At 43.6% G+C, this 57,671-nt stretch carries 42 protein-coding genes, 3 tRNA genes and 2 pseudogenes (2 of these 47 cut by a window edge); 19 read left to right on the top strand and 28 right to left on the bottom strand.

The window, feature by feature from the left end; translation table 11 throughout:
• Positions 1 to 599, bottom strand: partial view of an AraC family transcriptional regulator gene (locus NSB03_RS01585; protein WP_024986185.1) — the 5' portion only. It extends 283 nt beyond the left edge of the window; 599 of the gene's 882 nt are visible here — the first part of the coding sequence; its start codon is at positions 597 to 599; its stop codon lies beyond the left edge, outside the window.
• 120 nt (positions 600 to 719) lie between these two features.
• Between NSB03_RS01585 and NSB03_RS01580 the strand changes: the two genes are divergently transcribed.
• Positions 720 to 1,535 carry an SDR family oxidoreductase gene (locus NSB03_RS01580; protein ID WP_024986186.1) on the top strand — a complete coding sequence of 272 codons (816 nt, stop codon included), beginning with the start codon at positions 720 to 722 and terminating at the stop codon, positions 1,533 to 1,535.
• A 39-nt stretch (positions 1,536 to 1,574) separates the two neighbouring features.
• Positions 1,575 to 2,759 (top strand): mannonate dehydratase, encoded by a 1,185-nt coding sequence (uxuA, locus tag NSB03_RS01575; RefSeq protein WP_136013916.1) that lies wholly within the window; start codon positions 1,575 to 1,577, stop codon positions 2,757 to 2,759.
• Between the two features lie 255 nt (positions 2,760 to 3,014).
• Here the strand turns inward: uxuA and NSB03_RS01570 are convergent, their stop codons facing one another.
• The 6 genes and pseudogenes from NSB03_RS01570 to NSB03_RS01545 form a co-directional block, all read right to left on the bottom strand.
• A complete protein-coding gene (locus tag NSB03_RS01570; protein ID WP_242357687.1) occupies positions 3,015 to 4,424 on the bottom strand; it encodes a glycosyl hydrolase family 28 protein in 1,410 nt (469 codons plus the stop codon).
• A gap of 157 nt (positions 4,425 to 4,581) precedes the next feature.
• Positions 4,582 to 4,893: pseudogene (locus tag NSB03_RS01565) on the bottom strand (two-component regulator propeller domain-containing protein); the annotation flags it as partial.
• 200 nt (positions 4,894 to 5,093) lie between these two features.
• The gene (locus NSB03_RS01560; RefSeq protein ID WP_024986188.1) at positions 5,094 to 7,457 is read right to left on the bottom strand and encodes a membrane protein; all 2,364 of its coding nucleotides are present in this window, start codon (positions 7,455 to 7,457) and stop codon (positions 5,094 to 5,096) included.
• Between the two features lie 19 nt (positions 7,458 to 7,476).
• Positions 7,477 to 9,510 (bottom strand): carboxypeptidase-like regulatory domain-containing protein, encoded by a 2,034-nt coding sequence (locus NSB03_RS01555; RefSeq protein ID WP_024986189.1) that lies wholly within the window; start codon positions 9,508 to 9,510, stop codon positions 7,477 to 7,479.
• Positions 9,511 to 9,542: 32 nt separating this feature from the next.
• A complete protein-coding gene (locus NSB03_RS01550; protein ID WP_024986190.1) occupies positions 9,543 to 10,088 on the bottom strand; it encodes a DUF3575 domain-containing protein in 546 nt (181 codons plus the stop codon).
• A 241-nt stretch (positions 10,089 to 10,329) separates the two neighbouring features.
• Positions 10,330 to 13,086, bottom strand: a complete 2,757-nt coding sequence (locus NSB03_RS01545; protein ID WP_024986191.1) for an endo-acting ulvan lysase-like protein — start codon at positions 13,084 to 13,086, stop codon at positions 10,330 to 10,332.
• A 162-nt stretch (positions 13,087 to 13,248) separates the two neighbouring features.
• Here NSB03_RS01545 and NSB03_RS01540 point away from each other — a divergent pair, with 162 nt between their 5' ends.
• The 8 genes from NSB03_RS01540 to NSB03_RS01505 all read left to right on the top strand — a co-directional run bounded on the left by NSB03_RS01540 (position 13,249) and on the right by NSB03_RS01505 (position 21,946).
• Positions 13,249 to 15,156, top strand: coding sequence for an NADH-quinone oxidoreductase subunit NuoF (locus NSB03_RS01540; protein ID WP_024986192.1), 1,908 nt, complete (start codon positions 13,249 to 13,251; stop codon positions 15,154 to 15,156).
• A 12-nt stretch (positions 15,157 to 15,168) separates the two neighbouring features.
• Positions 15,169 to 16,935, top strand: coding sequence for an NADH-dependent [FeFe] hydrogenase, group A6 (locus tag NSB03_RS01535; RefSeq protein WP_024986193.1), 1,767 nt, complete (start codon positions 15,169 to 15,171; stop codon positions 16,933 to 16,935).
• An 18-nt stretch (positions 16,936 to 16,953) separates the two neighbouring features.
• Positions 16,954 to 17,430 (top strand): NADH-quinone oxidoreductase subunit NuoE, encoded by a 477-nt coding sequence (nuoE, locus tag NSB03_RS01530; protein ID WP_024986194.1) that lies wholly within the window; start codon positions 16,954 to 16,956, stop codon positions 17,428 to 17,430.
• Between the two features lie 752 nt (positions 17,431 to 18,182).
• Entirely contained in the window at positions 18,183 to 19,175 is a 993-nt protein-coding gene (locus tag NSB03_RS01525; protein ID WP_024986195.1) for a PGN_0703 family putative restriction endonuclease, read from the top strand.
• A 53-nt stretch (positions 19,176 to 19,228) separates the two neighbouring features.
• Positions 19,229 to 20,362, top strand: coding sequence for a hypothetical protein (locus NSB03_RS01520; RefSeq protein ID WP_024986196.1), 1,134 nt, complete (start codon positions 19,229 to 19,231; stop codon positions 20,360 to 20,362).
• 18 nt (positions 20,363 to 20,380) lie between these two features.
• A complete protein-coding gene (locus tag NSB03_RS01515; protein WP_128824208.1) occupies positions 20,381 to 20,695 on the top strand; it encodes a hypothetical protein in 315 nt (104 codons plus the stop codon).
• A gap of 7 nt (positions 20,696 to 20,702) precedes the next feature.
• On the top strand, positions 20,703 to 21,173 hold the full coding sequence (locus tag NSB03_RS01510) for a hypothetical protein (protein WP_024986198.1): 471 nt from the start codon (positions 20,703 to 20,705) through the stop codon (positions 21,171 to 21,173).
• Between the two features lie 2 nt (positions 21,174 to 21,175).
• The gene (locus NSB03_RS01505; protein WP_024986199.1) at positions 21,176 to 21,946 is read left to right on the top strand and encodes a hypothetical protein; all 771 of its coding nucleotides are present in this window, start codon (positions 21,176 to 21,178) and stop codon (positions 21,944 to 21,946) included.
• Between the two features lie 146 nt (positions 21,947 to 22,092).
• On the opposite strand, the gene NSB03_RS01500 is transcribed toward NSB03_RS01505, so the two are convergent.
• Both NSB03_RS01500 and NSB03_RS01495 read right to left on the bottom strand, forming a co-directional pair.
• A tRNA-Ser gene (locus tag NSB03_RS01500) sits at positions 22,093 to 22,180 on the bottom strand.
• 79 nt (positions 22,181 to 22,259) lie between these two features.
• Positions 22,260 to 22,344 (bottom strand) — tRNA-Ser (locus NSB03_RS01495).
• Between the two features lie 240 nt (positions 22,345 to 22,584).
• Between NSB03_RS01495 and pflB the strand changes: the two genes are divergently transcribed.
• Both pflB and pflA read left to right on the top strand, forming a co-directional pair.
• Positions 22,585 to 24,813, top strand: coding sequence for a formate C-acetyltransferase (gene pflB, locus NSB03_RS01490; protein WP_257466169.1), 2,229 nt, complete (start codon positions 22,585 to 22,587; stop codon positions 24,811 to 24,813).
• Positions 24,814 to 24,827: 14 nt separating this feature from the next.
• Positions 24,828 to 25,559: a pyruvate formate-lyase-activating protein gene (pflA, locus tag NSB03_RS01485; protein WP_024986200.1), complete on the top strand. Its 732-nt coding sequence runs from the start codon at positions 24,828 to 24,830 to the stop codon at positions 25,557 to 25,559.
• A gap of 168 nt (positions 25,560 to 25,727) precedes the next feature.
• On the opposite strand, the gene NSB03_RS01480 is transcribed toward pflA, so the two are convergent.
• The 3 genes from NSB03_RS01480 to NSB03_RS01470 all read right to left on the bottom strand — a co-directional run bounded on the left by NSB03_RS01480 (position 25,728) and on the right by NSB03_RS01470 (position 29,413).
• Positions 25,728 to 27,287, bottom strand: a complete 1,560-nt coding sequence (locus tag NSB03_RS01480; RefSeq protein WP_257466168.1) for a PD-(D/E)XK nuclease domain-containing ATP-binding protein — start codon at positions 27,285 to 27,287, stop codon at positions 25,728 to 25,730.
• A gap of 302 nt (positions 27,288 to 27,589) precedes the next feature.
• A complete protein-coding gene (locus NSB03_RS01475) occupies positions 27,590 to 28,858 on the bottom strand; it encodes a porin family protein (protein ID WP_257466167.1) in 1,269 nt (422 codons plus the stop codon).
• Between the two features lie 6 nt (positions 28,859 to 28,864).
• Positions 28,865 to 29,413, bottom strand: coding sequence for an RNA polymerase sigma factor (locus NSB03_RS01470; RefSeq protein WP_024986201.1), 549 nt, complete (start codon positions 29,411 to 29,413; stop codon positions 28,865 to 28,867).
• A gap of 175 nt (positions 29,414 to 29,588) precedes the next feature.
• Here NSB03_RS01470 and NSB03_RS01465 point away from each other — a divergent pair, with 175 nt between their 5' ends.
• Together NSB03_RS01465 and NSB03_RS01460 are read left to right on the top strand one after the other, a co-directional pair.
• Positions 29,589 to 30,308: a NigD1/NigD2 family lipoprotein gene (locus NSB03_RS01465; protein WP_024986202.1), complete on the top strand. Its 720-nt coding sequence runs from the start codon at positions 29,589 to 29,591 to the stop codon at positions 30,306 to 30,308.
• A gap of 267 nt (positions 30,309 to 30,575) precedes the next feature.
• Positions 30,576 to 31,412, top strand: a complete 837-nt coding sequence (locus tag NSB03_RS01460) for a DMT family transporter (protein WP_024986203.1) — start codon at positions 30,576 to 30,578, stop codon at positions 31,410 to 31,412.
• Here NSB03_RS01460 and NSB03_RS01455 read toward each other — a convergent pair.
• From NSB03_RS01455 to NSB03_RS01415, 9 genes are all read right to left on the bottom strand, one after another.
• A complete protein-coding gene (locus NSB03_RS01455; RefSeq protein WP_121766766.1) occupies positions 31,393 to 32,034 on the bottom strand; it encodes a TonB-dependent receptor domain-containing protein in 642 nt (213 codons plus the stop codon). The genes NSB03_RS01460 and NSB03_RS01455 overlap by 20 nt on opposite strands.
• A 777-nt stretch (positions 32,035 to 32,811) precedes the next feature.
• Positions 32,812 to 33,897 (bottom strand): AMP-binding protein, encoded by a 1,086-nt coding sequence (locus NSB03_RS01450; RefSeq protein WP_128824210.1) that lies wholly within the window; start codon positions 33,895 to 33,897, stop codon positions 32,812 to 32,814.
• 9 nt (positions 33,898 to 33,906) lie between these two features.
• On the bottom strand, positions 33,907 to 34,941 hold the full coding sequence (locus tag NSB03_RS01445; RefSeq protein WP_024986205.1) for an o-succinylbenzoate synthase: 1,035 nt from the start codon (positions 34,939 to 34,941) through the stop codon (positions 33,907 to 33,909).
• Positions 34,942 to 34,972: 31 nt separating this feature from the next.
• On the bottom strand, positions 34,973 to 35,797 hold the full coding sequence (gene menB / locus NSB03_RS01440; RefSeq protein ID WP_024986206.1) for a 1,4-dihydroxy-2-naphthoyl-CoA synthase: 825 nt from the start codon (positions 35,795 to 35,797) through the stop codon (positions 34,973 to 34,975).
• Between the two features lie 3 nt (positions 35,798 to 35,800).
• Positions 35,801 to 37,468, bottom strand: coding sequence for a 2-succinyl-5-enolpyruvyl-6-hydroxy-3-cyclohexene-1-carboxylic-acid synthase (gene menD, locus NSB03_RS01435; RefSeq protein WP_024986207.1), 1,668 nt, complete (start codon positions 37,466 to 37,468; stop codon positions 35,801 to 35,803).
• Positions 37,469 to 37,495: 27 nt separating this feature from the next.
• Positions 37,496 to 38,593 carry an isochorismate synthase gene (locus NSB03_RS01430; protein ID WP_024986208.1) on the bottom strand — a complete coding sequence of 366 codons (1,098 nt, stop codon included), beginning with the start codon at positions 38,591 to 38,593 and terminating at the stop codon, positions 37,496 to 37,498.
• Positions 38,590 to 39,822: a Cof-type HAD-IIB family hydrolase gene (locus NSB03_RS01425; protein WP_136013909.1), complete on the bottom strand. Its 1,233-nt coding sequence runs from the start codon at positions 39,820 to 39,822 to the stop codon at positions 38,590 to 38,592. Before NSB03_RS01425 ends, NSB03_RS01430 begins: the two co-directional genes overlap by 4 nt.
• Before the next feature lie 256 nt (positions 39,823 to 40,078).
• Complete coding sequence (locus NSB03_RS01420) at positions 40,079 to 41,824, bottom strand: helix-turn-helix domain-containing protein (protein ID WP_024986209.1); 1,746 nt, start codon at positions 41,822 to 41,824, stop codon at positions 40,079 to 40,081.
• Between the two features lie 84 nt (positions 41,825 to 41,908).
• Positions 41,909 to 43,357 carry an alpha-amylase gene (locus tag NSB03_RS01415; RefSeq protein ID WP_024986210.1) on the bottom strand — a complete coding sequence of 483 codons (1,449 nt, stop codon included), beginning with the start codon at positions 43,355 to 43,357 and terminating at the stop codon, positions 41,909 to 41,911.
• Between the two features lie 323 nt (positions 43,358 to 43,680).
• On the opposite strand from NSB03_RS01415, the gene pulA reads away from it, so the two are divergent.
• On the top strand, positions 43,681 to 45,648 hold the full coding sequence (gene pulA, locus NSB03_RS01410; RefSeq protein ID WP_024986211.1) for a type I pullulanase: 1,968 nt from the start codon (positions 43,681 to 43,683) through the stop codon (positions 45,646 to 45,648).
• A gap of 43 nt (positions 45,649 to 45,691) precedes the next feature.
• Positions 45,692 to 46,765: a mechanosensitive ion channel family protein gene (locus NSB03_RS01405; RefSeq protein ID WP_024986212.1), complete on the top strand. Its 1,074-nt coding sequence runs from the start codon at positions 45,692 to 45,694 to the stop codon at positions 46,763 to 46,765.
• 89 nt (positions 46,766 to 46,854) lie between these two features.
• Here NSB03_RS01405 and NSB03_RS01400 read toward each other — a convergent pair.
• A tRNA-Ser gene (locus NSB03_RS01400) sits at positions 46,855 to 46,939 on the bottom strand.
• Between the two features lie 134 nt (positions 46,940 to 47,073).
• Between NSB03_RS01400 and NSB03_RS01395 the strand changes: the two genes are divergently transcribed.
• From NSB03_RS01395 to NSB03_RS01385, 3 genes and pseudogenes are all read left to right on the top strand, one after another.
• Positions 47,074 to 49,575, top strand: a complete 2,502-nt coding sequence (locus NSB03_RS01395) for an endonuclease MutS2 (RefSeq protein ID WP_024986213.1) — start codon at positions 47,074 to 47,076, stop codon at positions 49,573 to 49,575.
• Positions 49,576 to 49,580: 5 nt separating this feature from the next.
• A pseudogene (locus tag NSB03_RS01390) lies at positions 49,581 to 49,763 on the top strand (magnesium/cobalt transporter CorA); the annotation flags it as partial.
• 19 nt (positions 49,764 to 49,782) lie between these two features.
• The gene (locus tag NSB03_RS01385; RefSeq protein WP_024986214.1) at positions 49,783 to 50,991 is read left to right on the top strand and encodes an L-serine ammonia-lyase; all 1,209 of its coding nucleotides are present in this window, start codon (positions 49,783 to 49,785) and stop codon (positions 50,989 to 50,991) included.
• A gap of 75 nt (positions 50,992 to 51,066) precedes the next feature.
• On the opposite strand, the gene NSB03_RS01380 is transcribed toward NSB03_RS01385, so the two are convergent.
• From NSB03_RS01380 to NSB03_RS01355, 6 genes are all read right to left on the bottom strand, one after another.
• Positions 51,067 to 52,239: an acyltransferase family protein gene (locus tag NSB03_RS01380; RefSeq protein ID WP_024986215.1), complete on the bottom strand. Its 1,173-nt coding sequence runs from the start codon at positions 52,237 to 52,239 to the stop codon at positions 51,067 to 51,069.
• Between the two features lie 147 nt (positions 52,240 to 52,386).
• On the bottom strand, positions 52,387 to 53,952 hold the full coding sequence (locus NSB03_RS01375) for a PD-(D/E)XK nuclease domain-containing ATP-binding protein (protein WP_257466166.1): 1,566 nt from the start codon (positions 53,950 to 53,952) through the stop codon (positions 52,387 to 52,389).
• A 285-nt stretch (positions 53,953 to 54,237) separates the two neighbouring features.
• On the bottom strand, positions 54,238 to 55,503 hold the full coding sequence (locus tag NSB03_RS01370; protein ID WP_257466165.1) for a DegT/DnrJ/EryC1/StrS family aminotransferase: 1,266 nt from the start codon (positions 55,501 to 55,503) through the stop codon (positions 54,238 to 54,240).
• A gap of 4 nt (positions 55,504 to 55,507) precedes the next feature.
• A complete protein-coding gene (locus NSB03_RS01365; RefSeq protein ID WP_257466164.1) occupies positions 55,508 to 56,161 on the bottom strand; it encodes a sugar transferase in 654 nt (217 codons plus the stop codon).
• 5 nt (positions 56,162 to 56,166) lie between these two features.
• Complete coding sequence (locus tag NSB03_RS01360; protein WP_257466163.1) at positions 56,167 to 57,300, bottom strand: ATP-grasp domain-containing protein; 1,134 nt, start codon at positions 57,298 to 57,300, stop codon at positions 56,167 to 56,169.
• 230 nt (positions 57,301 to 57,530) lie between these two features.
• Positions 57,531 to 57,671, bottom strand: partial view of a glycosyltransferase family 4 protein gene (locus NSB03_RS01355; protein ID WP_257466162.1) — the 3' portion only. It continues 999 nt past the right edge of the window; only the last 141 of its 1,140 coding nucleotides appear in the window; the start codon falls outside the window, past its right edge — the gene reads right to left on this strand; the stop codon is at positions 57,531 to 57,533.

The following is a 57,671-nucleotide window of genomic DNA, read 5'->3' as shown; positions in this document are numbered from 1 at the left end:
TTCAGATAGGCAATCACTTTTTCCATCCTTTCATTACGCATGATGGAAGGGGACGGGGTATAATGGGAAGTAGTCAGATACTTCCTGTGATTGCTGGTAGCCATCATTTGCAGAAGTGAAAGCAGCAGGATGATTTGGTCGGCTCCTTTGGCAGAAGGTATCTGTTTTAATAACTTAATGATTTTTCCCGAACGGGTAACAGTGAATTTAATTCCCCTGCAAGCATCTTCCAACAGGTTCCTGATGGGAATAAACTGGGAATACTGAGAGATGGAATAATGCATGAAGTCTTTCTCGAACTGGATATTCACGCCTTTTACTTTCAGTTCGGTTTTTTCTCCGTCATCAGCTTCTTCCCCGCTATCCGGCGGACTCTGCATGCTATGAGGCAGTTCAGAACCGAAAAGAATCAAATCTCCTTCCAAATAAGGAATAATGCTGTCGCCTACGAGACAATCCCCCTCTCCTTTCTCCACATAGATAATTTCATACTCACTGTGGAAATGCCACGGGTAAGTGAAACGCGGATATTCATAAGAACGGGCACGGACGGGATTGGAAGTCGTAATAGCCAACTTCTCGTTCATTATCTTCTTCATAAATTCTCCTTTCTAAACTACTTTTGCAAAGATAGGTAAATATCTTGCAAAGATACGCATCATAGTGTGTGTAAAAACCCGCTATTTTTGCATCCATTCATAAAAACATTTGATAGAACCATGAACGAATTATTTAGTATTGCCGGTAAAGTCGCTGTTATTACCGGAGCAGGTGGTGTACTGGGTGGAAATATCGCCCAACACTTTGTACAGCAGGGAGCAAAAGTAGTAGCTATTGACATTCGTCAGGAGCAACTGGACAACCGTGTAGCTGAACTCAAACAATATGGTGACGATGTAATCGGTATCATCGGCAATGTCCTTGACATCTCTAGCTTGGAAAAAGTAGCGGAAGAAATCGTAGCCAAATGGGGACGGATTGATATTCTGCTGAATATTGCCGGTGGCAATATGCCGGGAGCCACTCTTGAACCGGAACAACATTTTTATGACATGGATATCTCCTGCTGGGAGAAAGTCACCAATCTGAATATGAACGGAACAGTTTATCCATCCATGATATTTGGCAAGGTTATGGCTAAACAAGGCAAAGGATGCATCATTAATGTATCATCAATGGCCGCATACAGCGCTATCACCCGTGTACCGGGATATTCGGCTGCCAAAACTGCCGTAGCCAACTTCACTCAATGGCTGGCAAGCGAAATGGCACTGAAATATGGTGACGGTATCCGTGTTAATGCCATTGCACCGGGTTTCTTTATCGGCGACCAAAACCGTCGTGTACTCATCAACCCTGACGGCTCATTGACAGACAGAAGTAAGAAAGTATTGGCTAAAACTCCGATGAAACGTTTCGGTGACATTAAAGAATTGAATGGTGCGGTGCAATTTCTGTGTAGTGAAGCCGCCAGTTTCGTAACCGGAGCGATGCTGCCTATCGACGGTGGTTTCAGCGCATTCAGCGGCGTTTAAGCAATAAATAATAGCCTGTAATAAAGAGAAAAAAAGATTATGATGGAAAAGACATGGAGATGGTTCGGCAAAAAGGATAAGATAACCCTGCCGATGCTCCGACAGATAGGGGTAGAAGGGATTGTCACTGCCCTGCATGATGTACCGAACGGAGAGATTTGGACAGTAGAAGCCATCAACGATTTAAAATCGTATATTGAATCGTATGGGTTGCGCTGGTCGGTCGTGGAAAGCCTTCCGGTTTGCGAGGCAATCAAATACGCAGGAGCGGAACGTGAACAGTTGATTGAAAACTACAAAGTAAGCCTTGCCAATTTGGGTAAATGCGGCATAAGGACAGTGTGTTACAACTTCATGCCCGTTATCGACTGGATACGTACCGACTTGCAACACCCCTGGCCGGACGGAACCAGTTCACTTTATTACGACCGTATCCGTTTTGCTTACTTCGACATCCGAATCCTGGAACGTGAAGGAGCTGAAAAAGACTATACAGAAGAAGAACTTCAGAAAGTTGCCGAATTGGATAAGGTTATCACAGATGCAGAGAAAGACGCCCTGATTGATACCATCATTGTCAAGACTCAAGGTTTTGTCAATGGTAATATCAAAGAAGGGGACAAAAATCCGGTTTCCATCTTCAAGCGGTTACTTACTTTGTACAAAGATATAGACCGGGATGCTTTGCGTGAAAATATGCGTTATTTCTTGTCCGCAATCATGCCTGTATGCGAAGAATATGGAATTAATATGTGCGTACATCCTGACGACCCGCCATTCCAAGTCCTGGGATTACCACGCATCGTCACCAATGAAAGTGATATTGAATGGTTCCTGAATGCCGTAGATAATCCGCACAACGGATTGACTTTCTGTGCAGGCTCTTTGAGCGCAGGCGAACATAACGATACCCGTGAACTGGCGAAGAAATTTGCCAGACGCACACACTTTGTACATCTGCGTAGCACGGCTGCCATGCCGGGCGGAAACTTCATTGAAAGTTCCCATCTCACAGGACGGGGACATCTGATTGACCTTATCCGTATCTTTGAAAAGGAAAATCCGGGACTGCCCATGCGTGTAGACCATGGACGGATGATGCTTGGAGACGAAGATAAAGGATATAATCCGGGGTATTCTTTCCACGGGCGTATGTTGGCTCTGGCACAGGTGGAAGGGATGATGGCCGTGGTGGATGATGAGAAAGAAAGACAGATGATATAACGGAACAATATAAAATATATGTAATGATACAACTACAATAAAGGAAGCTATCATCATAAAAACGGCAGGAAATAAAAGACTGTTTTTCAATCCTTTATTTCCTGCCGTTTCCGTTATACCATTCAATACTGTGTATTTAGCACTGCTTAGGCATCCTGATTGCCGTAAATGAAAATCACCTTTCGTACAGGTAATGCCGGGATGTACAATTCATGCGGTTGTTTCCTCCGAATCCATCTTCTCGAACTGGAAAAGTTACTTGATACTCACTTTATCTACAAACCCCTTCATATTGACGTTCAAATCTTCCAGTGAAGTCGCCCGTTTACCGTTCAAGACTATATTCTCGAACAGGATATTCCCGATTCTGCGGTTCTTATCATACCCTTCTATCAGCGAAGGATTGACATACTTGGCTGTACAAGAGATATTGCGGAACACGATGTTCTTTATACCCCGACCCGGCCCTGTGTTATACTTCTGATTGTACATCACACGGAGATGGAACAACTGTCCTTCCTGAATATTTTCCACACGAATGTCTTCAAAAGTAATATTTCGCGCAAGGTTATGGTCACCTACATTGATAGCCATACATCCCTGATAATCACGGTCGTCCTCATCATGTTCCAGTATATCAATGTTCTTGAACAGTATGTCTTCCAGGACTTCATCCCCAGTTTTCGTATTGCCATGCGTACCTATGTTGATAGGATGCGCGATGTCCGCCCAAAGGGTGGAATTCAGCACACGGATATTACGGCAATCCCCGTAATAATTCCAACGGTGGGTATAGAGAGCTATGCAATCATCCGAATTGCGCAGAAAGACATCATCAATCGTCACATCCGAGCAAGACATAAAGTCCAGTCCGTCACTCCATCCCTGATAGCTGAATGATTTCAGGTTTCGGATGGTGATGCCAGCAGATTGCCCGCAGGAAACGGTGTAGTGGCGCGAGTTGACAACAGTAATCCCGTCAATCAGCACATTCTTGGAATAGGCTACGGATATTCCTTGCTGCGGTTCAAGCAACATGCCATGCCCCAAGATTTTCACATTCTCCACACTGTCACAATTAAGACAGCCTTTCAGCACTGCTCCACCTTCCAGATAAACCGTTGTATTGGAAGGAATACGGAAGCACTTTCCTGCCGCATCGGTAGGTTCATGGATGCCGGACTCGAAATACATCACATTCGGGTCATTCTTGTCGGGCACATTCTTAATAATCGGATTGGCAAATACGTGCAGATTATTCAAACGGTCGCCGTTGAATTCGACAGAGAGTTTTTGCGGTTTATCCAGTGTAAACAAAAGAAAATTCCCGTCTATCTCCGGCTGAATGCCTTTGGAAAGGGGACGCACTATGGCAGAACGAATGTCTCCGTTATTCTTTTGCACCAGCACTTCCACTTTACCGGAGAAATCAAACTGTACCATGGTCGCATCGGACTTGGTATCCATATCCACCTTTACGTTATATTCGAAAAGGTCTACCCAATCTTTTTCACCTGCCTGCCGTACTTTTACTGTGTAGTCATCATTGTGACGGGCATAGTAGATGCCCATCGGTACGGGATAGGTGATGATTTCCGCCTGCACACAGTTCCATCCGAAAAGCGCAGAAAGAGAAATCAATGCCATTCTTTTTAATTTATTCATACCTACTGTTTTTTATCTACTGATATATGATAACGAAGCATGCCGGAAATCCATGAGGAGTGAAACGCCGGCAGTGCTTCCATTGACTTTCATCAGTATAATTCGAACAAGTCTTTCTTTTTACTCAAACGCGATTTTATCTTGCAAACATTAATGTGCCGAGTCCCAACAAGTACAATCCATCGTGATAAGTCCCTACCCAAATGCGCTCCTTACTGTCCTCATAAAGCACACGACAATTCTTCTGACTGAATTCATGATAGAACCTGTTCATTCTCCTGGTCGACGGCTCATAACGATAGACACCTTGTGTTGTACCCATCAGGATTTCTCCTTTGGACGTTTCGAGCATACAACGGATTTCTTCCCCCTTCCAGTCACCGTTAATCATCTTCTTATTGTACAGCATTATCTTATTCATGCTAGGATGATAATAGCACATTCCCTGATTATAGAGTCCTATCCATACAAGAATAATAAAGCAAATAATCCTGTCAATCATAGTATTACTCTTATTTTTCTTTTTTATTGTTATGTCCTACTCACGAACAAAGATAATTAATTTCATTTGTTTCTCTATATACAAAATCAAAATCTCCTATATTGATACTACGAACAATATAGGAGATTTACCTATCTATAACCGGATATATTTACCGGATAACATATTTATTGGAAAGTAGGCATCTTGAACCTATACAACAATCCACCTACCATAGAAGCTACATAATCAGGTTTTCCCTGTTTGATACCATCGTATGTATCTGTACGGACACCCACCTTAGGTTCGGCATACAAATAGACGGAAGAGGCTACCCGCAGTTTAAACTGCACACCGGCATCCAGTCCCGGCACTACCTGAAACTCTCCGTTACGACGAGACAAGCCGGCAGTGACTCCCATAAAAGGTACGACATCTATCACATGATCGGAACTATACCCCTTTGTTAACGTAGCCAAACTCATCATGTAATCCATCCCTAAACCGGCATAATGCAAAGGCAATTTATTCTGTGCCTTCGACTTATACAGGATTGTCCCGTTGATACGCCATGCAGACAGCGGAGTGTACCATTTGCCGAAACTTCCCTTCGCCTCCACACCTGCGTTCTTCACCAAATCCTTGTTGCCAACCAGCAAACTACCCATTCCGAGTGCCCCTGATATGAAGTAACGTTTGTCATCCTTATCAAACACACTGCGATTGGCTGCTTTTGAATAAGGAACAAAGCGGTAATGGAAACCGGCATTGACGCCTACCAATACATCTTTCTGCATAAAACCTAAGTTTCCTTCGATGAACTTGTCTCCATACATTCTGACTTGCGGTTCGATATACAGACCGAAAAAGTCATTCACATGCCATAGCCCCTGTATGCCAGCATTTATACCCGGTTGAAACTTATGGTCTGAATTATTGGTATACGCCAGGTTGACACCCACAGAAGCTATGAAATCAAAGATACGGTCAGGATTGTAACCGTCCATGGTAGACGTAATATTCCACAAATAATCAAGACCGCCACTGACGCTGATATGACTGAGTCTGCCCTCTTTAATATTACCGGGAACTAGATAGTTCGTAAAGAACCCGCCCGTACCTACCAGACGCAAACCGGAATAAGCAGTCAGCCACTTACCAAGAGAGACAGAAGCCTGCGGACCTAAAGAACTGAGGTTTTCAAAATTCTTCTTATTCAAAAACATTTGCAGACCAACTCCTGAAGTCATAAACAGATTGTCTGAGATATGATTGTTTGAGAATCCGTTCTTCGGACGTGCCGCACGGTCAATTGTATGATAAGTCAAACCTAAATTCAATTCTCCAAGCTGGTCTGTACCACGCAATCCACATCCGCCTGCATATCTCTTATGATAAACATTGAGACGAGGTTCTATAAATAAATCCATGGAACGGTTGAGACGGAAACTTCCTTGTACGCCTACTCCTATCCCCGGAGCGTACTTGCCAGAATTCTCCACCCCTTTTGTCCCAGCCAGATTAACTCCTGCAATACCAATTAAATTAAAGACCCTATCTTCATCATATCCCCACAGAACACTATTGAGATTCAACATATAATCCGCATGCAAATCAATATGTTTGAAATATCTGTTCTTACTACCGGCAGGTGTATCCGAAAAACCGACCGTCCCGGACAGACGCAGCCCGGAAGAAGGGCTGAACCATTTACCGATTCCGGCAGAGAACTGGGGACCCAAGCCTTTAATTGTATTCTTGATTCCTGAAACTTTCAGGGTACTGACACCACCGGACAAAGAAATAAACATATGATTCTGGAACGAACTGTTATCAAATTCATCGAAATGAATCTTAGTACCCATCGGAGCGGCAGGCATATATGTCAGACCAACCAGGACCGAACCTCCCACTTGATAATTTCTCCAACTTCCCCTATGTGACACAACATCATTATACCATCCTATCTGTGGCTCTACAAACAGGTCCAATGTATGGGAAAGACGTATATTGCCTTGTAAACCAATATGGGCACCATAATAAAATTCACCTCCACCTTTCAGATTCGGATATTTTTCAGAACGTTCACTATTATCACCGACCTTAGAATAACCGGCTTCTACACCAGCTATTCCAAACAACTCAAAACGACGGTTCGGATTGTACCCATATGCCAAGGAAGACATATTCAGCAGATAATCCAGGCTACCGCCACCCATCTTTATTTTAGAATCATATATTTTCGATGGCAAATACCCCATGTTCACCCCTATCCTGAGTCCGTGAACCGGAGTAATCCATTTTCCCATAAAAAGACGAGCGGTCATACCCAATCCGTCCTGGGTCTCCTTACCCGAAAGCAAACTATACGGACCTACACCGGCAGAGAAGAAGAGATGTTCATTAAACTTATTGCTCTCAAACTTCTCATTCGCTGGTCTTTTCTGCAACATATATTGCAATGCACCATAATCCTGTGCCTGTAAGGTGACAGCAAGCATCAGAAATAACGCCACCGCCACATACTTATTTTTAATTCTGAGGATATTCATCGTTTACTCTGTATTATCATTATTTAAGTTTCTGCTCTTCCGGCAGCAAGTCAATAATATCACCGTCCACTCTCGCTGTCTCCAGTAAGGATGGGTCTAATTCAAGGGCTTTCTCAATACTCATAATAGCATCACCCACTTTCTCCAAACGGTTAGCAACAATCGCTTTCACATAATATTCGCGGGCTGTTGTCACATTCATGGCAGAAATCTTCTCCCATGCTTCCTCATTTCTCTTCATCGCCAGCAACATTACCACCTCATTGAAAGGACTCGTAGCCGCCACCTTTTCGAAAGCATCCTTATAGTAACCAGCCAAAGCCTGTACGATGGCCTGCAAATCCTCAGAAACAACTCCTTCGGGAACCAATGTCAATACGGAATCCGCCTTGGTATATTTTCCTTCATGCAGCAAGGCGATAGCCTGATTGGACAACAATTCTACCGGTGCAGACTTGCTGACAAACGGTTCGAGGATACGTGAATCCGGCGCATCTTTCTGTATGTTTGATACCGCCAGTTCATTGGCCGCATACGTAAAGTTATCGTAAAGTTCAAGAGCCTCCCTGCAATACTTCTCCCTTTCATCCGGAGTTTTTGCCATCGTAATCATACGATAATATTCGAAACGTGTCAGTTCCTTCGGATTTGTGTTGTAAAGTCCCCTAATCTCATCGTCAGTCAGGAGACGGAAGATAGAATAACCATACGTATATTGCACCTTTCTCAGCTTAGGCAGATAGGTAGCAGATATTTCCTTATAGAAAGGTTTCGATTTCAATACATTATTCAAGCGATAAGGAACGGATTCGTATTGCTTGATTAAATCCTCTACTTCCTTGGCAATTTCCGGTTTAGCGTCTTTCTTCAGTAATTCCGCCACTTCTTTCCATGAAGCTACCGCCGCATCCGCTTTCACTTCCAGCAGTTTGCGCGTTTCCGGGTCCAGTTGTGACAGGATACGTTCCAATGCCTTGTTTGTACGCAGTTGTGCCAGTTGCAAGTTTCTCTCGTATGAACCATCCGGTGAAGCTACACCCGTAATATGGAAACTCTTCAATGAAGCATCCGGATTCGTCTCAATAGCACGAAGTTCCTCATTCAATCGATTCAGTTCCAACTGGTTATGAGGATTCTTATCATCCAAATCGGCTTTACCTACCAAGAATGTGAGATTTACTTCCCCTTTCGTATCCCGTAGCTGCATGACAGGTTTCGGAAGATACTTCTCATCCGTCAGATTGAAAGCGGAAAACTTGTACTCCAGAAAACGCAGCGGGTTGACAGTTCCGCGTGCAATGGAGAAAGAATCACGATAAATGATGTTCCGATAGTTCTCCATCGCAAGATGCACGTCCGCACGGTAATCATGTTGTAGATACTCTATATAAATAGAATCATGATAAGCGATAATATCCCTCTTACGCGAAGAAGTCGTTTTCACCTGAATATATTCATGCAAAGGGTCTTTATCCAAATCATAATCATACATCCGCTTTTGTGTCGTATTGTAAGTACCGCCGTCGAATACCACAGGACGCATCAGCAAACGTTTTTTGAGTGTCACATCATAAATGGAAGGTTGCAATACTAACCGGCGATGCGAGTTAAACATCTCTTTAGGCACCGGCACACGGGTTTTCAGATGGAAATAATTACCTTTGATTTCGATATCCGTCGGTTCCGGAATCACTTTATCTTTTACTTTGGAAGTAATCGTCACTTCGTCCAGTTCGATGACAGCATCTTTCAGCACTACATCAAGAATCTGCTTTCCCGCCACCTTCACCGTCTTGTCCTCATAACCGACGCATGTAAACTTCAACGAGCCGTTCTTTTCCACCAATACACTATAACGGCCATCCTCGTCAGACATTTCTATACGTTCGTCATTGACAGGATTGAGCACATTCACATTCGGAACACTTTTCCCCTGCGGGTTTGTGATATGTCCTTGTACACGGATACGTTGAGCAAATGCATCCATGCCGACCAACATCATTGCCACGAAAAGTACACCTATTAATCTACCACGTTTCAAATTGATTTTCATTCTCTTTTCTGACTAGCTAATGTTCATTCTAATTATCGAATAATATAAACAAAGGATACCCCCAGTTTGACAGGCGCAATGGTAGTCTTAGTATCATTGACCGCACCCGGTTTCGGAGTACCCTTATCGTATTTAAACTGACGGTAACGCAACACGCCTACGCCGGCAGTCGCTTCGATGTTCCAGTGGTCACCCAGTACCCATGCATATCCATAGGTCAACCCGGCAGCGCATGCATCACCTTTGTGATTCACATCCTTCACCATCATATTAAAATTATTCACGAAAGCGGTGATTCCAAGAAAATGGCTCACCATCGGACGATTTAGCCAATAACGTACTTCAGGCTGAAAATGCGTGAAAGTAGTTTTGAAATTGTCAGTACTGATTGGGTTTGCGGCAATCCCCATATTTAAGGAGATATGACGTCCCAAAACGAACTCGGCTTCAATGTTAGGACTGGCCGTCAGCCATCCCAATGCATTTGTTTTTACAGCCACCCGTTGTGCGTGTACATGTACACCACAAAACAATAACAGAAATGATAACGCAGCTATTGCCCTGCGACCATTCCTCATCACATATACCATAATTTATTTCCCACTAAATATTTCCCACTAAAATATTCACCCACAAAAAGGGCTTCCTGCCCATATTATACATAATTTGGACAAGAAGCCGCAAAATTAGAAAAAATATAGCATTAAAAACGTTTAGACACGTTTTTTTTGTTTTTTATCGCAACATTTTTCCAGTCTGGAACGCAATATACCATATTATGTATAAAATATACAATTTTTCCAGCTTATAAATAAAACATCAGATACGCAATAATATAGGTTCTGACGTAACACCGGATTTCACTTTTTTGCCATTGATAACGACCGTGCAAGGAGCAGAAGAAATAATATACCATTTTCCTGCTTTCTTCTCAAGCAACACGTTAGCGGCACTGTCAGCCTGAACCATTATTCCAGGCACAACCAATTGCGTTCCACTTCCCAGAAAGAGTGTCCGGTTTCCCGCATACTCATTGCTGACAACTGCATAGTCCGCTTTTACTTTCATTCCCCGGTAAGTAGCAGCCTGCTCAGCATCAGACAAGGAGAAAATATGGTCTACACGCCCATTCTTGCTTTTCACGCAGATTCCTGCGAAGTCTTTCAGACCCGGTTCTTCCGCATCAAAGTAAGAGACAGACTGAATAGCGGACGGCTCGTTCTTCGTACTCGGCTCGTAGATAGAAATAAAAGGACGACTCCATGCTTCTCCATGCTGCCGGGCAACAAAAGTCAGCGTTGGTTGCTCCTTTATATTATAAGGCATATTCGGTGTACGGCTCAATCCTTCAGTCATCGGCGACAATGCCGTAAAGACTTCGCGTTCCGGTTCACCCTTCATCCAAAGATTCATATATATGTCGTCACCACCTTTATCCTTCATATCTATGGTGAAAGTCGCTTTGACATCCTTGTCGGTGGCAGCCATTTTCTTATCATATAAATAGGAATAAGCATAAAGATGCGCACCGGCAAAAGCAAGTTCTTCCGTGGGTTGAAGATTCAAGTCAGTACCATCTGCCGCTGTCAATGTCAAAGACTGTCCGAGGTTATGATAGAAATAGTCATGCATTTTATCTCCCCCCTTTTCCTTTCGGCTGCGGAACACATCGACATAATACCCCGTCTCCGCCCCGGTAGTAACGATACTCATCACACGCGTCTGGTCTGCCCTGCTCTCCGGTTCACGGAAATAAAGATTGCTGTAAGTGACAGACGTAAATTCCTTGCCCGGTTCCGCCGAAGCAGGGAAACAAGAAAGTAACTCAAAGGAATGATTGCTTTTCATCACCGGATAGCTCGATATACCATCCACACATACAGTATTATGACTGGGGAACTGTGAGTAATACTCCGCATAATCCAGCCCGCTATACAAGAATAGCCCGATACCTGCATCCGGGCCCAACACATATCCCTTTCCGTAAAGTTCCATCGAGATACCGTTGGCATGCATATGATTCCCTTCGCTGCCATTCAACGAAATCATCAGGCTGTTGCGCGGATGCATACCGTTACGCTGTACCAGCCAAGATACATTGGGAGCATAAAATAAAGGAGAAACATAATCCTCTATCTTTCCCGGCTGCACTTTTGGGTTTAAAGCCAACGGTTTATCCTCAAAGAAAGAACTGACAGATACACGTACGTTTTTCTTTTCCTTTTTATCATTTCCCATCTCCGGGTTCAGGCATTTCAGCAAAGCGGTAAAATATTTTTCCTGTTCCTTTTTCCCGTTCGCCTGCGCGTTCTGTATCATGCGGATAAAGAAATTTGTATTCAGATACCCCGGATGCGTATCCCCAAAACCGCAAATCATACGGTTAGGAAACAGATATTGGGGCGTGGTCGCCACCGCTTTCGACAATACAGGCATCGCTTTCACCAAATCATACTGCAGATTCGTGTCAAACTGGTTCACGAAATTGGCATAATCATTGATTACCACACTGCTATACCCCGGACATTCCGCCCAAATCCCCGTATTGGAATCAAAGCCATAATCCGCAAGACGTGTCAGACTCCACTGGCGGATGCCGGAACGGTTCATCACATAATCGATATAGTATTCGCGTCCTTTTCCGTCAGCATATTCCTTGTTATCTTCCAAAACCAGACCAACACTCATAATATAACGTGCCTGCAACAAATCCCAATTATTATGAGGCACACCGTTCGCAATGATATTATCCGTCCATTTCTTGAAAGCTCCCGCATAGATTTCCATCTTGTCCGGATAATTGGTCTTCAGATAATTATACAGAAAATCATATAAATAGACAGCAACATGAAGCGCATCCTCATGGATTACTTCAAAAGAAGTCAATCCCACCAATGTCTGCTGATGGCCATAATTCAAATCGACAGGCACATTCCGGTAATAAATTCCCGTCATATACGTGTCAAAAACACCTGCGGCAAGTTTGGCGAACTTTTCTTCGTCCGTCATCCAATAGAGGAAAGCAGCGTCACGGGCAATACCCAAAATTTCGCAGTTCAAACTTTCGATATTCCGTCCGGTCTTGGATGGATGTACGCTCTCCATAGGACGTTCGGGAAGGGCATTATTGCAAAAAGTCACGTTTCCGCTTTCGTCATCATCATAAGGAACGACATCCGCCAACTTGGGACGACCGTGAGTGGCAGCCGTTCCACGCGTTCCGGTATAGCGCACCGTAGGATAAGGCGCTTTCTCACCACCTGCATGATCGAACGTTTCACCTTTCACATACACTTCCGTGGCATGAGACTTCCAATACATCGCTAGGCGGGACAGCAACCAGGACGGTTGAGCATCCGTCAGATTTGTATATACTTCCGTCCGTTCCTTCAACTTATTGAAAACATCTTTCGCCCATTCTTCCTTTTTAATAAGTTCCCATGTTTCCTGTTTTCCCGCCGGAGTAGTCAACACCCGCGGATGCGTCTGCGGCATCTTTTCCGGCAAGGGAATCTCCTGCCCCGACGCACTGCCCCAAAAGGATAAAAAACATAATCCAAGTAAAATTCGTCTCATACTTCAATCTATTTTTTTAGGTTTGATACCTATTAAATACGAAGATAGAGATTTATTTACCTAATCCGACCGGCAAAGACTGTTTTTATTTGTCCGAAACTATGCTTTTATTCCAAACAAAGAATTATATTTGCAAAAAACCTACTAACAATTCTGATATTTATGAAAATCTTATCTATCCATGATTTGGCTACAATCAGAAAGAGAGCGGAACACAAACTTTCATTACGTGAAGAAAGTAATGAAAAAGTCACCGAAAAGTGCTGCGGACTAGCATCCGGCACACAGCATCTTCAGATTCTAATCTGTGGTGGCACAGGTTGCAAAGCCTCTTCGAGCCAAGGAATTACGGACAATCTCCGGTCAGCCATCCAAAAGAATGGCATTGCCGACAAAGTGGAAGTTATCACCGTGGGCTGCTTCGGCTTCTGCGAAAAAGGCCCTATCGTAAAAATCATCCCCGACAACACCTTCTACACACAAGTCACCCCCGAAGATGCGGAAGACATCATCACCGAACACATCATCGGCGGTCGGAAAATAGAAAGGCTGCTGTACATAGACCCTAAAACAGAACACACCGTCAGCGACTCCAAACACATGGATTTCTACCGGAAACAACTACGCATCGCCTTGCGCAACTGCGGCTTTATCGACCCGGAGAATATCGAGGAATACATCGCCCGCGAAGGATATCACGCACTGGCGGACTGCCTTCTCAACAAGCAACCGACGGAAGTTATCGACCTCATCAAGCGCTCCGGCTTGCGCGGACGCGGTGGCGGCGGCTTTCCCACAGGCTTGAAATGGGAATTTACCCATAAGCAGCAGTCGGACATCAAATACGTGGTATGTAACGCTGACGAGGGAGACCCCGGCGCTTTCATGGACCGTTCCATCATGGAAGGCGACCCTCACTCTATTGTAGAAGCCATGTGCATCTGCGGCTACTCCATCGGCTCCAGCAAAGGATTGGTGTATATCCGTGCCGAATACCCGCTTGCCATCAGCCGCCTGAAAATAGCCATCGAGCAAGCCCGCAACTACGGTCTGCTGGGAGACAATATCTTAGGAACGGATTTCTGTTTTGACATCGAGATACGCTACGGGGCAGGTGCCTTCGTATGCGGTGAAGAAACTGCACTGATTCACTCCATGGAAGGAAAACGCGGTGAACCGACTCTCAAACCTCCCTTCCCTGCCGAATCCGGCTACCTGGGCAAACCTACCAATGTAAATAATGTAGAGACGCTCGCCAATATCCCCATCATACTGACGAAAGGAGCCGAATGGTTTGCAACGATTGGAACGGAGCGTTCCAAAGGCACGAAAGTATTCGCCCTCGCAGGAAAGATTAACAATGTCGGACTGATTGAAGTACCGATGGGAACTACGCTCCGCGAAGTAATCTACGAAATCGGCGGCGGCATCAAAGGCGGAAAGAAATTCAAGGCAGTGCAGACAGGCGGCCCGTCGGGCGGCTGCCTGACAGAGAAACACCTGGATACTCCTATCGACTTTGACAATCTTCTGGCGGCAGGCTCCATGATGGGTTCCGGCGGTATGATTGTAATGGACGAAGACGACTGCATGGTATCCGTCGCCCGTTTCTACCTGGACTTTACCGTAGAAGAATCCTGCGGAAAATGCACTCCGTGCCGCATCGGCAACAAACGCCTGCTTGAATTACTGAACAAGATAACCGAAGGAAGGGGAACGGAAAAGGACCTGGATACCCTCGCCACTTTAGGACAAGTCATCAAGGACACCGCTCTCTGCGGACTGGGACAGACCTCACCGAACCCAGTTCTGTCTACGCTGGACAATTTCCACGACGAATATCTGGAGCACGTCCGCGACAAAACCTGCCGTGCCAAACAGTGTAAATCCCTGCTAACCTACACCATCAATCCCGAACTTTGCATCGGCTGCCACTTGTGTGCCAAAAACTGTCCGGCGGACGCAATCATCGGACTGGTACGCAAACCGCACATCATCAGCCCCGACAAATGTATCAAATGCGGAATGTGCATGGCACGCTGCAGGTTCAAAGCTATTCTCGTCTGCTAAAATCTATTTACTATGGAAGAAAAACAAATTACTCTCCAAATAGACGGTCATTTTATCACCGTCCCCGAAGGAAGCACCATCCTCGAAGCTGCCAACAAAATAGGCATTAACATACCTACTTTGTGCCATATTGACTTAAAAGGAACCTGTATAAAAAACACTCCCGCTTCCTGCCGCATCTGTGTGGTGGAAGTCATAGGACAACGCAACCTGGCTCCTGCCTGCGCCACCCGTTGTACGGAAGGCATGGTAGTCAAGACCAGTACCTTGCGTGTAATGAATGCCCGCAAGGTAGTAGCCGAACTGATTCTTTCCGACCATCCCAACGACTGCCTCACCTGCCCGAAATGCGGCAACTGCGAGCTTCAGACACTAGCACTGCGCTTCAATATCCGCGAGATGCCTTTCAACGGCGGCGAGTTGTCTCCCCGCAAACGGGAAATCACCGCTTCCATCGTCCGCAACATGGACAAATGTATTTTCTGCCGCCGTTGCGAAAGTGTCTGCAACGATGTGCAGACAGTTGGTGCGCTCGGCGCCATCCGCCGCGGTTTCAACACAACGATAGCTCCTGCTTTCGACCGCATGATGACAGAGAGTGAATGTACCTATTGCGGTCAGTGCGTGGCTATCTGCCCGGTAGGCGCATTGACCGAACGTGATTACACCAACCGCCTGCTAGACGACTTGGCCAACCCGAACAAGGTAGTCATCGTGCAGACCGCACCCGCCGTACGCGCCGCTTTGGGAGAAGAATTCGGATTTCCCCCCGGCACACTGGTTACCGGAAAAATGGTCTACGCCCTACGCGAACTGGGATTCGATTACGTATTCGACACCGATTTCGCAGCCGACCTCACCATCATGGAAGAAGGTTCCGAAATCCTAAACCGTCTGACGCGTTATCTCAACGGAGACAAATCCATCCGTCTGCCCATCCTGACTTCCTGTTGTCCGGCATGGGTAAACTTCTTCGAGCATCATTTCCCAGATATGTTGGATATACCGTCCACCGCCCGCTCTCCGCAACAGATGTTTGGCTCCATCGCCAAATCTTACTGGGCGGAGAAAATGGGAATCCCCAGGGAGAAGTTAGTCGTCGTATCCATCATGCCCTGCCTGGCAAAGAAATACGAATGTGACCGCGACGAATTCAAAGTAAACGGCATCCCCGACGTAGACTATTCCATCTCCACCCGCGAACTGGCACGACTGATTAAACGCGCTAACATCGGCTTCCCGCTCGTACTAGACAGCCCGTTCGACAACCCGATGGGCGAATCGACAGGCGCCGGCGTCATCTTCGGCACCACAGGCGGCGTGATGGAAGCCGCCCTGCGCTCCGTCTACGAAATCTACACCGGAGAACCTCTCCAGAATGTAAACTTCGAACAAGTACGCGGACTGAACGGAGTCCGCCGTGCCACCATCAACCTGAACGGATTTGAACTAAAAGTAGGTATCGCACACGGACTGGGCAACGCCCGCCATCTACTGGAAGATATACGAAACGGGCACAACGAATATCACGTCATCGAAATCATGGCTTGCCCCGGTGGTTGTATCGGTGGTGGTGGCCAGCCACTGCACCACGGCAATTCGGAAGTATTATATGCTCGCGCCAACGCACTTTACCGCGAAGACGCCAACAAAGCGTTGCGCAAATCGCACGACAACCCGTATATAAAAAAACTGTACGAAGAATATCTCGGCAAACCTCTGGGCGAGATATCGGAAACGCTATTGCACACACACTATTTTAACAAATCTATGGATTAACTTTAAACGAAAAGTATTATGTCAGATATAAAACTAGCCTGCGATGTGGCAGAACAAGTCAGAACGATTTGCGACAAGCACGGAAACAATCCGGGCGAACTAATCAATATTTTGCACGAAGCGCAACACCTGCACGGCTACCTGCCCGAAAAGATGCAACGCATCATCGCTTCCAAACTCAATATCCCCGTATCGAAAGTATATGGAGTGGTCACCTTCTATACCTTCTTCACCATGACCCCGAAAGGAAAACATCCCATCTCCGTCTGCATGGGTACGGCATGTTACGTGCGCGGCTCCGAGAAGTTACTCGAAGAATTCAAACGCGTACTAGGCATCGAAGTTGGCGAAACTACACCGGATGGAAAATTCTCATTGGACTGCCTGCGCTGCGTAGGCGCCTGCGGACTGGCTCCGGTAGTGATGATTGGCGAGAAAGTGTACGGTAGATTGCAACCGATAGATGTGAAGAAGATTATCGAAGAGTTGGAATAAATATCCGGAATAAAAAGCGGCCGCCTTGCTTTTTCAAGACAGCCGCTTTAAAACATTTTTTAACAACAAACAAAAAAGGCGATTGCGACATTCAATATAGTCGATGTCTGAAATATAAAAAAGATGATGGAGCTAAGATTGGAACATTCTTTTATTTATGTAAACACTATGGAGTAAATTATGCGCAAAACGGTGAATTGTAGTCTGTTTAAAACATCCAATAAGTTAAATAGTAATAACACATACAAATAAAACCTTTATTTAATATTAAAATCCGACTATACAATTGACAGCAAAACGTTTATAATCAAATATTTGACGATTTAAATACTGATAACTAGCTAAAGGAGAAATGTAAACGTATGTTACAAACTTCTCCTTTACTAATTTTTATTATCGTATTAGTAATATAACCCAGAGCAAAGAAAACAATATTCTTTAATCGGAATGTTATTTTGAGAAACTTTACTATCTTTGCAAAGTCACGAAAAGTGGCAAATGTAATAGTGAAAGTGTTTCGCTTTTATCCCGCATAGGAAATCTGACAGTTTCAAAGAGACGGGGATAAGCAATGACATTCATCACTTGGGTAGCGTATGTTCAAAAGACATATACTAAACAGGTGTGGAGTATTGTTTATTTGTCTCTGGGTTTTGTCAGAACCCCCTATGCAATAAACGAATGGCTCCACACTTTCTTTTTGTCTAATCCTGTCATTAAAGGAGTCGAATGGCGCAACTTTACTAATTACTATGAATGGATTAGATTTTATTAAATCGAAACAACAGAGTTGGGCAAAAAGAAAAAACTTCAATCTACTAGGAGGTACAATTCCCAACAAAGGAGAGAAAAACTATTTGTATAGTTTAGCAGATAATTTGTTTGAGCCGTTGTCTAAGGAGAATTTAGATTCTTATAATTCGGGTGACGGGAACGAAACAAAAGATTCTAAAACACGATTGGCAAAAATGAAAGCACTTCATTCATCTTCTGCGATTGTGGTTAATCTGTTCCAGTATTGGCAGGGAAAAGATGTTTGCCCGATTCTAAATGCATGCAAATTGACTTCAAGAACTACTAAGGTAGGCTATCTGATTAAGAATGTCGGTTCTGTTTCTCCTGAAAAAATTCCCATAATTCCCTCTCCACTCAATTACGAAATTAAATTTGAAGAGCAGTTTGAAATAAGTGAAGATAAATCTCAATTTCCACATTCGCCCAATATTGATGTTGTGATTTATACTCCACTGTCTACTATTGGTATTGAGTCTAAATTTACAGAACCATATAGTAGCAGAAAACATGGAGGATTAAAACAAAAATATGTTGAAAATCCCTCTTTTTGGAACGGATTGCCTAATCTGCATGAATTAGCAAAAGAAATTTCTCCTAATGATACTAAGTTTCAGTATTTAGATGCTGCACAATTAATAAAACACATATTAGGACTGAAAAAGCATAGTGACAAGTATAATTCAAATCTTGTTCAAAAGCATCATTTTGTAGAAGGTAAAAGAAATTTGATACTCAAACGCAATTTTCATCTCTTATACCTTTGGTACGATGTAATAGGAAAAGAGGGAAGTAAGCATAGAAAAGAGATAGAGCAGTTTGCAGAAATTGCTAAAAAGGACAATATAAAGTTTAGCCATATAACCTATCAAGAAGTAATAGCAAGGTTATCGAAAGAATTTTATGACAACAATGAAGCCTATTGCGATTATCTAACAGACAGGTACTTGTAAAACGTATAAGTAAATCTAATAAAAACGTTTGTTCAATTTAAAGATAAAAAAACATGAAAGCTATTATTCTAAGTATGTTGATGATGTTGTCTTATAATTATTGTTTTGCACAACTGAAAGTAGAAAACTCAACTCCAAAGCAAGAAAAAGAAGATGTATATGATGTATCACAAGACCTTTATATACGAGAATCACATCGAGGAAGATACATTGGTGCTCCTTTGGATTATAAATCCTACCACAAATTTATCAATCAACGAATTTTCTGCATCTCGGATGAAGCTTTTGTTCCTGATGGAAACCGTTACGCTTTGAAACGCCAGTTTGTCAATCTTCCTACTTCGATAAAAGGTTGTATTCAATATAAAAAGAAGCAGTTACCAATTGTAATCAATCGTATTGCTACTTTTTTATATCATCCACAAATTGTATCGGCAATACCTGATGGAAGTAATGCTAACTTACATTGCTTCGATACGACCAATAAAAAAAACTATGACCTAATACTGTTTAGTGCTTTCAATTACGCTTTCGACAATGTACAACGAAAGGTGGCAAATACCCCTATCTCTTGTGCAGGTCATTTTTACACCATCAAGAAAATATTAACGTACGATGAAGCGTTTAAATTGTTGGAAGAAGATCCACAAATAAAGCCCGTTGCAAGAACAGAAGACGGACATACATATGATTCAAGTGTAAATACCTACTACGATTCATTTGTCTCGGAGAAGAAATTTCTTACCCTTTTGATACAGAATGATATTCTGATTAAAAATAATATAGATTTTGGAGGAAGTAAAGAGTGTGAATCTCCTATTTTTTTGTTAGAAAATGAAAGTGGAGAACTTTTTCTCACACGACTAAATGAAGACAAGTTTAAAAATGCGGAATTTAGTACTCGTACAATGAGTACCGTTCATGCTTATACTACTTATATCTTAGAGAATCATATAGAGTATTTAAAGGAAAAGTTTATAGGCAAATTATACAAAATACGGCATAATTCAAATTCTAACGAAATAGGCAAGATAGAAGATATTGTAATTCGAGATAATGTATTAAGTGTAAAATACGTCAATGTAGAAACAAAAGATATAGGTTACAGAGCTATGAACTGGAATTCTACAGGCAATTTATGGGTAGTTGATTTGGCGGATGAAATTGTACCAAAAGAATCTAAGTAAGAGGATTAAGTGAATCTTATGGATATTAAAAACTCAAAAAATAATATTATGAAATTTATATGTAACTTCTTATTGGTATTGAATTATATTGTTTATATCATTGCCGATGTTAGCGCATGGGCAACAGATGTAAAATATGGACTTTTGCTTCTATTGCCTTTGATTGTATTTCCAATTGTTGTAAAATTAGCCCATAAGTTTGCGGTTTCGCAAGCTGACAAGTTTTTCAAATCAGAATGGAATGTGTTTTTGAAGAAATTGGAATGGGGAAATTCTGTTGTTGTGGCAATCGTTGCTCTTTTTTATTGGCTGTTCTTAAGTAAACCAAATTAATAATCATATGATTGTTAACAAGATTGATACACCATTTAGAAAGTTTTTGGAAAGTCTGAAAGTTCCGTCTGTACCACGAATGAAAGGCGGAACTATTTTCAACCCTGATGAGATAAACTATCTTGTACGATATTCAACTCCATTGGTTTATGAATTTGTGCAAGAGGATGAAACCGATAGGGAATTTTATGAGAAGTTTGTCAAATGGCTACATGAAGAAATGCCAGTTTATGGGTATGTTGATGTTTATATGGTCGTTTATTTACGTTATGGGCAATATTTAAGTAACGATGAATTTGAGTATTTGGAAAGGAATATTCCGGAGTGTTTCGAGAAAGGGCATGTATGGCTCTATGAAATAAACTATCGTAGGCGCTTCCGTTTGCGTATTCAATTGATTCGTTGCTTAAAAAAAGACTTTCAAAGAGTTATTCGGAAGGGTATTCATAAGATTGATTCCACAACAAATAAGTTATAATTATGTATTTCAAAAGAATAGTTTTAAGTGTTGTTGGCATTGCGATAGCTCTAGCCTTGACCGCCCAAAGTGTTTATGATATAAGTTATTCAACGTATAATTGCCCCGACAATTTGCCATACGGAACACTATTGGATAAATATTGTCCTAATCTCCAATTGTGGAATAATCACGATAAGAATTTCCCATGTCATGTTTCAGTGATAAAATTGAATGGGCACTATTCTGACTGCAAAGAAGCTAAAGAATATTATCCTATGTCCGATAAAGAATTGAAGTTCATTCAATCCATAAGAAAGTCGGATTTAGCTTTTACTAATCCTTTTCTAGTCACTTTATACAGGAACTTTAATGGCAAAAGAATTAAAGTAAACATTCCGACTACCTATTGGAATATAACACACAAAAAGCCTGAAAGAGTAAAAGACTTTATTATTAAGGATTTTCAATTGAAGCGGTTGGTTGCGGTGGTCTATTTTGATAACAGGTTATTCTTCTTTATCAAGAAAGATGAAACGTCTATGACTTGTTATTATTATAAGTCAATAGGGACGTTTGTTTACTCAAATTATGGTGAAGTTACTGCTATTGATGATAACGATTCAATAAACTATTTCTTAATTTGGCTTGCTAGCATACCATTACCAAGCTTACCAAAGGAAGAAGGACAAAAACTTCTTTCGCTTATAGTTTCAAAAGCAGACGGTAAAAACCAATTCACTATTGATTTGCCATTTGTTTTTAAAGACAACACTCCTCGAAGTATTCTTTAGCAATACAGATTACATAGTAAATATAAGCACAACTTAGCTATTAGCTTTATTTAGTTCTATTTCTGTTATTGTATTCCAAATGTGTTCCACTAAAAAACAAATCAGCCGCTAACTGTCCGTCAGCGGCTTTCTTACACCCTTGTTTGCGGAGAGAACGAGATTCGAACTCGTGATACACTTTTGGCGTATACACGCTTTCCAGGCGTGCCTCTTCAACCACTCGAGCACCTCTCCTTGTTTTTCAATAAAAAACAGACAATGGAAATATATTTCCCCACAAAAGAAATAGCAGCTTCAAAGCTGCTATTCTCAGCGGAGAGACAGGGATTCGAACCCCGGGTACCTCGCGGTACAACGGTTTTCAAGACCGCCGCAATCGACCACTCTGCCACCTCTCCAAAACTTCCTTTTCAGAAGTGCTTTTCGTTAAAAGCGATGCAAAGGTACGAACTTTTTTTAAACATGCAAGAGTTTCCACGAAAAAAATTTCGGGAAGATTTCCTAAGGATAGCAATATCTAGGTATTTTATGTTGAAAAGCATAAAATAGAGCATATTTATGCCGATTATATGAAAAATGATTGTAACTTTGTGCGCTCTAGAGAAAAGGATAACTACAACCTCTAATTTTATCATTTTATGGAATTAAATAAAATCTTTAAAGATGGTCTTTGGAGCAGCGAAATCAATGTCAGAGATTTCGTAAGTCATAACATTACTCCGTACTACGGAGATGCCTCTTTCCTCGAAGGGCCTACCGAACGCACAAAAGCCGTATGGAACCGCTGCCTCGAAGCACTGGCAGAAGAAAGAGCAAACAATGGCGTCCGCTCTCTTGACAATGTTACCGTATCTACCATCACTTCCCACAAAGCCGGATATATCGACAAGGAAAACGAACTGATTGTCGGTCTGCAAACAGACGAACTGCTGAAACGTGCAATCAAACCTTTCGGCGGTATCAACGTAGTGAGCAAGGCTTGCCACGAAAACGGTGTGGAAGTGGACGACCGCGTAAAAGATATCTTCACTCACTACCGCAAGACGCACAATGACGGAGTTTTTGATGTTTATACCGAAGAAATCCGTTCGTTCCGCTCACTGGGATTCCTTACCGGACTTCCCGACAACTATGCCCGCGGACGTATCATCGGCGACTACCGCCGTATGGCTCTTTACGGTATCGACCGACTGATTGAAGCCAAGAAAGAAGACTTGCGTAACCTCACCGGCCCAATGACCGAAGCCCGCATCCGTCTGCGCGAAGAAGTGGCAGAACAAATCAAGGCTTTGAAGGAAATGAAGGTAATGGGCGAATACTACGGACTCGACCTGAGTCGTCCCGCCTACACTGCACAAGAAGCCGTACAATGGGTGTACATGGCTTACCTTGCCGCCGTGAAAGAACAAGACGGTGCAGCGATGTCATTGGGTAACGTTTCTTCCTTCCTCGACATCTATATGGAATATGAACTGAGCAAAGGAACCATCACCGAATCTTTCGCACAGGAACTAATCGACCAGTTTGTCATCAAACTGCGTATGGTTCGCCACCTGCGCATGCAATCTTACAACGACATCTTTGCCGGCGACCCGACATGGGTAACCGAATCTCTGGGCGGACGCCTCAACGACGGACGCACGAAGGTAACAAAGACTTCTTTCCGCTTCCTGCAAACACTCTACAACCTCGGTCCTTCACCGGAACCGAACTTGACTGTGTTGTGGAGTCCGGAACTTCCGGAAGGATTCAAAGAATTCTGTGCAAAAGTATCTATCGACACTTCTTCCATCCAATATGAAAACGACGACCTGATGCGTGAAGTACGCCAGTCTGACGATTACGGAATCGCGTGCTGCGTATCTTATCAGGAAATCGGAAAACAAATCCAATTCTTCGGTGCACGTTGCAACCTGGCTAAAGCCCTGCTGCTTGCCATCAACGGCGGACGTTGCGAAAACACGGGTACGGTCATGGTGAAAAACATCCCTGTACTGACCAGTGACACGCTGAACTTTGAAGAAGTAATGAGCAACTACAAGAAGGTATTGACAGAAATCGCTCGTGTTTACAACGAAGCGATGAACATCATCCACTATATGCACGACAAGTATTACTACGAGAAAGCACAGATGGCTCTTGTAGATACCAACCCGCGCATCAACCTCGCTTACGGTGTAGCCGGACTTTCCATCGCGCTCGACTCGCTCTCGGCCATCAAGTACGCCAAAGTTACCGCCCGCCGCAACGACATCGGTCTGACGGAAGGTTTCGACATCGAAGGCGAATTCCCTTGCTTCGGTAACGACAATGACAAGGTAGACCACCTGGGTGTTGACCTGGTATATTTCTTCAGCGAAGAATTGAAGAAGCTGCCGGTGTACAAGAATGCCCGTCCTACCCTGTCTCTGCTGACCATCACTTCCAACGTGATGTATGGTAAAAAGACCGGTGCTACTCCCGACGGACGTGCCAAAGGCGTTGCCTTCGCTCCGGGTGCCAACCCGATGCACGGACGCGACAAGAACGGTGCCATCGCCTCTTTGAGTTCCGTAGCGAAACTTCGTTACCGCGACTCACAAGACGGTATCAGCAACACCTTCTCCATCGTGCCGAAATCACTGGGAGCAACCGTAGAAGACCGTATTGATAACTTGGTTACCATGATGGACGGCTACTTCACTAAAGGCGCTCACCACCTGAACGTGAACGTTCTGAACCGTGATATGCTTTATGACGCCATGGAACATCCTGAGAAATATCCGCAGCTTACCATCCGTGTTTCCGGTTATGCCGTAAACTTCGTGAAGTTGAGCCGCGAACATCAATTGGAAGTTATCAGCCGTAGCTTCCACGAACGTATGTAATCTATCTACTCTATATGACGATAAACGTACATTCATACGAAAGTATGGGAACATTCGACGGGCCGGGCTTACGGCTCGTCGTTTTTCTTCAAGGTTGCAATTTCCGCTGCTTGTATTGCGCCAATCCTGACACGATAGCCGGAAAAGGAAGCAGCACACCTACCCCACCGGAAGAAATCGTCCGCATGGCTATGAGCCAACGTCCTTTTTTCGGGAAACGCGGAGGAGTCACTTTCTCAGGAGGAGAACCTACATTTCAGGCAAAAGCCCTGATTCCCTTGGTGCGCGAACTGAAGGAGAAAGGGATTCATGTCTGCATAGACAGCAACGGCGGCATTTGGAACGAAGAAGTGGAAGAGCTTTTCAAACTGACCGACCTCGTATTACTTGATATCAAAGAGTTCAACCCCACCCGTCATCAGACACTGACCGGAAGAAGCAACGAACAGACCATCCGCACGGCGGCATGGCTCGAAGAGAACGGAAAACCGTTTTGGCTGCGTTATGTATTAGTGCCCGGATACAGCGATTTCGAAGAAGATATCCGCCGACTGGGAGAGGCACTGGGAAAGTATAAGATGATTCAGCGGGTAGAAATCCTGCCTTACCATACGCTGGGCGTACACAAGTACGAAGCCATGGAACAGGAATACAAACTGAAAGATGTAAAAGAAAATACCCCCGAACAACTTGAAAAAGCTGCGGGAGTATTCAAGGAGTATTTTACTACTGTGGTGGTCAATTAACCGCCACAGTAATGATACTTTCCGGTTTAACTCCAGCGGGCTCTCATTGTAGAAGAACTTGCAATTGCTTACTTGCTTGATTTTCTTTAACAAATTAAAGAATAAAAAAGCCATTCCTTAGTAATAAGCTGCGGAATGGCTTTATTTTATATTTTGTTCAATGAACGATTATACTACTTTGTATTCACCAATATTACGTTCTTCGGCATTAAAAGAAACTCCTACTTTTACCAGCTCACGTCCATCCGTCCGGTAGGGTAACAAATATCCTTTTTCATCTATTTGTTTCAAAGCTTCGTCTACTGTTCCTTCCAGTTTAAATTCAAAAACATAAATGTAGTCTTTTGTCTTAACCACGGCATCGGCACGACCTTTTGCACTACGGACTTCTGCATCTACATATTGTCCCATCAACTTAAAGGCAAGATAGAAAATAACCTGATAATGACGTTCAGTCTTTGTGTTCAATTCGTAAGGAATGTCGGCAAAGAATGATTTCAACCGTTCCATAAAGGAATGAACATCGCCCGCCTGAAGTTCACGAACGAACTTAACAGCGTTAAAATCCGTTTCATCAGAGGAGATGGGTGTATAATAGGGTATCAGAAATTTAAGGAAACCATATTTTACCTCGTCATTCGGAAAGCCTAATGTATATAGGTTCAATGATTTATCAAAGTTTTTAATGGTCAGATAACCGCTTTGATAAATCATCGGAAGGGGATTCTTTGTCTCTGCACGGTATTCGGCAAACCCGGAACTTCCTACTTCCAAACCGTCTATGAGTAAACGTAAGTCATAGTCACTTTGTTTCAGCAGGTCTACAAGATAGGTAGGAGTGCCGGTTTGAAACCAATAATTATCAAACATTAATCCATCAAAGACATTGAGCACACTGAAGGGATTGAATAATCCTTCTTCGCTGTATGTAAAATGATAGCCATCGTACATTGCTGTCATTTTATCGACTGTATCTTCAAAGGACATCTCCTGCACTTCTGCCAACCGCTCCAACTCAGGAGTAAATGTGGATACTAATTCTTTTGTTGTGATACCGCAAATATTCGCATAAGGAATCTTCATGCTAATGTCATTCAACTGATTCAAGTCACTGAATACACTTACCTGTGCAAATTTTGTGACTCCTGTCAGAAATATAAACCGAAGATAGCGGTCGGAACTTTTCAGCACACCATAAAAGGCTTTCAGAATACGACGGTATTCATCCAACAGGTTCTCATCCAAAAGAGCCTGCAGCAAAGGTTTGTCATATTCATCTACCAATACTACAACTCCTTTTCCCGTTTTCAGACTGGCTTGTTCAATGACATAACTAAAACGTTCTTCAGGACTGCGGTCTTTCTTCTCATCACCATATACGGCTTCCCATTTCTCCAAATACTGGTTTAGCATGGCAACCAAATCTGCCGCCGTCTCATATTTCTTCGCATTCAAATCAAGATGCAAAACCGGATATTGCTCCCATTTCTTCTCCAACTTTTCAATTGCCAAACCTTCAAAAAGGTCTTTACGCCCCTGAAAATAGGCTTCAAAAGTAGAAATAAGCAGACTTTTGCCGAAACGACGGGGACGACTCAGGAAATAAGGCTTTCCCGTATTTATTATTTGCCACAAAATAGCCGTTTTATCTACATAAAGGAAACCGCCCTTACGTATATTTTCAAATGTCTGTATCCCTATCGGCAATTTACGTTCCAATGTATTCATTGCATCTTCAAATTAGTGTATCACAAATATAGACGTTATTCGATGAATAAACAAAAATACTCTATGAAAGTTCCACTTATTTCTCTTTCAAGACAATCACCAAACCGTCCATTCCATAATATTTAGAGTTTTGCGACAAAGGTATGTTACTGTTGGTCTGAAACACAAGTGACAATATTATTAATATTTTCTCAATTATCCGATTTTTTGAGAAGGTTTGTGCATAGAAACTCTAAAAGCGACATTCTGCCACTGAGGATAAAATATCGCTTTTAAAGGTTTATAGAAATAAAAAGGTTATATTAATAAGTCAAACGGATACCTGCCTGTATATTGAAATTAAACGGATTCTCCTTACGTATAGTCTGAATATCCGAACCGTCATCAAAATAATAAGCGACACCCGGCTCTACATAGACACCGACACGTTTGGTAGCATTCAACTGTGCACCCACTGCACCGGATACGGAGAATTGCAAAGGTTTCACCGTTTCCTTTTCGGAACCGAGCTTTCCATACACGCATTTCTCAACCATACCGCCACCGGATACATAAAGAGTAACGAGCTTCTTATCTAGGAAATTCCAGTTGGCACGCAACGGGATACCGATATAATGGAGTTTCTGTTCTATCTGCCGGTCGTTATCAGCCAGTTTGGCATCCGAGGAAAGCAGCGTATAAGTCAGACCGGACTCTAGGGAAAAACCTTTGCCCAAGGCTTTACGAACGGATAATCCGAAAGAGATGGGTTGATGATGCTTAATATCGACTACCTGTTTTGCCTGGCGCAAGTAAGGTACTCCGTCCTCAAAGACCAAAGTCTGGTCATTGGGAATCTCCATCAAACCGTTGGATACAGAAAGCATACTGACGCGGGACATATAAGGATACGCGCCCGAACCTACTTCTGAAGAAGCACCACCCGAATTCCCTACTCCAAGTCCCATTGACCATGTTCCTTTCCGGGAAGATGGTTTCTCAGTCGGGATATGATATTTATCTCTGTCGGAAGGACGGCGCGGTCTATTGCCTGCAGTCGGTCGTTCCTTATCTTTCGTCTGAGTCTGAGTTTGACCGGCATTTGTTTCTTCGGTCGGTTTTCCCTCATTGATGACTGTTCCGAGTTTCTTTTCTTCTACTACAAGTGCCGGTTCATCTTTCACGGCGGGTTCATCTACCGGCATCTTATGCTCTGGGATATCCCGGTCTACTTTTGCCAACCGATTCTCACGGGCAACGGGACGCAGGACAGGTTCGACGGAAGTGCCTTGCATGTCCGGTTGTTGCACACCCGGCAAAACATCGGGTGTGGTAGCTAATGCCGGTGTTTGTATATGACGCATTTCATCCGCGGCAGGTGTCCCCAGGAAATACAGGCTTACTGACGAAACAACAGCCAGCAATATAACAGCCGCAGCCGCCATCATCCATTTTCGATAAGGATATATCTTCTTCTCCACAGAGGGCATAAGCTCTTTCTCCAGTTGTTCCCAACCGGAAGCAGGTGTCGGCTCGGAATAATCCGCGAACTTCTCCTTCAACTTATTCATCCACAATTCTTTCTCTTCCATCTCTATCTATCCATTATTCATTATCCATTCTTTTACTCTTTTTGCCAATACCGCCTTCGCCCGAAACAGTTGAGAAGCCGAAGATTTCTCATTAATACCTAATACCTGAGCGATTTCTTTGTGTGATTTGTCCTCGAAAGTATAAAGGTTGAACACTGTACGATACCCCGCCGGCAGTTCTTCGATAAACTGCATCAACACTTTTTGGGGTATCGCTTCCACATCAGAAGCATCCGGTTCTTCATATTCTTCGGGCAACTCTTCCAATGACGCTGCCTGATTGATTACATCATTCTTCCGGAGATACTGCAAAGCAATGTTGACTACCACACGCTCCATCCAAGCCCGCAGAGAACCTTCACCGCGCCAGGTGAACTTGTCGAAAGAGTCGAATATCTTTATAAAACTGTCGTGAAGCAGGTCCTGAGCCGTATCACGGTCGCCTGCATAGCGCAGACAGATGCCAAGCATACGCCCCGCATACTGCTCATACAGTTCCTTGCGGGCGCGGTTGTTTCCTTGCCTGCATTGCTCCGACAACTCTAATTCTTCCATTCGCTTATACACGTGTTTACCTTAAAAATGCAGTAAAGATAAAAATACTGCATAGAGAGAACAACTCTTTTTGCACTTTTGTTTCTTTAACAGATGCAAATGCAATATTCTTGATTATCGTGCATTTGTTGAATACAAAGTAGTAATATTAATCAAACTAAAACTTATTTTATATATGAAGAAATTTAAATTCATTGCCTTTATCTTTGCTATTATGACCACAATGCCGATTTTCCAGTCTTGTCTGGACGACGATAACAGTCCGTCCGACCTACTGGTTATCAGCACAATAAATATGATGAGCCAGGATAGCAAGGATTTTTATTTCACCTTGGATGATGGAAAGAAGATGTATCCAAGCAATGGAGAAGGATGGAGCAACGCGGATTTTGCGGATGGCCAGCGAGCCTTTGTCATGTTCAACGAACTGGAAGAGCCGGTAGGCGGATATGACTATAACGTTCAGGTAAAGCAGATAAAAGAAATCCTGACCAAGGACATTGTCACTATGGATGAGGAAGAAAACAATGAGGAGAAAATCGGAGACGATAAGATTAACGCCACTTATATGTGGATCAACAAGGATAAGAAATATCTGACTATCGAATTCCAATATTATGGTACGCACAGTGAAGATAAGAAACATTTCCTGAATCTGGTTATCAATAATCTCACCCCGGCTCCTACCGCAGATGAGGAGAGTGAAGAGGATGAGTTTATCAACCTGGAATTCCGTCACAACAGTGAAGGGGATTATCCTCAGACTTTAGGCGAAGGGTATGTATCTTTCAAACTGGACGGAATCAAGAAACAGATGGAAGGAAAGAAGGGCCTAAGAATCCGTGTCAATACCCTATATGGCGGAATAAAAACATATGAAGTGAAATTTCCCTAATCTGCTAATCGAAAAATGAAAGACACTCTTTTATAATATTATATATTAATTACACAAAAGAGGGCGGTAGTTGTGAAACTCCCGCCCTTCTCATTTTTAAATGGATGTGAACACTGCTTCTGCAATAAATGTTTGCAGCATTTCTCCTTCACCAAAGCGAAAAGAATAATTTTTCAAAAACAAATAATTTACTCTGGAAATCGAAGTCTGTATGTATAATTATGACTAACTTTGTGAATTTTTTTCGAATATAGGAAACTACACCGAATGAAAAAAGGACTTTTTTATGCCATATTGGCCTCTGTTTTATGGGCTATAGTCAATCCGTTTATCAAACAAGGACTGAGTTACGATTTTACTCCGATGAACTTTGCCGGAATCCGCTTTACTACTGTGGGGATTATTCTTTTCGCATATACCTGGCACAAGGGGATGTGGAAGGAGATACGTCAGCACAGCAGATTATTTCTGAACCTGATTCTTATCAATATGTTTATGGGATACACGGCTTTCTACTTCGGCGTGGATTTTGTGAGTGGGGCTATCTCGTCCATTATCATGGGGATGACTCCGCTTATCAATGTATTACTGGCGCATTTGCTTGCTAGTAATGACAGGCTGAATATCCATAAAATCATCAGTCTTGTGGTCAGCCTCATCGGCTTGTTCCTTATTATAGGAATGGGAAGTGACGGCGCACCGCTCGATTGGAAAGGAATCACCGGTATCGTGTTGTTGCTGCTCAGTATTATTTTTCAAGGGTATTCCGCTATCTCCGTTTCGGAAGATAAGGGAAAGGTAAATCCTATTTTTCTGAATGCCGTGCAGATGTTCTTCGGCGGTCTACTTATATATATGATAGGACTGGACACGGAAGGTTATCATACTTTTATAGGAAAACCGGGCGGTTTCTATATCAGTCTCGGTATTTTGGTGTTTATTTCTGTCTTTGCCTTTAGCTTTTGGTTTATTGCTTTGCAGAGCAAGGGCGCAAAGGTCAGCGATATAAATATGTGCCGATTGATTAATCCGATTCTTGGCGCAGTATTGAGTTGGGTCATGCTTCCGGACGAGCATCCCACATTCAGCACGGTGGCTGCATAGACGAGAGGAATGTCTGATTGTAAGTATTGGACTTATAGAACGTACCGTCGAAAGTTATCCTGCCATCCCAAAAACGGGCATTGATACCCAATTCGTAGGACTTTGTACGTTCGGGCTTGAAGTCGGGATAAGGATAGGTTGATATCGGATTGATGATACCTGCCGACATGGAGTCTGTTATGGAACCCGGCGTGATACCTACCTGCGAGATGGGCGAACCTACTTCGGTGTACGACCCGCGCACTTTCAAGTAAGAAATGAACTGTGGCAACGACGCCATCTCCGTGATAATGGCAGACAGACCTATCGACGGATAGAATATACCCGGAGTCTTGCCATTACTTACCAACTGCGAAGCCCAGTCGGTACGTCCGGTAGCTGTAAGATAGAGCATATTCTTCCACCCAAGTTCGGCACTGGCAAATACGGCAATGTTGCGCGTGCGCTTATACGTTTCTTTCGGTGAATTATCGGAAGACAAGTTCGCAGCCGAAAACAGATTAGGCACGGTTGCCAACTTACCACCGATGTCAACGCCTCTCGTATAATGGTCTTCAAAGCCTGCTCCTAAGTTGGCAATCAACGAAAAGTCGTGTTTAAAACTCTTGTTGATGTTCATCATCAAGTCTGCATAGGTCTGGTCGTAAAATTCTTCCCTGTTCGAATAAATAGATGTGCCGCTCTACGGTACGGATAATTACTTATTCATCTGAAAAGTATTAATAGAAAAGTTGCTATTGGTTAATGGTAAACTTCCAATCCTTTATATCTAAAGTTTTTTTCGATTAATCGCAAACTATAAATGAAAGCTTTGTTTTTATAATCAAAGGTTGCATTTATAAAAATGAAGCTTGCATTTATATAATCAAAACTTGCAATTATAGTTTATGATAGGTGAAGAAAAGGTTTGCAATTAATCCAAAACAAGTTTACCCTTAATGAAGAATAACTTTTCTATTAATGATTCAGACGCGAAATAGCAGTAGATTGTCCTACAACTGCCATGAGAAATGACGATAATGAGTATGAGAAATACCTGTTTTTAGGAATAAAGCATGAGAAAAGAATGAGAAATGCCTGTATCCGAAAACATTTCTCATTCCCTATTTCAGTCTATTTCAACCCATTGACTAATAATCATGAGAATATGAGAAATAAAAATGAAAAACTCTTCTAGTAGAGGGAGAAGTGTGGGAGCAATCACTTATAAAGAAATAATAAATTCACTGTATAATGCCAATATTATTATCATCAATAAAGATAAAACGATTACTTTATCGCCTGAGATAGCCACATTAGTGTTGTAAGGAACATAATAAAATATGTAACAGAACAAAAAGATTGCATCGTTATGCAATTCTGCGGATGGGAATTGACACGAATAGAAGAAGTATAACGACTACAATAGTTTCTCCGCTAAAGTGCGGCATTCGATACGGTTGATTTTACCATTCCCCGTTTGAGGAATTAAATCCACCATCCGAATATATTTAGGACGATGATAAGGTGACAGTATCTCCTGCACCTTATTTTTCAGTTCTTCCATATCCAACTGACCTTCGATTAATAAAGTCACCGCTTGCCCCAAACGAGGGTCGGGAACCGAAGTGATGACAAACGGCACAGGGATAAACGGACGAAGCGACTTCTCCACCTCTTCCGCCTGTATCTTGATTCCGCCACTATTGATGACATTATCTTTACGTCCCCAAATGACGAAGCTGCCATCGGGATAGATGCGGGCAATATCATTAGTTTGCAAAATATCATCGCAGACCAAAGGGGCTTTAATGACTAACGTATTTTCGGGAGACAAGGACAGTTCGACTGAAGAAAAAGGATAATAATGGTCGGACGCAGAATTTCCGTTCAAGCGACGCAGGGCAATATGGGATAATGTTTCGGTCATGCCGTAAGTGGAATAGACAGCTATCGGGAGAGACCTTATTTCTGCTTCCAAAGCCTCATCTACTGCTCCGCCACCTATAATCAAAATCTCCGTTTGCTTCAACTGCTCACGCTCTCCAAGGTTATGGAGTGTGTTGTAAACCTGCAAAGGAACCATTGCCGCGAATCTCAGCGGAACGCTTATATCAGAGAGAGGATGACCGGAAGCGGGACGCACTATCAGATTTAACCCCGCAACGAGGGAACGTACCACTACCATCATGGCTCCGATATAACGCAGATTCATGCACAACAAAGCGGTGTCTCCCGCTTGCAGATTGAGGTACTCACAGGTGAGACGGGCACTTTGCATCATTTGGTCTTTGCGCACAGTCAGTTCTTTCGGCGTGCCTGTGGAACCCGAAGTATGGACGGTCATGGCAGGAGAATCACTGAACCATTCGTTCAGAAAAAGATATAAATCCCATAGGGCCGAAGGATGGTTCTCTGCTCCTTCGGCTACCAGACGGGCTATCTCTTCCGGGGTATAGATGGTTCCTTCCAATAGCAAACGTTGCTGTTTTCGGTCAAATATCATCGGGCATTATTAAATTGCGTCATTACAAAACCACAAGCAGTCTTTCCTTATTTCAAGGGGCATTTCTACGTTGTCCGTAAAAAGTTGCCCCGTTCCCAAGCCTTGAGGAAGCGGGTTGTCGAAAGTGGCACACCACTGGGCGATGGCATTCAGACCGATATTTGACTCCAGGGCAGAAGTAATCCACCAGCCGATCTGTTGTTCTTCAGCTTCGTCAATCCATTCGTTTCCACCGGTGAATCCTCCATGTAGGGAAGGTTTGATGATGATATATTGGGGATGAATGTCGGCAAGGAGCTTTCGTTTCTCTTCCGGAGTGTTGCAGCCTATCAATTCCTCATCCAAAGCTATCGGCAAGGGAGATTCGGAAGCCAGGCGTGCCATTTCTTCCCATTGTCCGGCACGGATAGGTTGTTCGATAGAATGCAAGTCGAACTCGGACAGCCGTTTCAGTTTATCCATTGCATCAGCCGGAGAGAAAGCACCGTTGGCGTCTACACGCAGTTCTATTTCTTTAGAAGAAAAACGGGCACGGATATGACGGAGCAAGGCCAGTTCCTCTTCAAAGTTGATGGCACCGATTTTGAGTTTGATACAGCGGAAACCGGTCTTCATCTTCGTTTCTATCTGTGTCAACATTTGATTGTAATCTCCCATCCATATAAGACCGTTGATGGGTATTCCGGCTTCTCCACGGGAGAAAGCTGAATTCCACATAGCCCAACCGCCTGCATTATAGTGGCGGACAGCCGTTTCGAGCCCGAAGAGTATGGAAGGATATTTGCGCAAAGCGTCAACGTCCACCTTTCCGCCTTGCCTTTCCACTTCCCGGCAGGCATCTTCCAATATATCTTCGTAATCGGGTAGATCATCACAGCTAAGCCCTGGTAGAGGAGCACACTCCCCTATCCCTACCCTACCCGGAAAATCGGAAGAAGTCAGATGCAGATACCAGACTTTTCGTGTTGTATACGTACCTCGTGAGGTTCCTGCCGGTTGCTTGAAATGGAGCAAGCGGGGAGTTATTTGAATTTTGCAATCCATCAGATGTAAATATTTGAGTGCTCCGTATGGTTTATGGGAACTTAGGATACTGCTTGAAGTTGGGTTTGCGTTTTTCCAAAAACGCATTCTTTCCTTCCTGAGCTTCATCCGTCAGATAATAAAGCAATGTCGCGTCACCTGCCAGTTCCTGAATACCTGCCTGACCATCCAGTTCGGCATTCAGTCCAGCTTTAATCATGCGCAAAGCCAGCGGGCTGAGCTGCATCATTTCTTCCGCCCATTGCACATATTCGTCTTCCAGTTGCTCCAAGGGGACTACTTTATTTACCAGTCCCATATCCAGCGCTTCCTGCGCATTGTACTTCCGGCAGAGGAACCAGATTTCACGCGCTTTCTTCTGACCTACCACACGAGCCAGATAAGATGCACCGAACCCGGCGTCAAAGCTACCTACACGAGGGCCTGTCTGACCGAAGATGGCATTCTCCGAAGCGATAGACAAGTCACATACCACATGAAGCACGTGTCCGCCGCCGATAGCAAATCCGTTTACGGCGGCAATCACCGGTTTCGGGATACTGCGGATTTGTTTTTGCACATCCAGCACACTCAGACGGGGAACGCCGTCTTTGCCGATATAACCGCCACGTCCTTTCACATTCTGGTCACCGCCCGAACAGAAAGCCTTGTCTCCGGCTCCGGTGATGACAATCACGTCAATATCCGCTTCTTCGCGGCAAATGCGCAATGCGTCGCTCATTTCGGCAGTAGTAGTCGGGGTGAATGCATTCCGATAACGTTCACGGTTGATGGTGATACGGGCTATTCCATTATAGTAATCAAAGAGAATATCGTCGTATTCTCTGATGGTTGTCCACTCTCTTTGTGTTGACATAATCTATTTTTGTTTTAATTGGTAATAATAATTTTTCAGCATTCGTGCGTCTTTGTTCTTGTTGGTGAACACTTCCAACAAGACAGGGCGTTCCTTCGCTTCCGGTTGAGTGAAAATCTGCATAGTTTCAGCCAGTTCTTCATCATTTTCCGCTTGCAGATAAAGGAATCCCTGTTCTTCCGCCCAACCTTTGGCGGACGTCTTATGAACGGCCGCGATAAACTTGTGCGAAGTGCCCGACATATCCAGCCCCGGCAAAGTATGGAAAATCTCCCCGCCGCCGTTATTCAACAAAAGAATACGCAGATTGGGACGGACATTCACATTCCACAACGCATTCATGTCGTAGAAGAAACTCAAATCCCCGATGGCTATAAAATTCAGCTTATCGGAAGCCGCCGCATAACCGACAGCCGTAGAAAGCGAACCTTCAATGCCACTCGTCCCCCGATTGCAGCAGACCTCAATCGTAGAAGGAATGGCATACAACTGGGCGTAGCGGACCACCGAACTGTTGGCCAGATGCAAGGCGCATGATTCCGGCAATGACTTTATCAATGCACCGACAGCCGCCATCTCCGAATAGGCAAATTCCGGTTCGGGGATGATTTTGCAATAATTCTCCCACACACGGGGGTATTCAGGAGTACGGTTGTCAAGCAGGCTTGCTATCTTTTCCAAGAATTCGAACGGGTCCATCTCAATCACGGTAGTCAATGAACCGTAGAGGTCGACCACTTCACCGTCCGGCGACACGTGCCAATGTTCTTTGGGCGGATGCCGGCGAAGGAACTTCTTCAATCGTTTGGAGACGACGTGCCCGCCATAAGTAATCAACAGTTCGGGAGACATCCGGTCTATTTTCTCTTCGGGCATGGCATAGAGCGCCGCGTCGAAGTTCTTCACCGGAATACCGGGAACAGTCTGATTGCCGATATGCTCCGTCAACCAAGCGAAGTGCTTATATAATAACTTGGTGTGTCTCTTTTCAAACAGATAGATAAGGTTCATCTGACCGACAATAATCATCCGTTTCTGGTATTTGTTCATGCGGTCAATGAGGTCGTTGTAATCACGGTCGTAGACGTTCAATCCCTGGTAGCGCGTGATGACACGTACTTCGGGCAGGGCATCCGTCGTGAACTGGAACAACGGTTCGGAAATAGGGACATTGATATGAACCGGTCCCTTTCCGTGATGGTTCATCTCCAGCAGGGCTTCATTTATCAGGCGGTTGCAGTACCATTCATCTTCATCCGTGTGAATCTCCGGAAGATTGACCGACTTCTTGACCAGCGACCGGAACACGCCCGGTTGCGGTAGTGTCTGTCCGTCCATCTGCCCAATCCAGGCTGCAGGACGGTCGGCAGAAATGACAACCAGAGGAACATTCTGATAAAAAGCCTCTGCCACAGCCGGATGGAGATTCAATAATGCCGTTCCGGAAGTGCAGCAGATTGCGGCAGGCTTGCCACCATTCAACGTAAGCCCGATGGCGAAATACCCCGCACTCCTTTCGTCTGTCACCGCATAACAGGTAAAATCAGGATGGTTGGACAAGGTGTGCACGATAGGTATGTTACGGCTGCCCGGACACAATACAATTTTAGTAATCCCGTGCGCCTGAAGCAACGCAACCAGTTGGAGTATGTTCTTCTTATCTGTGTACATGATGGTTAGTGATTAGTGAATTAGTGATTAATAAGCTATCAGCCGTTTCATGGTCTGCAACTTCTTTTCCGTTTCCAGCCATTCGTCGTCCAGTTCCGAAGACGCCAGTAATCCGCCGCCGGCATAAAGGGTCAGTTGCTCGTCTCCGATATGCATACAGCGCAGGTTCACATACAAATCCGTCCTTCCGTCGGGGTCGAGCCATCCGATAAAGCCGGAATAGTAACGGCGGTCGTAACCTTCGTTTTCCAATATGAATTGATAGGCTTCTTCCTTGGGAAGCCCGCACACGGCAGGCGTCGGGTGCAGCACTTTCAGAAGATTTCCCAAGTCCTTATTATCTTTCAAGGAGAAATGAAAGTCGGTTTTCAGATGCGACAAAGCTCCGGCATAGGCAGGATAAGGTCCGTTCTCCGTAGAACGGATGCCTAATGAAAGAAGTTGCCGGCGGATATAGGATGCTACATAATCCTGCTCTTTCCGGTTCTTCTCATCCCACACTTGCGGTAATTTACCGTCCTGCAAAGGTTGCGTTCCGGCCAGTGCGACGGTGTTCCATCCGTCTTTTTCGCCCGACAGGATGATTTCGGGCGTGCTACCTAACCAGATACCCGTCTGAGGGGTGTAGCATAAGTATATATAAGAATGAATATACCGTTTGCAAGCCGCACGGAACACTGATGAAGGAGAGAAATCCGGCATCTGACCGATAACGAGTTCGCGGGATAGCACCAGTTTGTCAAAAGTCTCGTCGCGTAAGGCATTTATGAACGTATGGAAGCACGCGGCATACTTATCCGTACAAGTATTCAGAAAAGTTTCCTGCCTTTGCGTTTGCCCGGCTTTCTCCTGTTCGCCGTCCGTATCCACGTCCATCGGCAAGGGCTGTCCCGATTGGTCCGGTTGTATCAGCACAATCGGGCATGTCCCGCTCACCCGAAACGGGGCGATGACAAATCCCCGCTGTCCGTTCAGGTCTTTGAGGTCATAGATTAAACGGACAGTTCCCCCGGTCTGTAAGAGGCGGGGGACTTTCTCTCCGGGAATACGGTAAACAGCAAACGGTTGCTTTTGCCGGATGAATGTATCAATAGCTGTCAGATTACTTATTTCTTCGTCAATCATCTTTTTTTCATAACACTGTTGACTACCCGTATGGAAGACACCAGTTTGTTGGTTGAGGTAAAGACGTCTACATTCCATACATGGGATGAACGTCCTTTATGTACAATGGTTGCTACTGCCCGCACGGTATCTCCTTCGTGGGCAGAAGAGATGTGGTTGCCGCTGACTTGCATTCCTACGACGATTTCGTCCGGCTGGCAAAGAATCATTGAACCCAGTCCGGCAACCGTCTCTGCCAATGCAAGGGTGGCTCCGCCATGCAGAATGCCGAAAGGCTGGCGCGTACGATGGTCTACGGGCATCGTAGCCTCCACCCGCTCTTTGTCAGCATAGGTATATTGGATTCCCAAGTTTCCCATTAATGCGTGGCGTGCCTGTGCATTCAACTGTTCAAGAGGGATTTCCGCTGCACGGACTTCGGCAAGAATCGCTTTCTCGACGGCAAGCGCTACTCCGTCTTCTTCGTTCGAAGTTGTCACATAGTCGGCACAAGCCTTCACCGAATCCTGAGAATGTCCCATGGCTATACCCAGTCCGGCCAATTGAAGCATGGTTACGTCACACACACCGTCGCCGATGGCAATCACTTCTTCGCGTGTCACGCCCAACATCTCGAGCAGGGCACCTAACGTATTCGCTTTGTCAATGGCACAAGGAACCACTTCGAGGAAGTAAGGCTCGGAACGGAATACATCCAATGCTCCGTTCAGGCGTCTCTTCCAGTGTTCTTCCAAGCCGACAAGCGCTTCTTCGTCATCACTGACAAACATACATTTACAGGGAGCGAAATCAATGGCTGCGGAGAATTCGTCTTCCCGAATCACTTGCAGGTTGTTCAGTCGGGCTTCACTTTGGATATGTTCGTTTTCGGGAGAATCCGTGACAATCGTATCATCGTGATACGTGAATAACGCGAAACCATTCTTGCGGGCTTTTTTTTCCAGATATGGAAGCATTTCGGGGTTGATACGGCGTTCGAACAGGATTTCTCCGTTCTGTGCATTGATTATCTGGCAACCGTTATAAGAAAGGAGAAAGCCGCCATAATTTCCAAGTTCAAGAGACTTCGCCAGCGGCAGCAAACCATAAGTAGGTCTGCCGGAAGCCAGCACGATACGTACTCCCATCTGCTGAATCTTCAACAAAGCGGCCAGTGTACGTTTACTAATTTCTTTCGCATCATTAAGCAGTGTTCCGTCTACATCCAAGACCAATAATTTATACTTCATGGCTACACGATTTTGATTTAGATTACAAAGGTAGGAAATTGAGTGAACGACAGAAAGCGTAAACAGATAAAAATTACTTTAATTTCACTCTTTCAGACGCATTTCCAGATAATCGCAAAGGATTCGGGCATGATTGTACACCGGCTCTTTAAATCCTCGTACACTCGCTTTATCCTAACTTGTAACATTACTATATTTATTTAATTAACTTTATAATAATAAACCGAAAAAGCCGAGAATTGTTTACTGGAAACTCCTAATTCCTAAGCGAATCCTGTGCTTTCTTAAATTCGTAGGGTGTCATTCCTGTCTTTTTCTTGAAGAGGTTGTATAAAATCGGTGTACTGTTAAATCCGGACTCATCCGCTATGGCACGTATTGTATAATTGGGACATTTCTTCATCAATTTGATTGCATAAGTAATACGCAATTCATTGATATACCCGTTAAAGTTAGTCCCCGTACATTCACGTATCATCCGGGCAAAACGTGCATTATTCAGATGCACTATCTGCGCCAAATCTTCCCTTGAGAGTTCCGGCGAAAGGTATAATTGGTCTTGGACGACTATCCGGTTCAATTCTTGGAATATTTTCCTGTTCTCTTCCTCTTCACCGCTGACCTTATCCGTTTCATTCAGTTCTTCAGAGGAAATGACTTCCGGCTCTATTTCTGACGTGACAGCCAGTTGTCCGTATGCTTCCGACAACTGAGTGTCATATTTCCTATTGGAGATTCTTTCGTTTATAAGCTGGGCAAGCATCCTGTTCTTATACTCGACTATATGATTAAAACGCCACAAACGCCATACAAGAAACAGAGTCAGCACCACAACACATGCAAGGAAGCAGAGAGTTATATTTCTTATTCTCAATTGAAAAGCCTGTTCGGCGATATACTCTTCTTTTTCAGAGACACCGTACATTGCATTCAATTCCAATGCAACATTGTTCCTATCGCGGGCATTGATGCTGTCCGTTATGGCTAAAATTGTTTCACGTATCTCCGCAACTTCTTTGTATTTATGCATACCCAAGTATGCTTTCACTTCATGCCGGAGGACAGTCAGATATTGTTCGTTCAAAGTGTCCTGCTGAGTCCTCATCAGCTCCTTAAATCCTCTGCAGTTATCTATGACTGTCTCATATTGCCCGGAAAGCATCAAATAAGGGACTGAATGCATTTTTCCATCCGGAGTATGTGATTTCTTCTTTGACAAGTATTTCTGATAATATTGTTCCGCCTGCCCATATTTCTTCTCCATGCAATAAATATAGGCCAGCTTGGAATACAAATAACTATATTGGCCGTCCACATAAGCTTCAGGGATTTGAGGCAATGCTTTGAGCCGTTCAATCTGCTTCTCACGTTCAAAACCTACTTCCAGAGCCTCTTCGATTCGGGAATCATTCATCAGAAACCCCATTTTCGCCCCATAATAGTATGAAAGCAGCATCATTTCACGCTTCTCCTTCGACCCGCGCAGCAATTCAATAGTCCGGTCGAAATAATCATATGCCTTGTCTTTAAAAGACAATCTCCAGTTATTCTCTCCCATGCAGAAAAACAATCTGGCTCTAGCCTCTCTGTTTCCTAATTCTTGTGCCTGTCTGATTCCCTCTAATGCATAATGCATACTTTCATTATACTTGCTCATCATTGCCGAGAACTCAGCCAAATAGACTGTCATTTTCAGCATGTGTTCCGGGTCTTTCTGGTATATGGAATCAAGCAGATAAGCTTTTTTCGCATACATAAACGCGAGTTTGTTCATATACATATTACTATATGACAAACTACGCAATTCGTTTATCACCCGCAAAGAAATTGTTTTCCTGTTCTCCGCTTCGTCCAGTAATTGCAGAGCACGCTTAGAGTCAGATATATAAATATCCCGGATATACTTTTCAGTATAGAGAGAATCACTATGTATAGTCTTATCAGCCCTCGAATATTGATTGTGTACAAATAAAAGCACTAAAATACATACCAAAAAACGCATAAAATCTTACCGTGTTTAATCATTTAGCATCAAAGGTATGTATTTTCCATATAAGGTGCAAGTAGGCATTTAATTTTAAGCAACCTAAATTGCCTTCTTTACCCAAACAGCCAGGTTACGGGCATCAACGGAAAATTCGCCGTTCCCTTCTTCATCCAAAGTTACTTCTTCCTGAATGCTTCCGGTTATTTCGTGCCATATCTCACCCTTATGACCTTCACCCAGACTCATCGTTTTACTGCCGGCTTCGTCATTGGACATTAAAAAGACCAGTCCCGAACCCGTATGTTCCTCATCTCCTGTGCGAATAAAACCGACGGTGGAGGGGTGATCGAAATATTCAACCTGATCGCCATAAGCATATTTTCTTCTGGCGTCCAACAATATGTCCAAGATCTTGGTATGCGGGGATTTCTCTCCTTTTATTCCATAGTAATCCCCATAAAACAGGCAAGGATAACCATCTTTCATCAAGAGAATAAGACCATATGCCAACGGTTTGAACCAGTCTTCTATTTGGGACTCCAGCGAACTTCCCAACTGCGAGTCGTGATTATCGACAAATGTCACAGCCAAATCACAATGATGTTCGACCAGTGTATCCTTCAGGATATTCCGCAAATCATATTCTTTACCTTCCTGTGCTGCCTGAAACATATTATAATGTAACGGGACATCAAACAAATTCACCTTATGCCCTACCGTTTCCAAATAGGCGTCGAGTGTTTCCAAGTCACCGTTCCAATATTCACCTACGGCATAAAAATCATCTCCCCGTTCACTTCTCACCGCATCAAGAAATTGTGCGATAAACTGGTCTTTCATATGCTTGATAGCATCCAACCGGAATCCGTCGAGTCCAAGTTCATCGGTAACCCATTTCCCCCAACGGTTCAGTTCGGATACAACCTCAGGATGGTCCAAATCAATATCATTACACAACAAAAAGTCATAATTGCCATTCTCATTGTCCACTCCCTCGCTCCAGGCTTTTCCTTCTCCCTGGATCTGAAAGACTCCGCTACGTTTCTTGGCGTCGTCAAATCCCGTACCGGAGAAGTGATACCAGTGCCACTTAAAATCCGAATACTTGTCCTTACGTCCATGGAAGCTATATCCGGTCCAGCCCTGTATCTCATACGGTTCGCCCAACGCCTTGTTCCTTTCTTTGGGGTCAACCTCCACGACCATAAACTTTTCGGTAAAATCACCGCCTGCCTTATGGTTCAGCACTACATCCAGATAAACCGCAATATGATATTTGTGCAATTCGCCAATCATCTCTTTCAGTTCATCCTTCGTACCATACTTTGTCCGTACTGTCCCTTTCTGTTCAAATTCGCCCAGGTCATACAAATCATAAGTTGCATATCCTTCATCCTGCTGCTCGTCGGCTTTATAAGCAGGTGGAATCCATACTGCGGTTACACCAATGTCATGAAGATGCGACGCGTCTTCTTTTAATTGTTTCCATAACTTCCCGTCATTCGGGAGATTCCATTCAAAATACTGCATCATTACACCATTTTCCATATGCTATCTTTTTTAAATTGACGAGTATAAAACAAGTTGCAATAGAATAAAGTTCCTTCACAAGTATGAAATATTAGCAAAATGGTAGGAATTTGTCCATAAACCGAACGAACAAATGCTAAACAGCAGAAAGTTCAAGAGTATGGTTCATGCAACGACGAAAAATATCTTAATAATCCTTTTTATATCCATATTTACCGGGATAACAGCAATAAATTCTGTTTGTTCTGTTGTTTCTCATCATACCAAACAAGAACATACCAGTTCATTTACGCCACATAGGCATTGATTATTTTAAACAGTATTAATATAAAATTGAATGTATGAGAAAATTAAAAAATCATCCGTCCGCAGACCAATTGGAGTCGTATGACAAATATCCATGCTATGATGGAAATGATCTCGAATTGGTCTATACACCCGAACAATCCGTTTTTACACTTTGGGCGCCGAGCGCGGACAGGGTTCGTTTAAACCTGTACCCCGCCGGCGAAGGAGAAGAAAAGGAAGAACAACTGGATATGGACATGGCAGAGGATGGCACCTGGCGTATCAATATCGACCGTGACCTGAAAGGTTCTTTCTACACCTTCCAAATAGAGAAAGACGGCAAATGGCTGGACGAAACGCCCGGCATTTGGGCTAAAGCAGTCGGTATCAATGGTAACCGTGCGGCTGTAATCGACTGGAATGAAACGAATCCGGAAGATTGGGAGTCCGACCAGCCCCCCGAACTGAAGATGTATTCCGACATTATTCTCTATGAATTGCATCATCGCGATTTTAGTATTGATCCGAATTCGGGCATCAAGAATAAAGGAAAGTTCCTGGCTCTGACGGAAACCGGAACCAAGACACCCGAAGGGGAAACTTCCGGCTTAGATCACTTGAAAGAACTGGGCGTTACACATATCCATATCCTGCCTTCATTTGATTTCGCCACAGTAGATGAGACGAGACTGGAAGAAAATAAATATAATTGGGGATATGACCCGAAAAATTACAATGTGCCTGATGGAAGTTATTCCACCGACCCGGCTAATCCCGTCACCCGCATCCGTGAGTTTAAAGAAATGGTGAAGAGCCTACATCAGAACGGCTTCCGCATTGTACTCGACGTGGTATATAACCATACCGCTTCCACCGATCATTCAAATTTCGAACTGACCGTCCCCGGATATTTTTACCGTCAAAATCCTGACGGGTCTTATTCCAATGCGTCCGGCTGCGGAAACGAGACGGCATCAGAGCGCGAAATGGTTCGCCGTTATATCATCGAATCTGTAAAGTTCTGGGCGAAAGAATACCATATCGACGGTTTCCGGTTTGACCTTATGGGGATACATGACATTGAAACAATGAACCATTTGAGAGAAGAACTGCTGAAAATTGACCCGACAATCTTCGTTTACGGTGAAGGTTGGGCAGCAGCAGATTCCCCATTGCCTTTCGAGCAGCGGGCAGTAAAGGAGAATGTCGGACGGATGGAAGGTATTGCCGTATTTAATGATGAGTTTCGGGACGGACTGAAAGGAAGTACCTTCGACGAACAAGAACCCGGATATGCCTCCGGAAATATAAACGGGCATTTCGAACCGGTTAAATATGGTATCGTCGGCGGCACGCAGCACCCGCAGGTAGACTATGACGGATTGCTTTATTGTGATGGTCCTTATGCCGGGGCTCCTTCGCAAATGATTAATTTCGTGTCGTGCCATGACGGATACACTTTGATAGACAAATTGAGGCTATCCGTAAAGGGCGAACATGCTGAAGAGGAATTACCCTCTATCGACAAATTGATACATACAGTACTTCTGACCTCACAAGGAATCCCTTTCATCCGTGGTGGCGAAGAAATCATGCAAGATAAGCAAGGAGAACCGAACAGCTACAAGTCATCGGACGCTGTCAACCAGATTGACTGGGCTTTGAAAGCCAAGAACCGTGATTTTTTCGACTATATAAAAGGACTGATCGCACTACGTAAAGCGCATCCCACCTTTCGCATTCCAACAGTAGAGGGATTGGAACAATGGCTTCATTTCCTTGACACGGGTGATTCCGGTGTAATTGCTTATACATTGGGCGAATATGCTAATGGAGATGAATGGAAAGAAATATTAGTAGCTTATAATGGTAACCGGAACGAAGCGATTGTCCACCTGCCCGAGCAAGACTGGATAGTTGTTTGCAAAGATGGACAAATCAAATTGGACAGCCAGGAGCATTTGTCTGGTGGAGATATAGCTATCGCGGCTTCTTCCGCCTTGATTCTGTATAGAAACTAAGTTAAAATAATGATCATGATGTATAATTAAAATCAAGTCGAATATGTTTGAATATGAAATTTGGGGAAATTCCGTTCAGAACTGGATCATTTCCATACTTATTATTGTTGCCGCAATTGTTATTGTAAAGTTGATAACGCTATTAAGCAAAAGAGTACTTAAACCGTTAACAGACCGGACTAAGAATCAACTGGATAATATTATCTTTTATTCTCTCGAACCGCCTTTCAAGTTTGCAATTATTCTGCTGGGTATCTGGATAGCTATTCATCGTTTGGTATATCCGGACAGTTTCGTGAAAGTAGTAGACAACATTTACCGTATTCTGATTGTATTGGATATCACTTGGGTATTCGCCCGTTTGTTCAGCGGTTTGCTTCAAGTTTACTGGGGACGCCGTTCTGACGGTCAGAATAATAAAATGCTGCCGATTATTAAAAGGACAATCTTGGTTGTTGTCTGGATTATCGGTCTTGTGATGGCATTGAGTAATGTCGGAGTAAATATCAGCGCATTATTGGGAACCCTGGGTATCGGTGGTATCGCATTCGCTTTGGCAGCACAAGACACGGTAAAGAATGTGTTCGGTGCCTTCACCCTCCTGACAGACAAGCCTTTCAATATCGGAGATACCATTCGCTTCGACAGTATCGAAGGAACAGTAATCGATATAGGCATCCGGAGCACAAGAATCATGAACTATGATAAACGTATCATCACTATCCCGAACTATAAGATTACCGACTCTTCTATCATCAACATCTCTTCCGAACCGATGCGACGGGTCGTTCTGAATCTCGGACTGACGTATGGCACAACTGCCGAAAAGATGAAAGAGGCTTTGGCGATTTTAAAAGCTCTTCCACAAAAAGTGGAAAATGTATCTTCCAGTCCATCGGACGTGGTTGCCGTCTTTACTGAATATTCCGACTCCGCACTGGGTATCATGTATATCTACTATATTAAGAAGCAAGGGGATATATTAGGAGTGACTTCGAATATGAATACGGAGATTCTGGCTTCTTTCAATAAGGCAGGACTTGAGTTTGCTTTTCCAACAAGGACGGTTTATATACAAAAAGATGAGCCGGAAGATAATGGCAAAATTTCAAAATAAAAGATAGTTATCCCAGCTATGTAACAAAACAAATAAAGAGGATGCCTTTTGAAGGACATCCTCTTTATTTGTTTTATATCTTATTTCAGCGGAGAGACAGGGATTCGAACCCCGGGTACCTCGCAGTACAACGGTTTTCAAGACCGCCGCAATCGACCACTCTGCCACCTCTCCAAAACTTCCTTTATCAGAAGTACTTTCCGTTGAAAGCGGTGCAAAGGTACGAATCATTTTTAAATCTGCAAACATTCTGATAATTTTTTCGCGAATAAATCGTATTTTTGCAGTCCATTAGTAAGAACAAAGATATGATATACCCTCAAAATTTTGAGCAAAAGATAGGATTCGACCAGATAAGACAATTACTAAAAGATAAATGTCTCAGCACTTTAGGTGAAGAGCGGGTCATGGATATGAGTTTTTCCGAACAATATGAAGAAGTGGAAGAGAAATTAAACCAGGTAACTGAGTTTGTTCGCATCATTCAGGAAGAGGACGGATTTCCCGACCAATTCTTTTTTGATGTCCGTCCTTCACTGAAACGAGTGCGGATAGAAGGCATGTATCTGGACGAACAAGAACTGTTCGACCTGCGCCGTTCGTTAGAAACAATCCGCGACATCGTTCGCTTCCTGCACCGGAACGAGGATGAAGAGGAAAACGACGCTCCCTACCCCAGCCTGAAAAGACTGGCGGGAGATATAGCCGTATTCCCGCAACTGATTGGAAAAATAGACGGTATCCTCAACAAATATGGAAAAATCAAGGATAATGCCTCTACCGAATTATCCCGCATACGTCGTGAGCTTGCCAGTACGATGGGAAGTATTTCACGCTCTTTGAACAGTATTCTGCGCAATGCGCAGTCTGAAGGATATGTGGACAAAGACGTAGCACCCACTATGCGCGACGGTCGCCTGGTAATCCCCGTTGCACCGGGATTGAAACGAAAAATAAAAGGAATCGTACACGATGAATCCGCCAGCGGAAAGACCGTATTTATAGAGCCTGCCGAAGTGGTGGAAGCGAATAACCGTATCCGAGAACTCGAAGGAGACGAACGGCGCGAGATTATCCGTATCCTCACCGAGTTTTCAAACATACTTCGTCCGTCTATCCCGGAAATCCTTCAGTCGTACGAGTTTTTGGCAGAGGTGGACTTTATCCGTGCGAAAAGTTATTTTGCGATACAAACGAACAGTCTGAAACCTGCCGTCGAAAACGAACAACTGTTGGACTGGACGATGGCGGTACATCCCTTGTTACAACTTTCATTAGCCAAACATGGAAAGAAAGTCATACCTTTGGACATAGAACTTAATCATAAACAACGTATCCTTATCATTTCCGGCCCGAATGCCGGTGGTAAATCAGTCTGTCTGAAAACAGTCGGGTTACTGCAATATATGTTGCAATGTGGCATGCTGATTCCCTTGCATGAGCGTAGCCATGCAGGTATATTCAGCAGTATCTTTATTGATATCGGCGACGAACAGTCCATCGAAGATGACCTGAGCACCTACTCTTCCCATCTGACCAATATGAAGATTATGATGAAAAACTGCAATGAACGCAGCCTCATCCTGATTGACGAGTTTGGCGGTGGTACGGAACCACAGATTGGCGGTGCTATTGCCGAAGCTGTATTGAGACGTTTCAATCAAAAGCGGACATTCGGAGTAATCACCACCCACTACCAAAATCTGAAACATTTTGCCGAAGACCATGAAGGAGTGGTAAATGGAGCCATGCTTTACGACCGCCATCTGATGCAGGCGCTCTTCCAATTGCAAATCGGTAATCCGGGAAGTTCATTCGCTGTAGAAATCGCCCGCAAAATCGGATTACCGGAAGACGTCATTGCCGATGCTTCGGAAATCGTAGGAAGCGAGTATATCAATGCCGACAAATATCTACAAGATATTGTCCGCGACAAACGCTACTGGGAAAGCAAACGCCAAACGATCCGCCAGCGGGAAAAGCATATGGAAGAGACTATCGCCCGTTATCAGTCGGAAATGGAAGAATTGCAGAAATCACGGAAAGAGATTATCAAACAGGCGAAAGAAGAGGCAGAGCGAATGTTGCAAGAATCAAACGCCCGCATTGAAAATACGATCCGTACCATCAAGGAAGCACAAGCGGAAAAAGAAAAAACACGCTTGGCACGTCAGGAACTGACCGACTTCCGCACCTCTCTGGACGCACTGGCTTCCACAGAGCAGGAAGAGAAGATTGCACGCAAAATGGAGAGACTGAAAGAGAAGCAGGAACGGAAGAAGAACAAGAAAAACGAACCGAAAGCCGCCGCTGCCACTCCTTCAACCACACCCAAAGTCACTCCTATCGCAGTTGGCGACAATGTAAAAATCAAAGGGCAGACCAGTGTCGGACAGGTGATGGAAATCAATGGTAAAAACGCGACTGTCGCTTTCGGAAGTATCAAGACGACCGTAAAACTTGACCGGCTTGAACGTAGCAACGCCGTTCAAAAGACGGAAGGAATTGCTAAAAGCTCTTTTGTCAGCAGCCAGACGCATGACCAGATGTATGAAAAGAAACTGAATTTCAAACAGGATATCGACGTCCGCGGAATGCGTGGAGACGAAGCGCTGCAAGCGGTCACTTATTTCGTCGACGACGCTATATTGGTCGGCATGAATCGTGTACGTATCCTTCACGGCACAGGAACCGGAATACTCCGTACACTTATCCGCCAATATCTGTCCACCGTGCCTGGAGTCAGACATTATGCCGACGAGCATGTGCAGTTCGGCGGTGCCGGCATCACGGTAGTCGATTTTGACTAATCTGCAAAATCTGCCGGAAAACGCTTTCTTCATCGGTAAACCTTTATATCTCCAACAACGATTTACGGATGAACTATAAATGGATGCCCGAATTAGATTGGCGATATGGATATTTATTTGCCTGGTTTGTGATGGGAATTATCGGTATTATCGTATATTTGTCAGGCAAAAAGAAAAATTGGTATTAACGAAAACACACTTTCAATCATGAAATCAATCAAAGAGCTATATAGGATAGGCACAGGCCCTTCCAGTAGCCACACAATGGGACCACGTAAAGCTGCTGAAATGTTTCTGGAGCGTCATCCGGACGCCACTTCTTTTAAAGTCACCCTCTATGGCAGTTTGGCCGCTACGGGAAAAGGGCACATGACAGATGTAGCCATCATAGACACCCTGCAACCTGCCGCTCCGGTAGAAATCATATGGCAGCCCAAAGTATTCCTGCCTTTCCATCCTAATGGAATGACATTTGCAGCCTTTGACGCCAATAATAAAGTTACCGAGAACTGGACTGTTTACAGCATAGGCGGCGGCGCACTGGCAGAAAACAACAACACCCAGACAATCGAAAGCCCGGAAGTATACGGCATGAACAACATGACCGAGATACTGCAATGGTGCGAACGTACCGGGAAAAGTTATTGGGAATACGTGAAAGAATGTGAGAACGAAGATATATGGGACTATCTGGCAGAGGTATGGAGCACAATGAAAGATGCCATCCACCGCGGCCTGGAAGCGGAAGGCGTACTGCCCGGCCCATTAAACCTCAGACGAAAAGCCTCCACCTATTATATACGTGCCACCGGTTATAAGCAATCTCTCCAATCCAGAGGGCTTGTCTTTTCTTACGCCTTGGCGGTAAGTGAAGAGAACGCTTCCGGCGGAAAGATTGTGACTGCACCGACCTGCGGTTCGTGCGGTGTGATGCCTGCCGTGCTTTATCATTTACAGAAAAGCCGCGATTTCAGCGATATGCGTATCTTGCGGGCATTGGCCACTGCCGGCTTAATCGGAAACATCGTCAAGTTCAACGCTTCTATCTCCGGCGCGGAAGTCGGCTGTCAAGGAGAAGTAGGCGTTGCCTGCGCCATGGCTTCGGCTGCCGCCAACCAGCTATTCGGTGGTAGCCCGGCACAAATCGAGTATGCTGCCGAGATGGGACTTGAGCACCACTTGGGAATGACCTGCGACCCCGTATGCGGATTGGTACAAATCCCCTGCATCGAACGCAACGCCTACGCCGCTGCCCGTGCATTGGATGCCAATCTTTACTCAGCCTTTACAGACGGGATGCACCGTGTTTCTTTCGACAAAGTGGTGCAAGTAATGAAACAGACCGGACACGACCTGCCGTCACTCTACAAAGAAACAAGCGAAGGCGGACTGGCAAAAGATTATCAGCAGATGTAATTATAAAAAGCAAGCGGGTGTCAAAAGGTCATGTATTTACCTTCTTTTGACACCCGTTCCTGTTTCTATTATTCATTACAGCTTTTTATGCAGCAAGCGTTTAGCCAGACATTTCCGTACAGGTTCATCATACAACTTCAGGCACAGACAAGCCAATACAACACTCAATGCGTAAACACACAAAGCCACTTCCCAAGTTTCTCCCAAAGTGTAGAGCTGATTCTTAATCAACCATGCATAGAACAAATACATAAGCGGATAATGAACCACATAAATCGGATAAGATATATCTCCCAGGAACTTACATATCGCGGTCGACTTCTTATCCGTAGTGATTCCCGATGCTCCCAGCCAGACAAGAATAGGGAAAGCTATGATAACACAAAATGCTTCATAAGCACCATTTACGCAAAACGGCTCTGCACCTTCCAGATAAGGAACCGAAAACAAAGCAATCAAGACAATGGCGCATATCCAGAATGCACCTTTCAGCCTGACGGGTTTGAAGTTACGCGACAGAAGCATACCCAAAGAGAAAGGGAAAAGCATCCTCAATGATCCGCCTAAGAAATTCACGCCGTCCAATGTCCATCCCACTCCGATATTCCCATAACCTGAAATATTGAAGACAGCAAATAATGCCAACGCAATTCCCAACAAGACTACAAGTACCGTCAACGCCCTGTTCGACAAACGACGAATAAACAGGGCATAAAGGATATTACCTATATATTCAAAGAACAATGACCAGCAAGGCCCGTTCAACGGGAACATCTCCCCATTTCCGCGGACTTCATAACCTACACCCGGCATCGCAGGAATAAAGAATATCGTGCAGAGAAGAGACAGCATAACCATTGATATGGCAACGTGTGTTCCATCCCATTGCACACACCCCTGAAGATAAAATGTGACAGCCCCCAGAACAGCACCCATGATTACCATAGGATGAAGACGTATCAAACGGCGTTTGAAGAAATTTTTCATTGTCATGCTCTTACCCCAACGGTCGTCATACGCATAACCGATAACAAAACCCGAAAGGATAAAGAAAAAATCGACAGCCAAATACCCATGATTGAAGGTTTCAATCATACCGCTACCAGCGGAATTACTGACTTCCGCAAAAGCGTAGCCCTCAAATATATGATACCATATAACCATGAGAGCTGCCACGCCACGAAGTCCGTCAAGAAGATCATAATGTGCTTTAGTGTCTGCAAAAGCTGAGGAAGAAACGTTCGACATCTGTTTTTTATTGTTTAATTAATATTTTCAGATGGCAAAGATACAGCTTGGCAAGCGAAGTTCTTTTGCTCAAAAGCAAAAAATACCGGCTAATATCTATCTTTTAGCACGCACCCGGCTTAATGTATAAATGGAGAGTCCATATATTTATTCTCTTTCTATCCTCCACTCCCCTATTGTACAACGTTCGCTATCAAAATTGACAGCCACCTTCACGACAGGCAGTCCACACAAAGCAAAACGTTCCGGATAATTCTTCAAATCAATCTGTTCCATCGCCATATCCGCATTCTTATCCAGTTTCAGTTCCATCACATACAATGTAGTCTTTGTGCGCAGCACCATATCCACCCGTCCCCGGGGAGTACGGACTTCCACGTCTACATAGAAATTCAATAAACTGAATATAACATAAAACATTTGCTGATAATGACCTTCATACTTCGTATTGTCACATTGGGGAATAGTAGACAAGAATGTCTGCAAACGATGCAATGCGGCATCCATATCACCATTCCGGATATCACGCGAAAGATAAGCCACCATAGTATTGGCTTCCTCTGCATTATTGGCAACATAATGAGGAAGAAGGCTCTCCATCAATCCTAACCGCACTTCTTTATTGGGAATATCAAGCGTATAAATATCCAATTCCTTATCATAATCTTTAATAGTGATATAACCACTCTGATACAACAATGGAGTAATAGCAGTCATCGTTTCGGTAGGAGCATCGAAAGCAGAAACTTTTGCCTGCTTACGTCCTATTTCAGAAGGTTCCACATTAAACTTATCCAACATCTTTAACAGATAGGTAGGTGTGCCGCTTCCAAACCAGTAAGAATTGAATTTTCCATCTGCAAAAGCATTAAGCAAACTAAATGGATTATAGACATCAGGAGACGGATAGGTGAAATGATATCCGTCGTAGTTTTCTTTCAACTTCACAACTACTTCTTCAAACCCGACATCCATCTTTTTCGCCAACAGCTCTATATCATCTTTCATTTGGGTAAGCATCTCATCTTGTGTAATGCCACAAATAGCAGCATAAGGCTCATCCATACTAACATTCTTAATGTTATTCAATTCGCTAAAGATGCTAAGTTGGGAGAATTTAGTTATACCAGTCAGGAATACATAGCGAAGATAGGGATCGCAAGCCTTCAAAGGGCTATAAAAATTACGCATTATATTACGCAACACGTGAAGATTCTCTCGTTCATGCATCACATCAAGCAAAGGAGCATCGTATTCGTCAATAAGGACAACTACTTTTTTGCCAGTCTGTTTGTAAGCACGCTTAATCACCCCCATCAGACGTTGATTAGGATTAACTTCCTCTTTATCCTTTCCATAGAAGGACTCATAATTAGCAAGTTTCAGATTTAATTCTTGCAGCAGTTGCTCCTTATCCACATGCTTGGCCGTACTCATATCAAAATGCAATACCGGATATTCCGTCCACTCTTTCTCCAATTTCTCTATAGCCAGCCCATGAAAAAGTTCTTTACGACCGGAAAAATAGCTATGCAATGTAGAAGTCAACAGTGACTTACCGAAACGTCGCGGACGACTCAAGAAGATATATTTAGAAGAGAAGTGTGTCATCCGGTAAACATACTCCGTCTTATCAATATAAAGATAATTTTCTTCCCGTATTTCTGAAAATGTCTGTATCCCGATGGGATATAATCTGTGCAAATCTTCCATATCAGTAATCTTTGTCACAAAGCTACGAAAAAATATCGAATTCCACGATATACCCCCCTAAAACTAATATATCAACTATCTTCACAGACAGTTGATATATTTCACATACAAACACATATCGGTTTTACACCAATATGAGGGGATAAGTCAGGAATATACCGCTGTATTCTTCCCAACTCATATAATGCAGGGAATTCATGAATATATCATGAGTTCAGGGACCTACATATTTCTTTGATATTCCGCCACATATTCTCTTGCTTATTATATTAATGGTCGAAACTATTATCTCACAATCGCTTCTTTTATTTTCTCTACGATATAATGCACATCATCATCCGTTACATACGGTCCGGCAGGAAGACAAAATCCAACTTTGAAGATTTCCTCTTCTACTCCGTTCGTATAGAAAGGAGCATCCGCATAAACCGGTTGCTTGTGCATCGGCTTCCATACAGGACGTGCCTCAATCCTCTTTGAAAGCATGAATACACGGAGTGCCTCCACATTCTCATTAGGCTGGCAATCCGTCGTAGCACAATCTACAGCTTTAATCACACCGGCAGCACCACCCACAGCAGTCTTAACAACTTCCTTATAAGCATTCTCCTGACCCACAATCCTTACATCAGAGTCAATAGTGGCCGTACATAACCAAAAGTTAGAATCATATCGTGCATCCGCAGGCTGCTTGTGGATATGAATACCTTCCACATCCATCAGCAGTTCCTCATACAATGCCTGAACATGCTTGTGGTGGGCAATATGCGCATCTGCCACAGTCATCTGACCACGCCCAATACCGGCACAAATGTTACTCATACGATAATTATACCCAATGGCCGTATGTTGATAGTAAGGATAAGCATCACGGGCCTGGGTCGCATACCACATAATGGTATTTTTGTCCTCCGCATTCCGGCAAATCAAAGCGCCACCACCGGATGTGGTTATCATCTTATTACCGTTAAATGACAATACACCAAACTTTCCAAAGGTCCCCAACACCTTACCATCGAATCTGCTACCAAATCCCTCTGCGGCATCCTCTACAACAGGAATCCCATATCTGTTTGCAATCTCCATGATTTTCTCGCAATCGTAAGGCATACCATAAAGTGCCACAGGAACAATAGCCTTCGGTTTCTTACCGGTTTTGGCGATACGATCTTTTATAGCCTCCTCTAATAATATCGGATCCATGTTCCAAGTATCCTTTTCGGAGCCAATGAACACAGGCTTTGCACCAAGATAAGTTATCGGATGCGACGAAGCACAAAAAGTAAAGCTTTGTACCAATACCTCATCACCTGCCTGAACCCCACAGCCAATCAATGCCAGATGAACTGCTGCCGTACCTGCCGAAAGTGCAACAACCTCATTCTGTCCGCCTACAAAGTTCTTCAAATCTTCTTCAAAAGCATTTACGTTAGGTCCCAAAGGAACCACCCAGTTAGTATCAAATGCTTCCTTTACGTATTTCTGTTCAATTCCGTCTTCGCTCATGTGAGCAAGACAGAGATAAATTGTTTTTTCAGGAATATAGTTCATAATTTCATATTATTTCGTTATCATATTTCATATTTTTACCGAGTACTGTACAAAAAATCATCTGAATATCCTTCACAAACGAATAATGCTCATAGTAATACTTATTAATACGAACCTTGTCGGGGTATATCACTTTATCATTATATTCTTCTGCAATTTCCTGAATAGTACGAGTATCCCCCCCTTTTTGCTTCTGTGCGACATATTCCGAAATCATTTCATCTTCAAGACGATATTTCAAAGTGGCAGGTCCTGTAATGCCGGGGCGAAGTTTAAGAACTATGCGATCATTCCCCTGCAACTTATCTGCATATCCGGGCACATCTGGACGAGGACCTACAAATGACATATTGCCAATCATTACATCCCAAAGTCCGGGCAATTCATCTATTTTATAGTGACGCAATATCGATCCAAACGGAGTGATACGGTTATCACCAGCCACACTTACTGTTGCCCCATTATGTTCTACAGTCATTGAACGAAATTTGTGACAAGTAAACAACTTTCCACCTTTTCCCACGCGCTTTTGAGTAAAAATAGCCGGACCATCGGGCATCTTTACTTTTATAAGTATCGCAACAGTTATAAACAACGGCCACAGAACCAATAGTGCAATTAACGACACTAATCTATCAAATATCCATTTTAAACACATTTTGCTTATGGATTTAGTTTTTTATTCTTTACTAGTTTCACGAAATAATAAACCATTTCTCCCCAAAGGGCTTTTAGGTCACCTTTTTCATAATCATCAAAGCCATCAAACTTAAAGTTCAATAATGCCTTCAACTCCCTCCAAGATAAATTCAGATGACAGACACGAGTAACGAATGTGATAATATCCCCAAGAATCCATTTGGTTTTTACACCAATTTTCACATTTACAGATTCATCATAGCGTCCCTTTGTTGCCAAACAATAGTGTATCCAAGGAATATCAAAGCCTGCACAAACAGGTGTAGCAAGCCCACCAGTATAACGAGCGTTAATCTCAATAAATGCTACCTTACCTCTCTCCTTATCTACACGCCAATCAAAACCTAGTACACCTTCGTAACCCACATATTTTACAAAGCGAATGGCATATTCTATCAGTTTTGGCTCATCAACCATTACACGCTGTGTAGTAGTACCACCACCTTCAGTTTTTGTTACCATAGCCTGATAAACCGAAGCGAACACTTGCTCTTTACTACACACAATATCTACACTATAATCACATCCTCCAATAAACTCACTTATGAGTAAATTTTCCCTACCATATTCAGTAATAAGTATCTCAGCTTCTTTCTGTGTTTTTGGAAAAAATACCCCCTTAGCAGAATTGCCAACCTTAGTCTTTACAACAATAGGATAATCACACATGGAAATATCATCTATATTTTTAGGGTAAGGTATGCCTAATTCCTTAGCAATCATAGCAGTTTGATACTTGTCAGCCAATAGTAACTGCAAGTCGGCATCAACTACAGGAATTACCAAATCCTTAGGAAACTCGCTACGATGCTTTGCGATAATCACCGATTCATCATGAGTAGGAAGAAGCACTTTAGGCTTATGCGTTTCCACAGCTTTCTTCAATACAGTAATGAATGCAGCTTCTTCAGTGAAAGGATCTGGATAACTAAAACTTCCCACTGCATAATGCGACTTACTACAAATATTCGTAGTAGATGTATCACACACAATCACCCGCAAGCCATGCTTTGTTAAATTTTTCACAATTGTATAACCTACACGATTCCAGCAATAGGTCACCATAACATCGCAAATCGGTGTTTCATTATGCCACATAATTTTATTTTTTTTCGAATTACACTTAAGAAATTAAATCACACAACAAAAACAATATATATTGTTCTTCAAAAATCAAAATTTTCTATTGTAAGTCATAGTCTTGAGCAATCTAAAACCTTTGTCAGCCATTTTTAAAAGCCCCCTAACCTTCATGAATTACCAGCAGAATGAGCAAGACACCCAACATTACACAAGCGTTGTGGAAATTAATGGCTCTTTGAAAATGTTCACACACAGTATAATATTTTATCGTAGAAATCACATAAGCACTTACGTACAAATCCCTGCTCATATCTTGAAGCAATCAACTTACGGGCATTGTTTGCAAGACCATCACGGAAATCTGTATCAAGCATATGTTTCATGGC

Origin of the sequence: Bacteroides acidifaciens, from assembly GCF_024623065.1 — a bacterium.
Lineage (GTDB): Bacteria > Bacteroidota > Bacteroidia > Bacteroidales > Bacteroidaceae > Bacteroides > Bacteroides acidifaciens.
The sequence above is the reverse complement of the archived record's forward strand: the minus strand, read 5'-3'. Positions and strand labels throughout refer to the sequence as shown.

Coding starts and splice junctions, on each gene's coding strand:
- NSB03_RS01580 (WP_024986186.1), top strand. CDS start 720: ATGAACGAATTATTTAGTATTGCCGGTAAAGTCGCTGTTATTACCGGA.
- uxuA (WP_136013916.1), top strand. CDS start 1,575: ATGATGGAAAAGACATGGAGATGGTTCGGCAAAAAGGATAAGATAACC.
- NSB03_RS01570 (WP_242357687.1), bottom strand. CDS start 4,424: ATGAATAAATTAAAAAGAATGGCATTGATTTCTCTTTCTGCGCTTTTC.
- NSB03_RS01560 (WP_024986188.1), bottom strand. CDS start 7,457: ATGAATATCCTCAGAATTAAAAATAAGTATGTGGCGGTGGCGTTATTT.
- NSB03_RS01555 (WP_024986189.1), bottom strand. CDS start 9,510: ATGAAAATCAATTTGAAACGTGGTAGATTAATAGGTGTACTTTTCGTG.
- NSB03_RS01550 (WP_024986190.1), bottom strand. CDS start 10,088: ATGAGGAATGGTCGCAGGGCAATAGCTGCGTTATCATTTCTGTTATTG.
- NSB03_RS01545 (WP_024986191.1), bottom strand. CDS start 13,086: ATGAGACGAATTTTACTTGGATTATGTTTTTTATCCTTTTGGGGCAGT.
- NSB03_RS01540 (WP_024986192.1), top strand. CDS start 13,249: ATGAAAATCTTATCTATCCATGATTTGGCTACAATCAGAAAGAGAGCG.
- NSB03_RS01535 (WP_024986193.1), top strand. CDS start 15,169: ATGGAAGAAAAACAAATTACTCTCCAAATAGACGGTCATTTTATCACC.
- nuoE (WP_024986194.1), top strand. CDS start 16,954: ATGTCAGATATAAAACTAGCCTGCGATGTGGCAGAACAAGTCAGAACG.
- NSB03_RS01525 (WP_024986195.1), top strand. CDS start 18,183: ATGAATGGATTAGATTTTATTAAATCGAAACAACAGAGTTGGGCAAAA.
- NSB03_RS01520 (WP_024986196.1), top strand. CDS start 19,229: ATGAAAGCTATTATTCTAAGTATGTTGATGATGTTGTCTTATAATTAT.
- NSB03_RS01515 (WP_128824208.1), top strand. CDS start 20,381: ATGGATATTAAAAACTCAAAAAATAATATTATGAAATTTATATGTAAC.
- NSB03_RS01510 (WP_024986198.1), top strand. CDS start 20,703: ATGATTGTTAACAAGATTGATACACCATTTAGAAAGTTTTTGGAAAGT.
- NSB03_RS01505 (WP_024986199.1), top strand. CDS start 21,176: ATGTATTTCAAAAGAATAGTTTTAAGTGTTGTTGGCATTGCGATAGCT.
- pflB (WP_257466169.1), top strand. CDS start 22,585: ATGGAATTAAATAAAATCTTTAAAGATGGTCTTTGGAGCAGCGAAATC.
- pflA (WP_024986200.1), top strand. CDS start 24,828: ATGACGATAAACGTACATTCATACGAAAGTATGGGAACATTCGACGGG.
- NSB03_RS01480 (WP_257466168.1), bottom strand. CDS start 27,287: ATGAATACATTGGAACGTAAATTGCCGATAGGGATACAGACATTTGAA.
- NSB03_RS01475 (WP_257466167.1), bottom strand. CDS start 28,858: ATGGAAGAGAAAGAATTGTGGATGAATAAGTTGAAGGAGAAGTTCGCG.
- NSB03_RS01470 (WP_024986201.1), bottom strand. CDS start 29,413: ATGGAAGAATTAGAGTTGTCGGAGCAATGCAGGCAAGGAAACAACCGC.
- NSB03_RS01465 (WP_024986202.1), top strand. CDS start 29,589: ATGAAGAAATTTAAATTCATTGCCTTTATCTTTGCTATTATGACCACA.
- NSB03_RS01460 (WP_024986203.1), top strand. CDS start 30,576: ATGAAAAAAGGACTTTTTTATGCCATATTGGCCTCTGTTTTATGGGCT.
- NSB03_RS01455 (WP_121766766.1), bottom strand. CDS start 32,034: ATGATGAACATCAACAAGAGTTTTAAACACGACTTTTCGTTGATTGCC.
- NSB03_RS01450 (WP_128824210.1), bottom strand. CDS start 33,897: ATGATATTTGACCGAAAACAGCAACGTTTGCTATTGGAAGGAACCATC.
- NSB03_RS01445 (WP_024986205.1), bottom strand. CDS start 34,941: ATGGATTGCAAAATTCAAATAACTCCCCGCTTGCTCCATTTCAAGCAA.
- menB (WP_024986206.1), bottom strand. CDS start 35,797: ATGTCAACACAAAGAGAGTGGACAACCATCAGAGAATACGACGATATT.
- menD (WP_024986207.1), bottom strand. CDS start 37,468: ATGTACACAGATAAGAAGAACATACTCCAACTGGTTGCGTTGCTTCAG.
- NSB03_RS01430 (WP_024986208.1), bottom strand. CDS start 38,593: ATGATTGACGAAGAAATAAGTAATCTGACAGCTATTGATACATTCATC.
- NSB03_RS01425 (WP_136013909.1), bottom strand. CDS start 39,822: ATGAAGTATAAATTATTGGTCTTGGATGTAGACGGAACACTGCTTAAT.
- NSB03_RS01420 (WP_024986209.1), bottom strand. CDS start 41,824: ATGCGTTTTTTGGTATGTATTTTAGTGCTTTTATTTGTACACAATCAA.
- NSB03_RS01415 (WP_024986210.1), bottom strand. CDS start 43,357: ATGGAAAATGGTGTAATGATGCAGTATTTTGAATGGAATCTCCCGAAT.
- pulA (WP_024986211.1), top strand. CDS start 43,681: ATGAGAAAATTAAAAAATCATCCGTCCGCAGACCAATTGGAGTCGTAT.
- NSB03_RS01405 (WP_024986212.1), top strand. CDS start 45,692: ATGTTTGAATATGAAATTTGGGGAAATTCCGTTCAGAACTGGATCATT.
- NSB03_RS01395 (WP_024986213.1), top strand. CDS start 47,074: ATGATATACCCTCAAAATTTTGAGCAAAAGATAGGATTCGACCAGATA.
- NSB03_RS01385 (WP_024986214.1), top strand. CDS start 49,783: ATGAAATCAATCAAAGAGCTATATAGGATAGGCACAGGCCCTTCCAGT.
- NSB03_RS01380 (WP_024986215.1), bottom strand. CDS start 52,239: ATGTCGAACGTTTCTTCCTCAGCTTTTGCAGACACTAAAGCACATTAT.
- NSB03_RS01375 (WP_257466166.1), bottom strand. CDS start 53,952: ATGGAAGATTTGCACAGATTATATCCCATCGGGATACAGACATTTTCA.
- NSB03_RS01370 (WP_257466165.1), bottom strand. CDS start 55,503: ATGAACTATATTCCTGAAAAAACAATTTATCTCTGTCTTGCTCACATG.
- NSB03_RS01365 (WP_257466164.1), bottom strand. CDS start 56,161: ATGTGTTTAAAATGGATATTTGATAGATTAGTGTCGTTAATTGCACTA.
- NSB03_RS01360 (WP_257466163.1), bottom strand. CDS start 57,300: ATGTGGCATAATGAAACACCGATTTGCGATGTTATGGTGACCTATTGC.